46 protein-coding genes and 1 tRNA gene (1 of these 47 running past the window's edge) are annotated in these 57671 nt (G+C 63.2%); 24 read left to right on the plus strand and 23 right to left on the minus strand.

The window, feature by feature from the left end; all coding sequences use genetic code 11:
* The first annotated feature begins 135 nt into the window (after positions 1-135).
* Together cysQ and EN808_RS04570 are read left to right on the plus strand one after the other, a co-directional pair.
* Entirely contained in the window at positions 136-936 is an 801-nt protein-coding gene (gene cysQ / locus EN808_RS04565; protein WP_167531229.1) for a 3'(2'),5'-bisphosphate nucleotidase CysQ, read from the plus strand.
* A 59-nt stretch (positions 937-995) separates the two neighbouring features.
* Complete coding sequence (locus EN808_RS04570; RefSeq protein ID WP_135915268.1) at positions 996-2258, plus strand: O-antigen ligase family protein; 1263 nt, start codon at positions 996-998, stop codon at positions 2256-2258.
* Positions 2259-2315: 57 nt separating this feature from the next.
* Here the strand turns inward: EN808_RS04570 and EN808_RS04575 are convergent, their stop codons facing one another.
* The 4 genes from EN808_RS04575 to EN808_RS04590 all read right to left on the minus strand — a co-directional run bounded on the left by EN808_RS04575 (position 2316) and on the right by EN808_RS04590 (position 6280).
* Entirely contained in the window at positions 2316-3458 is a 1143-nt protein-coding gene (locus EN808_RS04575) for a DegT/DnrJ/EryC1/StrS aminotransferase family protein (protein ID WP_135915269.1), read from the minus strand.
* Between the two features lie 228 nt (positions 3459-3686).
* Positions 3687-4610 carry a carbohydrate kinase gene (locus tag EN808_RS04580; RefSeq protein ID WP_135915270.1) on the minus strand — a complete coding sequence of 308 codons (924 nt, stop codon included), beginning with the start codon at positions 4608-4610 and terminating at the stop codon, positions 3687-3689.
* Positions 4607-5053, minus strand: coding sequence for an RbsD/FucU domain-containing protein (locus EN808_RS04585; protein ID WP_135884235.1), 447 nt, complete (start codon positions 5051-5053; stop codon positions 4607-4609). Before EN808_RS04585 ends, EN808_RS04580 begins: the two co-directional genes overlap by 4 nt.
* Complete coding sequence (locus EN808_RS04590; RefSeq protein WP_135884237.1) at positions 5054-6280, minus strand: ROK family transcriptional regulator; 1227 nt, start codon at positions 6278-6280, stop codon at positions 5054-5056.
* A 230-nt stretch (positions 6281-6510) separates the two neighbouring features.
* Here EN808_RS04590 and EN808_RS04595 point away from each other — a divergent pair, with 230 nt between their 5' ends.
* The 10 genes from EN808_RS04595 to EN808_RS04640 all read left to right on the plus strand — a co-directional run bounded on the left by EN808_RS04595 (position 6511) and on the right by EN808_RS04640 (position 22652).
* Positions 6511-7527: a sugar ABC transporter substrate-binding protein gene (locus EN808_RS04595; RefSeq protein WP_167531230.1), complete on the plus strand. Its 1017-nt coding sequence runs from the start codon at positions 6511-6513 to the stop codon at positions 7525-7527.
* A gap of 158 nt (positions 7528-7685) precedes the next feature.
* Entirely contained in the window at positions 7686-8747 is a 1062-nt protein-coding gene (locus tag EN808_RS04600; protein WP_127276095.1) for an ABC transporter permease, read from the plus strand.
* Positions 8744-9526: an ATP-binding cassette domain-containing protein gene (locus tag EN808_RS04605; RefSeq protein ID WP_127276094.1), complete on the plus strand. Its 783-nt coding sequence runs from the start codon at positions 8744-8746 to the stop codon at positions 9524-9526. The genes EN808_RS04600 and EN808_RS04605 overlap by 4 nt, the downstream gene beginning before the upstream one ends.
* A 134-nt stretch (positions 9527-9660) precedes the next feature.
* A complete protein-coding gene (locus EN808_RS04610; RefSeq protein ID WP_135915271.1) occupies positions 9661-12123 on the plus strand; it encodes a glycogen/starch/alpha-glucan phosphorylase in 2463 nt (820 codons plus the stop codon).
* A 71-nt stretch (positions 12124-12194) separates the two neighbouring features.
* On the plus strand, positions 12195-14408 hold the full coding sequence (gene glgB / locus EN808_RS04615) for a 1,4-alpha-glucan branching protein GlgB (protein ID WP_127276092.1): 2214 nt from the start codon (positions 12195-12197) through the stop codon (positions 14406-14408).
* 51 nt (positions 14409-14459) lie between these two features.
* Positions 14460-15725: a glucose-1-phosphate adenylyltransferase gene (gene glgC / locus EN808_RS04620; protein WP_127276091.1), complete on the plus strand. Its 1266-nt coding sequence runs from the start codon at positions 14460-14462 to the stop codon at positions 15723-15725.
* A gap of 21 nt (positions 15726-15746) precedes the next feature.
* Positions 15747-17192, plus strand: coding sequence for a glycogen synthase GlgA (glgA, locus tag EN808_RS04625; RefSeq protein ID WP_127276090.1), 1446 nt, complete (start codon positions 15747-15749; stop codon positions 17190-17192).
* 3 nt (positions 17193-17195) lie between these two features.
* Entirely contained in the window at positions 17196-18824 is a 1629-nt protein-coding gene (locus EN808_RS04630) for an alpha-D-glucose phosphate-specific phosphoglucomutase (RefSeq protein WP_127276089.1), read from the plus strand.
* A gap of 196 nt (positions 18825-19020) precedes the next feature.
* The gene (glgX, locus tag EN808_RS04635; RefSeq protein ID WP_135915272.1) at positions 19021-21018 is read left to right on the plus strand and encodes a glycogen debranching protein GlgX; all 1998 of its coding nucleotides are present in this window, start codon (positions 19021-19023) and stop codon (positions 21016-21018) included.
* Positions 21018-22652, plus strand: a complete 1635-nt coding sequence (locus EN808_RS04640) for an alpha-glucosidase family protein (RefSeq protein WP_127871308.1) — start codon at positions 21018-21020, stop codon at positions 22650-22652. Before glgX ends, EN808_RS04640 begins: the two co-directional genes overlap by 1 nt.
* Before the next feature lie 28 nt (positions 22653-22680).
* Here the strand turns inward: EN808_RS04640 and EN808_RS04645 are convergent, their stop codons facing one another.
* Together EN808_RS04645 and EN808_RS04650 are read right to left on the minus strand one after the other, a co-directional pair.
* Positions 22681-24450, minus strand: coding sequence for a TadG family pilus assembly protein (locus EN808_RS04645; RefSeq protein ID WP_135915273.1), 1770 nt, complete (start codon positions 24448-24450; stop codon positions 22681-22683).
* Positions 24451-24897, minus strand: coding sequence for a TadE/TadG family type IV pilus assembly protein (locus EN808_RS04650; protein ID WP_135915274.1), 447 nt, complete (start codon positions 24895-24897; stop codon positions 24451-24453).
* Between the two features lie 283 nt (positions 24898-25180).
* Here EN808_RS04650 and EN808_RS04655 point away from each other — a divergent pair, with 283 nt between their 5' ends.
* The 4 genes from EN808_RS04655 to EN808_RS04670 all read left to right on the plus strand — a co-directional run bounded on the left by EN808_RS04655 (position 25181) and on the right by EN808_RS04670 (position 30643).
* Positions 25181-26773: a peptide ABC transporter substrate-binding protein gene (locus EN808_RS04655; RefSeq protein ID WP_135883429.1), complete on the plus strand. Its 1593-nt coding sequence runs from the start codon at positions 25181-25183 to the stop codon at positions 26771-26773.
* 164 nt (positions 26774-26937) lie between these two features.
* A complete protein-coding gene (locus tag EN808_RS04660) occupies positions 26938-27861 on the plus strand; it encodes an ABC transporter permease subunit (RefSeq protein ID WP_127279557.1) in 924 nt (307 codons plus the stop codon).
* Positions 27854-28975: an ABC transporter permease subunit gene (locus tag EN808_RS04665; protein WP_127279556.1), complete on the plus strand. Its 1122-nt coding sequence runs from the start codon at positions 27854-27856 to the stop codon at positions 28973-28975. The genes EN808_RS04660 and EN808_RS04665 overlap by 8 nt, the downstream gene beginning before the upstream one ends.
* A gap of 48 nt (positions 28976-29023) precedes the next feature.
* Complete coding sequence (locus EN808_RS04670) at positions 29024-30643, plus strand: ABC transporter ATP-binding protein (protein WP_127871312.1); 1620 nt, start codon at positions 29024-29026, stop codon at positions 30641-30643.
* A gap of 28 nt (positions 30644-30671) precedes the next feature.
* On the opposite strand, the gene EN808_RS04675 is transcribed toward EN808_RS04670, so the two are convergent.
* From EN808_RS04675 to EN808_RS04695, 5 genes are all read right to left on the minus strand, one after another.
* Entirely contained in the window at positions 30672-30905 is a 234-nt protein-coding gene (locus EN808_RS04675) for a hypothetical protein (protein WP_348630914.1), read from the minus strand.
* 248 nt (positions 30906-31153) lie between these two features.
* Positions 31154-31603, minus strand: coding sequence for a hypothetical protein (locus tag EN808_RS04680; RefSeq protein WP_245464386.1), 450 nt, complete (start codon positions 31601-31603; stop codon positions 31154-31156).
* Positions 31600-31830 (minus strand): hypothetical protein, encoded by a 231-nt coding sequence (locus EN808_RS04685; protein ID WP_127278659.1) that lies wholly within the window; start codon positions 31828-31830, stop codon positions 31600-31602. Before EN808_RS04685 ends, EN808_RS04680 begins: the two co-directional genes overlap by 4 nt.
* 578 nt (positions 31831-32408) lie before the next feature.
* The gene (locus tag EN808_RS04690; protein WP_127278660.1) at positions 32409-32699 is read right to left on the minus strand and encodes a hypothetical protein; all 291 of its coding nucleotides are present in this window, start codon (positions 32697-32699) and stop codon (positions 32409-32411) included.
* Between the two features lie 671 nt (positions 32700-33370).
* Positions 33371-33447, minus strand: a tRNA-Pro gene (locus EN808_RS04695).
* Positions 33448-33646: 199 nt separating this feature from the next.
* Between EN808_RS04695 and EN808_RS04700 the strand changes: the two genes are divergently transcribed.
* Positions 33647-35167: a phosphomannomutase/phosphoglucomutase gene (locus EN808_RS04700; RefSeq protein WP_135915275.1), complete on the plus strand. Its 1521-nt coding sequence runs from the start codon at positions 33647-33649 to the stop codon at positions 35165-35167.
* 1 nt (position 35168) lies between these two features.
* On the opposite strand, the gene EN808_RS04705 is transcribed toward EN808_RS04700, so the two are convergent.
* The gene (locus EN808_RS04705; RefSeq protein ID WP_135915276.1) at positions 35169-36062 is read right to left on the minus strand and encodes an NmrA/HSCARG family protein; all 894 of its coding nucleotides are present in this window, start codon (positions 36060-36062) and stop codon (positions 35169-35171) included.
* A gap of 113 nt (positions 36063-36175) precedes the next feature.
* Here EN808_RS04705 and EN808_RS04710 point away from each other — a divergent pair, with 113 nt between their 5' ends.
* Together EN808_RS04710 and EN808_RS04715 are read left to right on the plus strand one after the other, a co-directional pair.
* Positions 36176-37075 carry a LysR family transcriptional regulator gene (locus EN808_RS04710; protein WP_135915277.1) on the plus strand — a complete coding sequence of 300 codons (900 nt, stop codon included), beginning with the start codon at positions 36176-36178 and terminating at the stop codon, positions 37073-37075.
* 51 nt (positions 37076-37126) lie between these two features.
* Positions 37127-39361: a mannose-1-phosphate guanylyltransferase/mannose-6-phosphate isomerase gene (locus tag EN808_RS04715; protein ID WP_135915278.1), complete on the plus strand. Its 2235-nt coding sequence runs from the start codon at positions 37127-37129 to the stop codon at positions 39359-39361.
* A gap of 6 nt (positions 39362-39367) precedes the next feature.
* Here EN808_RS04715 and betB read toward each other — a convergent pair whose 3' ends face one another.
* From betB to betI, 5 genes are all read right to left on the minus strand, one after another.
* The gene (betB, locus tag EN808_RS04720) at positions 39368-40831 is read right to left on the minus strand and encodes a betaine-aldehyde dehydrogenase (RefSeq protein ID WP_127277705.1); all 1464 of its coding nucleotides are present in this window, start codon (positions 40829-40831) and stop codon (positions 39368-39370) included.
* Positions 40832-40909: 78 nt separating this feature from the next.
* The gene (gene betA / locus EN808_RS04725; RefSeq protein WP_135915279.1) at positions 40910-42562 is read right to left on the minus strand and encodes a choline dehydrogenase; all 1653 of its coding nucleotides are present in this window, start codon (positions 42560-42562) and stop codon (positions 40910-40912) included.
* Positions 42555-43559 carry a threonine/serine dehydratase gene (locus EN808_RS04730; protein ID WP_189524058.1) on the minus strand — a complete coding sequence of 335 codons (1005 nt, stop codon included), beginning with the start codon at positions 43557-43559 and terminating at the stop codon, positions 42555-42557. Before EN808_RS04730 ends, betA begins: the two co-directional genes overlap by 8 nt.
* Positions 43556-45085, minus strand: a complete 1530-nt coding sequence (betC, locus tag EN808_RS04735; RefSeq protein WP_127277706.1) for a choline-sulfatase — start codon at positions 45083-45085, stop codon at positions 43556-43558. Before betC ends, EN808_RS04730 begins: the two co-directional genes overlap by 4 nt.
* On the minus strand, positions 45082-45672 hold the full coding sequence (betI, locus tag EN808_RS04740) for a transcriptional regulator BetI (RefSeq protein WP_135915281.1): 591 nt from the start codon (positions 45670-45672) through the stop codon (positions 45082-45084). The genes betC and betI overlap by 4 nt, the downstream gene beginning before the upstream one ends.
* Positions 45673-45869: 197 nt before the next feature.
* Between betI and EN808_RS04745 the strand changes: the two genes are divergently transcribed.
* Positions 45870-47036, plus strand: a complete 1167-nt coding sequence (locus EN808_RS04745; RefSeq protein ID WP_135915282.1) for an acetyl-CoA acetyltransferase — start codon at positions 45870-45872, stop codon at positions 47034-47036.
* Positions 47037-47063: 27 nt separating this feature from the next.
* Entirely contained in the window at positions 47064-48068 is a 1005-nt protein-coding gene (locus EN808_RS04750; protein WP_127280458.1) for an asparaginase, read from the plus strand.
* A gap of 8 nt (positions 48069-48076) precedes the next feature.
* Here EN808_RS04750 and EN808_RS04755 read toward each other — a convergent pair whose 3' ends face one another.
* A complete protein-coding gene (locus EN808_RS04755; protein ID WP_127280457.1) occupies positions 48077-49453 on the minus strand; it encodes a TIGR03808 family TAT-translocated repetitive protein in 1377 nt (458 codons plus the stop codon).
* 135 nt (positions 49454-49588) lie between these two features.
* Here EN808_RS04755 and greA point away from each other — a divergent pair, with 135 nt between their 5' ends.
* On the plus strand, positions 49589-50062 hold the full coding sequence (gene greA, locus EN808_RS04760; RefSeq protein WP_127280456.1) for a transcription elongation factor GreA: 474 nt from the start codon (positions 49589-49591) through the stop codon (positions 50060-50062).
* A 12-nt stretch (positions 50063-50074) separates the two neighbouring features.
* Here the strand turns inward: greA and EN808_RS04765 are convergent, their stop codons facing one another.
* The 3 genes from EN808_RS04765 to EN808_RS04775 form a co-directional block, all read right to left on the minus strand.
* The gene (locus EN808_RS04765) at positions 50075-50302 is read right to left on the minus strand and encodes an AbrB/MazE/SpoVT family DNA-binding domain-containing protein (protein WP_127871324.1); all 228 of its coding nucleotides are present in this window, start codon (positions 50300-50302) and stop codon (positions 50075-50077) included.
* A gap of 64 nt (positions 50303-50366) precedes the next feature.
* Positions 50367-52487, minus strand: coding sequence for a methylmalonyl-CoA mutase (scpA, locus tag EN808_RS04770; protein ID WP_135915283.1), 2121 nt, complete (start codon positions 52485-52487; stop codon positions 50367-50369).
* Complete coding sequence (locus tag EN808_RS04775; RefSeq protein WP_127278924.1) at positions 52484-53926, minus strand: methylmalonyl-CoA mutase subunit beta; 1443 nt, start codon at positions 53924-53926, stop codon at positions 52484-52486. Before EN808_RS04775 ends, scpA begins: the two co-directional genes overlap by 4 nt.
* 343 nt (positions 53927-54269) lie before the next feature.
* Here EN808_RS04775 and EN808_RS04780 point away from each other — a divergent pair, with 343 nt between their 5' ends.
* Positions 54270-55811 (plus strand): helicase HerA-like C-terminal domain-containing protein, encoded by a 1542-nt coding sequence (locus EN808_RS04780; protein ID WP_135915284.1) that lies wholly within the window; start codon positions 54270-54272, stop codon positions 55809-55811.
* A 34-nt stretch (positions 55812-55845) separates the two neighbouring features.
* On the opposite strand, the gene EN808_RS04785 is transcribed toward EN808_RS04780, so the two are convergent.
* Both EN808_RS04785 and EN808_RS04790 read right to left on the minus strand, forming a co-directional pair.
* Positions 55846-56670, minus strand: a complete 825-nt coding sequence (locus tag EN808_RS04785) for a L,D-transpeptidase (protein ID WP_135883408.1) — start codon at positions 56668-56670, stop codon at positions 55846-55848.
* A 171-nt stretch (positions 56671-56841) separates the two neighbouring features.
* The gene (locus EN808_RS04790; protein WP_135883407.1) at positions 56842-57504 is read right to left on the minus strand and encodes a haloacid dehalogenase type II; all 663 of its coding nucleotides are present in this window, start codon (positions 57502-57504) and stop codon (positions 56842-56844) included.
* 156 nt (positions 57505-57660) lie between these two features.
* Here EN808_RS04790 and EN808_RS04795 point away from each other — a divergent pair, with 156 nt between their 5' ends.
* Positions 57661-57671: the start of a branched-chain amino acid aminotransferase gene (locus EN808_RS04795; RefSeq protein ID WP_135915285.1), read on the plus strand. The gene runs 868 nt beyond the window's last position; 11 of the gene's 879 nt are visible here — the first part of the coding sequence; the start codon lies at positions 57661-57663; the stop codon falls past the right edge of the window.

The raw sequence follows: 57671 nt of genomic DNA on the forward strand, positions 1-57671 counted from the left end.
AGAAACCGGAGATCCATCTCAAGACGCTCGGCAAGTCGGCCGAAGAGATGGTAGATACCCTGGAACACTGGCTGGACGAGCGTGACATTGCCGAAGAGCAATATGACAATGGCGGCGGCATCTGACGACAGGTCGATGCTCGAAATCTTCGAGCGGCTGGCGCTGGCGGCCGGGCGCGAGGTCATGCGCGTGTTCCATGCCGGCTGCGCGGTCGACCGCAAATCGGACTCCTCGCCGGTGACCGAGGCGGACCGCGAGAGCGAGAAGATCATTCTTGCCGGCCTGCGTACGGAATTCCCCGACATTCCCTGCGTGGCCGAGGAAGAAGCGGCTGCCGGTGTCATGCCGGGCGAACTTGGCGAGGCTTTCTTCCTTGTTGATCCGCTTGACGGCACCAAGGAATTCGTCAACCGGCGCACCGACTTCACCGTCAATATCGCGCTTGTCCGCCATGGCGTGCCGGAAGTTGGCGTCGTCTTCGCCCCTTGCGGTGGCCGCTTCTTTTCCGGTCTGCCGGGCAGGGCGGAAGTCCTCGACATCGACGGCGATTACCAGATTATCGCCCGTCGGCCGATTTCGGTGAGAACGGCCGCGTCGCCGTTGGCAGTGGTCGCCAGCCGCTCGCACAACACGCCGGAAACCGAAGCCTATATTCGCGACCTTGGCGCCGCCGAGATCGTCTCGGTCGGTTCGTCGCTGAAATTCTGCCTCCTCGCCAATGGCGAGGCGGATGTCTATCCGCGCTTCGGTCGCACCATGGAATGGGACACCGCGGCGGGTGACGCGGTGCTGCGCGCCGCCGGCGGCACGACGCGGACGCTGGACGGCAAGCCCTTGGCCTATGGCAAGCGCAACCAGGCCGATGACGAGGACTTTGCCAATCCGCATTTCATTGCCAGCGGCAGCGCTGCAACCGGAAGGCGCATCGAACGTTGAGGTGGAAACCTCCCGTAGATGGCCTATCCTGTATGGACGTTCCCTGAGTCGGTAGTTGAATGTCCTTTTTTCAGAAATGCCATGCCGTCATTTTGGGCGGATTTCCGGTATGGACCAGCAGTCGAGATGAACTAGGCCTCAGGATGTTGCTGGGCCTCTACGCCCTCTCTCCCGCCCTTTTCGTCTTCGTCGAAATGTCTCCCACGGCCCTGGCATTTGTCGCGGCACTCATGGGTGCTCTTACCCTTTTGACCAAGGGGGCACGCTTTGGCAGGGCAACGATAGGCCTGGCCGTCACTCTGGCTCTCTTGTCCGGCTTTGTCCTGTCGAGCGCCCTGTGGTCGGTCGACGCGAGCCGCTCTCTCATGGCGGCGAAGGACGTGTTTGGCTACTCGGTCGCCGCCATCTTGCTGTTTGAGTGCATTCTGGCGCTTCCGGACGCTCAACGCGACCGGCTGGCACGGGTCTCGTTATTCGGCATGTTGATTGGCCTGGTGTCGGTGATGGGTTGGGAACTGTATTTTGCGTTTTTGACCGAAGATCCGAGATTTGTGGAAAATGTTTTCACCCTCCACAAGATCACGGTCTACGGAGCTTTTTTTGCCGTCATATTTCTTGCGCAGCCGAGGCTGGTCTGGAAGGGGCTTGCGGCTCTCTTTGCCGTGCTGACATTGCTCTACGGCCAATCGACCGGCGTCAATCTGGCGATTGTCTTCGTGGCGGCGATGTTTGTCATGCCCGACAAATACCGCCAGCACGCCTTGGTCGGATTCTTCGCCGCCTATTTGTCTCTTGCCCTGATTGCCCCTTTCGTCGTCTCGCCGCTGTTTGCCTACCTCAAAACAACGGGCTGGCTGGCTTTCTATCCGGGAACGTTCGCCGCGCGGCTTGATCTTTGGCAGATGATCTCGCCCCACATTGCGGAGCAGCCGGTTCTCGGCCATGGCGCCAATATGATGAGAAACGCGGTCGGGGTCGTGGTGAATCCCACATATTACGCGCAGGCGGATCTTCCGAGCGCGCACAATATCGTATTCGATTTGTGGTACGAGTTGGGAGCGCTGGGCATCATTGTGTACGGGGTGCTCCTGGGCGCGATCATAAGAATGATCGGCCGTTTGAGCGGCCCCTGCCATTTCATAGCCAGCAGCTATCTGATCATAGCTGTTGTCGAACTGTCGGTCGACCATCGGATCTGGTTGTCATGGGTGCTGGGCACTTTGGTCTTCACAGCGGGCATCTGCATATTGCAGTGCCGTTCCGTGGCCCGGCCGGGAACGGATGACCGGATCACAAGACGCGCAGCGACCTTCTCAAAATAGCGGCGCGAAGCGCACGACCGCCTATGCCGGCGAGGTGTCGCCTCTGGTATCCGGCGCCTATTCGGCCGCGGCCTGCGCCGAGTTCGAGCCGATATAGTTGCGGATCGTTTCGATGATCCGGTTCTGATCGGACTCGCTGAGATAGGGGTGCATCGGCAGGCACAGGATGCGTTTCGGCAGGTCCTCCGAAACGGCAAGACCGGTCGGCGTGCGCGGGTAGTCGCGATAGGCGATCTGCTCATGCAGCGGCTTGACGTAGTAGATGACGGACGGGATGCCCTTTTCGCTCAGATGCGCCTTAAGGCCATCGCGTTTCGGCGTCTCGATCGCGTATTGCGCCCACGCCGAGCGGCTGCCATCCAGGTTGCGGGCTGCGGTGACGATGTCGCCGAGGCCTTCCGCGTAACGCTGGGCGACCACTTGCCGCGCCACCATTTCTTCCTCGAGGATGGCGAGCTTCTCGATCAGGATCGCCGCCTGAAGCGTATCGAGCCGTGAATTGATGCCGACGCGGACGTTGTCGTACTGCGTCTCGCCCTTGCCGTGGAAGGCGAAGGAACGCAGCGCGTCGGCCAGAGCGTCGTCATTGGTGAACATCGCGCCGCCGTCGCCATAGCAGCCGAGCGGCTTGGCCGGATAGAAGCTGGTCGAGCCGACATGGCCGAACCCGCCGCACATCCTGCCTTCGAGCGAGCCGCCCATGGACTGGGCGGCATCCTCGATCACCAACAGGCCTTCGCGATTGGCGATGGCCATGATCGCCTCATAGTCGGCGGCAAGACCGAACAGGTCGACGGGGATGATCGCCTTCGGCTTCAGTCGGCCTTCCTTCTTGATGGCCGCGATCGCCGCCTCGAGGCTGGCGATGTCGATGTTGTAGGTCTTCGGATCGACATCGACGAAAACCGGCTCGGCCTTGGCCAGCGCCACCACTTCCGCCGTGGCGGCGAAGGTAAAGCTCGGCACGAACACCGCGTCACCTGGGCCGATGCCGGCGGCGAACAGCGGCAAAAGCAGTGCGTCGGTGCCGTTGGCGCAGGCAACCACATGCTTGACGCCGACATAGGCGGCGAGCTTCTTCTCGAATTCGGCGACCTGGGGGCCCAGGATGTAGCGGCCATCTTCGACGACGTGGTCGATCGCGGCTTTCAGCCGGTCGCGGATTCGTTCGCGCTGCGCGCCAAGATCGATGAACTGCATGTCGGCCTCAATACCTGCCCTAACCGGCCCGCTGGTACCAGACTTGGCGCGGCTGAAAAAGCCGGCTGCGGGCCGGGCATATGGCGCAAGTGTCGCAGCCCGTTACCGTGTTTTGCCGGCGCATTGGCCTAAAAAGCCGGGAATCCGGCCTTGGCGGCGCAATTCAGGCCATGTCTATCGCGGTTTTCCGGCGCATGGAAACATAAAGTGATCGCGCTGGAGGGCCGATCAGCCGATCTCGTGCCGCCATGGGGGATTGGCGCCGGCCCGTGATACCGTCACCGCCGCCGCCTTGGCGCCGAGCGCCAATGCTTTGCCGATAGCGTCTTGCGACAGGCTGGAAATCGCCGCCTTCGTCAGCAGGCCTTGCTCATGCAGGGAGGCAAGGATGCCGGCGTTGAACGTGTCTCCGGCGCCGACGGTGTCCGCCACCTTCACTGTCTCCGGCATGACGGTGACACGGTGCTGCTTGCTATAGCCAACGGCGCCTTCGCTGCCATGCGTGACGACGATCAGTTTCGGGCCGCGGTCGAGCCAATTGCGCACGACATCCTCGTGCGAACCGGCTTCACCGAACCAGTTGAGGTCTTCGTCCGAAAGTTTGACGATGTCGGCCATCGCCATCATCTCCCGGATGCGCCTGAGGTGCTTGGCCTTGTCGGGGATGAAGTTCGGCCGGATGTTGGGATCGAGCATCATCACGCGGGCCTCGTGCTCGCGCCGCATGAATTCCTCATAGGCCGAGCCAGCCGGCTCCGAGATCAGGCTGATGGCGCCGAACAGCATCGCCTCGATCTCGCCGCCGAGTTGCGGCAGGTCCTCGATGGTCAGCATGCGCCCGGCCGTGTTCTCGTCATAGAAGGTGTAGGTCGCCTGGCCGTTGTTCAGCCGCACGAAGGCCAGTGTCGTCGGCCGGGGCGATGTGTGCGCGTAGGTCGAACTGACCTTGCTCGCTCCGAGCGCCTCCCTGAATTGCCCGCCAAACAGGTCCGACGACAGGCCGGAGAAGAAGCCGGCCGGCGCGCCGAGCCGGCCGAGTGCGATCGCCGTGTTGAAAACAGCGCCGCCGACATAGGGAGCGAAGGCCGGCTCACCCTGCGTGGTGGTGCGCGGCAGCATGTCGATGAGGGCTTCGCCACAGCAGAGGATCATGGCTTCCTGGTCTCCGGCGGATAGATCACGCCCTTGCGGATGATGATGTTGGCGTAAAGCCGCGGCTCGCTCGTCGCGACGATGGCATGCGCCGATTTGACCCGTGCATAGAAGTCGGCGCCGGCCAGCGCAACCACCTTGCGGCCTGGTGCGCGCTTGGCGCAGATCGCCTCCATTTCACGATGGACAGGGTCGGCAAGCGACGGATCGCCTTTCACCGAGGCTCGAAACAGCGCCTCCGGAACCGCATCGTCGACCGGAAGCAGCGTCAGTATCGCGTCGAGTACGGGAATGAGGGCATGGCCGTCGGTCCGGACGAGGCGTCTTGCCTGCTCCAGCGCCGGATAGTTCCCGTCGACCAGGGCAATCTCGTCACCATGCCCCATGGCGCGCAACGTTGCCAGAAGCTCCGGACCAAGCAGCGCCGGAATCCCGATCAGCATTCAGGCGCTCCTGGCGATCGTCGTCGAACCGATCAGGAAGCGTTCGGAAAGCGGCAAGCTGGCGCCGCCGAGCGCCCGTGCATGGATGCCCACGCTTCCCTCGCGGACCGCCGGAAGTTTCAGCCCTTCGCCGTCGATGGCGCCGATTGCCGTCACGACCGCCTCGACCAGCTTCTGGCGCACGGCCTTCGGCATCCAGCCGTCGATCACCGCGGCCTCGAAATCGATGACCGAGGACGCTGCGACGATGGCGTAAGCGAGTGCCTGCGAGGCGCTGGCGATCCACTCGTCGAGTTCGGCGCCGATCTCCCCCCAATCCTCGGGTGAGGTCCACAGATACGAGGCCTCGACGCCACGCGCATTGAGTGTTTTTTCGAGCATGGCGATCGAGGCCACGTCGATCAGCTGGGTCGGTTTTCCACCCGGCCCGGGCACGGGCATGGAGCCGAGCGCGCCGGCATTGCCGGTCGGTCCGCCGAACAGCCGGCCGTTGAGCACGATGCCGCCACCGGCAAAGGCGCCGATGTAGAAATAGACGAAGTCCCGCGCCGCGCCCGTCTGGCCGAAGACCAGTTCGGCGCCGCAGGCCGAGGTGGCGTCGTTCTGCAGATAGACCGGAAAATCGCACTGCGTCTGGATGTCGGTCCTGATATCGCGATGGCGCCATTCGTCCATGACCTCGCGCGGCGCGCCGGCGGTGTCGGCCCAGTTCCACAGCTCGAACGGCATGGCGATGCCGAGTCCGGCAATGCGTTTGTCCTGCGCCGGTGTCAGCGCGCCGCGCATCGTCTTCATGCCTGACGTGACGAACTCGACCGTTTCGCGTGGGGCAGGGTAGCGGTAGGAGTGCTGCAGCATTGCGCGCACGTTGCCGAGGAAATCGATCAGCACGAGTTCGGCGCTGCGGCGGCCGATCTTGAGGCCGATGAAGAAGGCGCCTTCGGGGTTGAGCGCCATGGGGATCGAGGGCTGGCCGATCTTGCCGCGCAACGGCGCCTGACGCACGAGCAGGCTTTCTTCCTCCAGTTCGCGCATGATGACCGAGACTGTCTGCGCCGAAAGTCCGGTCATGCGGGCGATGTCGGACTTCGCCAGACTGCCGTGCTGACGCACCAGCGAAAGCACCAGGCGCTCATTGTGATCGCGCATGCCGCTCTGGTTGGTGCCGCGGTGAATAAGGCTCTCATTCGCTTCGGGCGAACCATGCCTCGCAGTGGCGGTCTCCACCCTGTTCCTCCCGTCGTTTCCCCGGCAATGCTTTTGGGTCAGAATGAGTGAAGGACGCAAGGCTGTCAATAATAAATAAGAGTGATTTAATTATTGACAGATGCCTTGGTCTGGTGTTTTTTGATCTGGCATCCGCGCTGGGAGAAGTCGCCTGGATGCCGTGCGGGTGCCGGTTGGCCGGCATTCGAAAATGTTCCACTGGGAGGAAAATCGTGACCAATACAAAATTGTTGAAGTCCACCGTTTTTGCGGCGGCCGCGCTGGGTCTGATGGCGTTCGCTTCGTCCGCATCCGCCGCCGGCGTCGGCGCCTGCCTGATCACCAAGACCGACACCAATCCGTTCTTCGTCAAGATGAAGGAGGGCGCTACCGCCAAGGCCAAGGAACTCGGCGTCGATCTCAAGACCTATGCGGGCAAGATCGACGGTGACAGCGAGAGCCAGGTGGCGGCGATCGAAAGCTGCATCGCCGACGGCGCCAAGGGCATTTTGATCACCGCGTCCGACACCAAGGGCATCGTGCCGACGGTGAAGAAGGCGCGCGATGCGGGCCTGCTGGTGATTGCGCTCGACACGCCGCTCGATCCGATCGACGCCGCCGACGCGACCTTCGCAACCGACAATCTGGAGGCCGGCAAGCTGATCGGTGCCTGGGCCGCCGCGACGCTGGGCGACAAGGCCAAGGACGCCAAGATCGGCTTCCTCGACCTGACCCCCTCGCAGCCGACCGTGGACGTTCTGCGCGATCAGGGCTTCATGATGGGCTACGGCATCGACGTGAAGGATCCCAACAAGATCGGCGATGAGACCGATCCGCGTATCGTCGGCCACGATGTGACGAACGGCAATGAAGAGGGCGGCCGCAAGGCGATGGAAAACCTTCTGCAGAAGGACAACACCATCACCGTCATTCACACCATCAACGAGCCGGCCGCGGTCGGTGCCTACCAGGCGCTCAAGGCCGTCGGCCTCGAAAGCCAGGTGCTGATCGTCTCGGTCGACGGCGGCTGCCCCGGCGTGAAGTCGGTCACCGAAGGCGTCATCGGCGCCACCTCGCAGCAATATCCGCTGCAGATGGCCGCGCTCGGCATCGAGGCGATCGCCGCTTTCGCCAAGGATGGTACCAAGCCGAAGCCGACCGAGGGCAAGAACTTCTTCGACACCGGCGTCAACCTCGTCACCGACAAGCCGGCCAAGGGCGTCAAGTCCATCGACACCAAGGAAGGCCTCGCCAAGTGCTGGGGCTGATGCTGGCCTGACCGGTAACAGAACCGATCGGCCGGGGGGACTTGATCCCCGGCCGCATCGGGTGGACGATACATCACTGTAAACGCGAACAATCCCGGCGACAGACCGGAAGGCGTGGACGGCGTCAGCGCGTGGCTGAAGCCCTACGGGGAGGAAACATGGCTCAAGCTCAGGAATTCGAGAAGGTTCTCTCGGCCAGCGACACAAGCGTGGCCGCTTTCGACGAGCACAAATCAGCCGTCAAGCGCATCCAGCATTTTCTGCATTCAACGCCGGCGGCGGTGCCGCTGATCGTGCTGCTTCTGTCGATCATCATCTTCGGCATCGCGATCGGAGGGCGGTTCTTCTCGTCCTACACGCTGACGCTGATCCTGCAGCAGATCGCCATCGTCGGCATTCTCGGGGCCGCTCAGACTCTGGTCATCCTGACCGCCGGCATTGACCTGTCGATCGGGGTGATCATGGTGATTTCTGCCGTGATCATGGGCAATTGCGCGGTCAGCTACGGCATGCCGAGCGTGCTCGCCGTGGCGATCGGGCTTGCCGCCGGTGCGGCTTGCGGGCTGCTGAACGGACTGCTGGTCGCCTATATGAAGTTGCCGCCCTTCATCGTGACGCTTGGCACCTGGAACATCGTCATGGCCACGAACTTCATCTATTCGGCCAATGAGACGATCCGCGACACCGACGTCGACACTCAAGCGCCGCTGCTGCATCTGTTCGCCCTGAGCTTCAAGGTCGGCACGGCGGTGCTGACGCTCGGTGTCATTGCCACGGTCGTGCTCGTGATGGTCCTTTGGTACGTGCTCAACCACACCGCATGGGGCCGTCATGTCTACGCCGTCGGCGACGACCAGGAGGCGGCGAAGCTGTCTGGCATCCAGACCAAGAAGGTGCTGGTGACGGTCTACACCCTTGCCGGGCTGATCGCCGCTTTCGCGGCCTGGGTCTCCATCGGCCGCAACGGCTCGATCTCGCCATCAGCCGCCGTCACCGACTACAATCTGCAGGCCATCACCGCGACGGTGATCGGTGGTATTTCTCTCTTCGGCGGTCGCGGCTCCATCCTCGGCACCTTGTTCGGCGCGATGATCGTCGGCGTCGTCTCGATGGGCCTCAACATGCTGGGCGCCGATCCGCAATGGAAAGTGCTCCTCACCGGCGTGCTGATCATCGGCGCCGTCGCCATCGACCAATGGATCAGAAAGGTTTCGGCATGACCCAGGAACCCATCCTCACCGCGCGCGGCCTGGTCAAGCGCTATGGCCGCGTCACCGCTCTCGACAATGCCGATTTCGACCTATACCCCGGCGAAATCCTTGCCGTCATCGGCGACAACGGCGCCGGCAAGTCGTCGCTCATCAAGGCGATTTCCGGCGCGGCCGTGCCGGACGAGGGCGAAATCCGGCTTGAAGGCAAACCCGTCTCCTTCAAGTCGCCGATGGAAGCGCGCGAAGCCGGCATCGAAACCGTCTACCAGAACCTCGCGCTGTCGCCGGCGCTGTCGATCGCCGACAACATGTTCCTCGGCCGCGAGATCCGCAAACCCGGCTTCGTCGGCCAGTGGCTTCGCATGCTGGACCGTCCGGCAATGGAAAAGCGCGCCCGCGACAAGCTTACCGAACTCGGCCTGATGACCATCCAGAACATCAGCCAGGCGGTGGAGACGCTGTCGGGCGGCCAACGCCAGGGCGTGGCGGTGGCCCGCGCCGCCGCCTTCGGCTCGAAGATGGTCATCATGGACGAGCCGACGGCGGCGCTCGGCGTCAAGGAGAGCCGCCGCGTGCTCGAACTGATCCTCGACGTGAAGAAGCGCGGCCTGCCGATCGTGCTCATCTCGCACAACATGCCGCACGTCTTCGAAGTGGCCGACCGCATCCACATCCACCGTCTTGGCCGTCGCCTGTGCGTCATCGACCCCAAGCAATATACGATGTCTGATGCCGTTGCCTTCATGACCGGTGCAAAAGCACCCCCGGAGACGGCATTGGCGGCCTGAACTGCCTGATTGCCGCTGGGTAAGGAGGCGGGGGTGTTCTCTAAATCGATTGAAAACATGCTGCAATGCACTAGGATGGGCTGGGAGAAACGGTGAAAGCCGGTATGATCAGGCCAAACCGAACGAGAGGCGATATGACATCCGCCATGACGATCGAAGCCCCCGCTCTCGACAATCCCGATCCCAAGACGCTCGCCGAAGAAGTCTTGATGTCGCTCAAATACCGGGTCGGCAAGGACACCACCGTCGCGACCCAGTACGACTGGCTGACCGCCTCGATCAAGGTCGTGCGCGACCGCGTCGTCGACCACTGGATGCAGGCGACCAAGGAAGCCTACGACCAGCAGGAAAAGCGCGTCTATTACCTGTCGCTCGAGTTCCTGATCGGACGTCTGATGCGCGACGCCTTTTCCAATCTCGGCCTGATGGAGAACATGCGTGAGGCGCTGTCCTCGCTCGGCGTCGATCTCGACCTGATCGCCGCGCTCGAGCCGGACGCTGCCCTTGGCAATGGCGGCCTTGGCCGGCTCGCCGCGTGCTTCATGGAAAGCATGGCGACCGTCGACATTCCCGCGCATGGCTACGGCATCCGCTATGCCAACGGCATGTTCCGCCAGGAAATCCATGACGGTTGGCAGGTCGAACTGCCCGAGACCTGGCTGGACCACGGCAACCCCTGGGAGTTCGAGCGGCGCGAGCGCTCCTTCGAAGTCGGCTTCGGCGGTTCGGTCGAATCGATCACCTCCAGGGACGGCCGGCTCGAACGCCATGTCTGGAAACCGAGGGAGCATGTTCTGGCGGTTGCCTATGACACGCCCGTGGCCGGCTGGCGCGCCAAGCGCGTCAACACGTTGCGCCTTTGGTCAGGCATGCCGATCGATCCGATCCTACTCGACAAGTTCAACGCCGGCGACCACATCGGGGCGCTGGCCGAAAGCAACAAGGCCGATGCGCTGTCGCGCGTGCTCTATCCCGCCGATTCCCACATGGCCGGACAGGAACTCAGGCTCAGGCAGGAATATTTCTTCTCCACCGCCTCGCTGCAGGACATCGTCCAGCGGCATCTGAGCCAATATGGCGACCTGAAGTCGCTTCCCGACAAGGCGGCGATCCACCTCAACGACACCCATCCGGCAATCGCCGTGCCGGAGTTGATGCGGCTTCTGATGGACGTCCACGGCATGGATTTCGATCTCGCCTGGGATATCACCAAGCGTACCTTCGGCTACACCAACCACACGCTGCTGCCCGAGGCGCTGGAAAGCTGGCCGGTGCCGCTGTTCGAGCGGCTTTTGCCGCGTCATATGCAGATCGTCTACGCCATCAACGCGCAGGTGCTGCTGGAGGCGCGCGCCACTGATCAATTCTCCGATGAGCAGATCAGCCGTATCTCGCTGATCCAGGAGAATGGCGACCGCCGGGTGCGCATGGGCAATCTGGCCTTTGTCGGTTCGCATTCGATCAACGGCGTGTCGGCGCTGCATACCGAACTGATGAAGGAGACGGTGTTCGCCGACCTGCACCGGCTCTATCCCGACCGCATCAACAACAAGACCAATGGCATCACGCCGCGGCGCTGGCTCATCCAGTGCAATCCGGGCCTTACCGCGCTCGCCCGCGAGGCGATCGGCGATCGCTTCATGGATGACATCGAGGCGATCAAGGGGCTCGATCCGCTCGCCGACGACACCGCCTTCCGCGAAAAATTCGCCGCCGTGAAGCGCCAGAACAAGGTGAGGCTAGCCAACTTGGTCGCCGACCGCCTCGGCATCAAGCTCGACCCTTCGGCGCTCTTCGACATTCAGGTCAAGCGTATCCACGAATACAAGCGTCAGCTCCTCAACATCCTCGAAGCGATCGCGCTCTATGACCAGATCCGCTCGCATCCCGAGCGCGACTGGATGCCACGCGTGAAATTCTTCGGCGGCAAGGCCGCGCCCAGCTACCACAACGCCAAGCTGATCATCAAACTGGCCAACGACGTCGCCAGGGTGATCAACAGTGACCCTTCGGTGCGCGGCCTGCTCAAGGTCGTGTTCGTACCGAACTACAATGTCAGCCTGGCCGAGGTGCTGATGCCGGCCGCCGATCTCTCGGAGCAGATCTCGACCGCCGGCATGGAAGCGTCGGGAACCGGCAACATGAAGTTCGCGCTGAACGGCGCACTGACCATCGGCACGCTCGACGGCGCCAATGTCGAGATCAAGGAGCATGTCGGCGACGACAACATCTTCATCTTTGGCCTCACCACCGAAGAAGTCGCCGAGCGGCGCAACAATGGCTACAATCCCCGCGGCGTCATCGAGGCGTCCCCCGAACTGGCGCAGGCGGTCGCGGCCGTTTCTTCGGGCGTCTTCTCCCCCGATGATCCCAATCGCTACCGCGATCTGATCAACGGCCTCTACGACAGCGACTGGTTCATGGTCGCGGCGGATTTCGACGCCTATGCCGCCTGCCAGCGCGACGTCGATGCCGTCTGGCGCAACAGCCCGGACTGGTACGCCCGCGCCATCCGCAACGTCGCGCGCGTCGGCTGGTTCTCTTCCGATCGCACGATCCGCCAATACGCCAAAGAAATCTGGAACGTGCCCGTCTGATATGATTGCATGAGGCCACGAACGATGGCCGCAAAAACAAACATTTGGTGCCCGGGGAGGGCGACCGCCTGATGAGGAAGCCGCGCGCGACCGCTGCGACAAGCGGGCCGGACGGACTGGCGTCAGCCAGCGATGTCGAGGCGATTGTCGCCGGTACGCACGGTGATCCTTTTGCGGTTCTCGGTGTTCAGGAGGCCGGCAAGAGCCTGTTCGCGCGCTGCTTCGTTCCGCATGCGCAGTCCGTCACCGCCTACACGCTGACCGGCATCGAGGCAGGCGAATTGACCAGGCGCGACGAAGCCGGTTTCTTCGAGGGCAAGCTGTCGATCAGGAAGCGCCAGCCGCTCCGCTACCACGCGCGCAATGCCGGCGGCGACTGGTGGCTGACCGATCCCTATTCGTTCGGTCCGGTGCTCGGACCGATGGACGATTACTATATCGCCGAGGGCTCGCATCTCAGGTTGTTCGACAAGCTCGGCGCCCATGTCATTGAGCACGAAGGCGCCACCGGCGTGCATTTCGCGGTATGGGCCCCAAATGCCAGGCGCGTCTCGGTGGTCGGCGATTTCAATGACTGGGACGGGCGCCGGCATACGATGCGCGACCGTCGCGACACCGGCATCTGGGAGCTGTTCATTCCCGATATCGGCGCCGGCCGGCCCTATAAATATGAAATCATAGGTCCCGACGGCGTGAGATTGCCGCTGAAAGCCGATCCATTCGCCTTCAAGTCGGAGCTGCGCCCGGCAACGGCCTCGGTGACCGCGGTGCCCCCGGCGCATCCATGGGGCGACGAGGCGCATCGCAATTTCTGGCGCAACGCCGACCCCCGGCGCGAAGCCATCTCGATCTACGAAGTCCATGCCGGTTCCTGGCAGCTTCGCGACGACGGCACCTTCCTGTCCTGGGATGAGCTGGCCGACCGGCTGATCCCTTATGTGGTCGAGGCCGGGTTCACCCACATCGAATTCCTGCCGATCTCCGAGCATCCCTATGACCCGTCCTGGGGTTATCAGACCACCGGCCTCTACGCGCCATCGGCCCGCTTCGGCGATCCGGACGGCTTTGCTCGCTTTGTCGATGGCGCCCATCGTGCCGGCATCGGCGTAATCCTAGACTGGGTGCCGGCGCATTTTCCTGTCGACGAGCACGGTCTGGTCCATTTCGACGGCACCGCGCTCTACGAGCATGCCGACCCGCGCAAGGGCTTCCACCCGGACTGGAACACCGCGATCTACAATTTCGGCCGCCGCGAGGTGGTGTCGTTCCTCGTCAACAACGCCTTGTTCTGGGCCGAAAAATACCATGTCGACGGTCTTCGCGTCGACGCGGTGGCCTCGATGCTCTACCTCGACTATTCGCGCAAGCAGGGCGAATGGATTCCCAACGAAAAGGGTGGGCGCGAAAACCTCGAGGCGGTCAGCTTCCTGCAGAAGATGAACAAGGAGCTCTACGGGCACCATCCCGGTGTCATGACTATCGCCGAGGAATCGACTTCATGGCCAAAGGTCTCGGCGCCCGTTCATGAAGGCGGGCTGGGCTTCGGCTTCAAGTGGAACATGGGCTTCATGCACGACACGCTGGAGTATTTTTCCAAGGAGCCGATTTTCCGCAAGCACCATCACAACGAGCTGACCTTCGGTCTGACCTACGCCTTCTCGGAGAATTTCGTGCTGCCGCTCTCGCATGACGAGGTCGTGCACGGCAAAGGCACGCTGCTGGGCAAGATGGCCGGTGACGACTGGCAGAAATTCGCGACCTTGCGTGCCTATTACGGCTTCATGTGGGGTTATCCCGGCAAGAAGCTGCTGTTCATGGGCCAGGAATTCGCGCAGCGCCGCGAATGGAGCGAGGCGCGCGCGCTTGATTGGAACCTGCTCGATTTCCGGCCGCATCGCGGCGTCTGGCAGACGGTGCGCGATCTCAACTATCTCTACCGTTCACGTCCGGCCCTGCATGGCCGCGACTGCGAGCCCGAAGGGTTTTCCTGGCTGATCGTCGACGACAGCCAGAATTCGGTTTTCGCCTGGGTGCGCAACGCTCCTGGCGGCAATCCGGTCGCCGTCATCTCCAATTTCACGCCGGTGCCGCGCGACAATTATCGTGTACCTCTGCCGAAGGCCGGCAAGTGGCGCGAGATCATCAACACCGATGCTTCCGAATATGGCGGCTCCGGCATGGGCAATGGCGGCGTGGTCGAGGCGAGGGCGGAGGGCAAGAGCATCTCGGCAACGATGCTTCTGCCGCCGCTGTCGACGATCATGCTTGAACTCGCCGACGACTGAACTCGTTAAGGCTGGTCAACGCATAAAGACGAGTAACTTGGGAGGGTATAAATGGCAGACTTGAAAAGAACCCAGCCGCTGGCCCGCGACGCCATGGCCTATGTGCTGGCCGGCGGACGCGGCAGCCGCCTCAAGGAGCTGACCGATCGGCGCGCCAAGCCGGCGGTCTATTTCGGCGGCAAGACGCGCATCATCGATTTCGCGCTCTCCAATGCACTGAACTCTGGCATCCGCCGCCTCGGCGTCGCCACCCAGTACAAGGCGCATTCGCTGATCCGCCACCTGCAACGCGGCTGGAACTTCCTGCGGCCCGAACGAAACGAGAGCTTCGACATCCTGCCGGCGAGCCAGCGCGTGTCGGAAACGCAATGGTATGAAGGCACGGCTGACGCCGTCTACCAGAACATCGACATCATCGAGGCTTATGGCCCGGAATACATGGTGATCCTGGCCGGCGACCACATCTACAAGATGGATTACGAGCTGATGCTGCGCCAGCATGTCGATGCCGGCGCCGATGTCACGGTCGGCTGCCTCGAAGTGCCGCGCATGGAAGCGACAGGCTTCGGCGTCATGCATGTCGATGCCAAGGACAACATCATCGCCTTCGTCGAAAAGCCCGTTGATCCGCCCGGCATTCCGGGTAACCCGGAATTCGCCTTGGCCTCGATGGGCATCTACGTCTTCAAGACCAAGTTCCTGATGGAACAGCTGCGCCGCGATGCCGCCGAGCCGGGCTCCAGCCGCGACTTCGGCAAGGACATCATCCCCTATATCGTCACGCACGGTAAGGCGATCGCGCACCGCTTCACCAAGTCCTGCGTGCGTTCGACCGCCGAGAACGAGGCCTACTGGCGCGATGTCGGCACGGTCGATGCCTATTGGGAAGCCAACATCGACTTGACCGACGTGACGCCGGAACTCGACCTCTACGACCGCGACTGGCCGATCTGGACTTATGCCGAGCTGAAGCCGCCGGCAAAATTCGTCCACGACGAGGATGGCAGGCGCGGTTCTGCCGTGTCGTCACTGGTGTCGGGCGATTGCATCGTCTCGGGCGCTTCGCTGAAGAAGAGCCTGATCTTCACCGGCGCGCGCATCAATTCCTATTCGGCACTCGAAGAAGTCGTCATGCTGCCCGACGTTCATGTCGGCCGGAACGCAAAGTTGAAGCGCGTCGTGATCGACCACGGTGTAAGGATACCGGAAGGGCTGGTGGTCGGCGAGGATCCCGCGCTCGACGCCAAGCGTTTTCGGGTTTCGGAAAAGGGCATCTGCCTGGTCACCCAGGACATGATCGACAAGCTGAAGCTTTAGGCCGGATCGGATTGTAGGCGCATGCATGTTCTGTCGGTCACGCCCGAAATCTTCCCGCTGATCAAGACCGGCGGGCTTGCCGACGTAACCGGGGCGCTGCCGATCGCGCTCGCGGCCAAGGGCGTGACCATGCGCACGCTCATTCCGGGTTTTCCGGTGGTGATGGGCGCCTTCAAGAAAAAGAAGGCCGTCTACCAATACCCCTTGTTGCAAGGCGGCAAGGCCGCGATCCATGCCGTCGAGGTCGCCGGGCTCGATTTGTTCGTGCTCGACGCGCCGCATCTGTTCGACCGCCCCGGCGGCCCCTATGGCAACGCCTCGGGCGCGGATTGGCCGGACAATTGGCGGCGCTTCGCGGCGCTGAGCCAGGCCGGCGCCGATATCGCCGGCGGCGCCATTTCGGGCTACCTGCCTGACATCGTGCATGCCCATGACTGGCAGTCGGCGATGACGCTGGCTTATATGCGTTACGGCAAGGCGGTTGGCACGCCATCAATGATGACCGTCCACAATCTCGCCTTCCAGGGTCAGTTCGGCGCCGGCATCTTCGGCGAACTCGGTCTGCCGGCCGCGGCGATGGCGCTTGACGGCGTCGAATATTATGGCGGCGTCGGCTTCCTCAAGGCGGGTCTGCAGGCGGCCTGGGCAATCACCACGGTGAGCCCGACCTATGCGCAGGAGATCCGTTCACCGGAATTCGGCATGGGCCTCGATGGTCTCATCAACATGCGTTCAAGCGATCTCCATGGCATCGTCAACGGCATCGACACCGCCATCTGGGATCCAGCAACCGATAGACATCTGGTGTCGACCTATACGGCCGAAACGTTGAAGGCCCGCGCGCCCAACAGGGCGGCCGTCGAGGACCGTTTCGGTCTCGACCGCGACGGCAGCCCGATTGTCTGTGTCGTCAGCCGGCTGACCTGGCAGAAGGGCATGGACATATTGGCGACGGTGATCGACGGCATCGTTGCGACAGGCGCCAGGCTGGCTATCCTCGGCTCGGGCGACGCCGGCCTCGAAGGCGCGCTGCTGGCGGCCGCCGCACGCCACCGTGGCCGCATCGGTGTGGTCGTCGGCTATGACGAGGGGCTGTCGCACATCATGCAGGGCGGCTGCGACGCCATCGTCATCCCTTCGCGCTTCGAACCTTGCGGGCTGACGCAGCTTTACGGCCTGCGCTATGGCTGCGTGCCGGTCGTCGCGCGCACCGGCGGCCTCGCCGACACCATCATCGACGCCAACGAAGCGGCGATTGCAGCCGGCGTGGCGACCGGCTTCCAGTTTGCCCCCAACAATGGCGGCGCGCTGCTGCACGCCATCCGCCGCCTGGCCGACGCCCACGCCAGTTCCGCAACCTTCGAGACCATCCAGCGCCAGGGCATGAAGACCGATGTGTCGTGGGATCGAAGCGCCGAAAAATACGTCGAACTCTATCGCCTGCTGCTTTCGAAAAGGGTTGCCTGAAGCATGATACGCACCGTCCCCACCAAGCCCTATTCCGACCAGAAGCCCGGCACGTCGGGACTGCGCAAGAAGGTGCCAGTGTTCCAGCAGGAGCACTATGCCGAGAACTTCATCCAGTCGATCTTCGACGCGCTCGACGGATTTGCCGGCAAGACCCTGGTCATCGGCGGCGATGGCCGCTTCTACAACCGCGAGGTCATCCAGAAGGCCATTGCCATGGCCGCCGGCAACGGCTTCGGCAAGGTGATGGTAGGGCAGGGCGGCATATTGTCGACGCCGGCGGCCTCGCATGTCATCCGCAAATACAAGACCTTCGGCGGCATCATCCTGTCGGCCAGCCATAATCCCGGCGGCCCGCATGAGGATTTTGGCATCAAGTACAATGCCGGCAATGGCGGCCCGGCGCCGGAAAAGCTGACCGACGCCATCTTTGCCAGGACCAAGGCGATTTCGAGCTTCAAGATCGCCGACATCGATCCAATCGACATCGATACGGTCGGCACCGTCAAGGCCGGCGGCATGACCGTCGAGATCATCGATCCGGTCACCGACTATGCCGAACTGATGGAGAGCCTGTTCGATTTCGACGCGTTGCGCAAACTGTTCAAGTCGGGCTTTCGCATGCGCTTCGACGCCATGCACGCGGTGACCGGACCCTACGCCAAGGAAATCCTCGAACACCGGCTCGGCGCACCGAACGGCACCTGCCGCAATTTCAAGCCGCTGCCCGATTTCGGCGGCCATCACCCCGATCCCAACCTTGTCCATGCCAAGCACCTCTATGACGAGATGATGGGGCCGGACGCGCCGGATTTCGGCGCCGCCTCCGACGGCGACGGCGACCGCAATTTGATCATCGGCAAGGGCATTTTCGTCACCCCGTCGGATTCGGTCGCCATGCTTGCCGCCAATGCCCGCCTGGCGCCCGGCTACAAGGACGGGCTGAAGGGCATCGCCCGCTCGATGCCGACCAGCGGTGCCGCCGACCGCGTCGCTCACAAGCTCGGCATCGGCATTTACGAGACGCCGACCGGCTGGAAGTTCTTCGGCAATCTGCTCGACGCCGGCATGGCGACGATCTGCGGTGAGGAAAGTGCCGGCACCGGCTCCAACCATGTCCGCGAAAAGGACGGTCTGTGGGCGGTGCTCCTGTGGCTCAACATCCTCGCCGCGCGCGGCGAAAGCTGCCAGCAGATCGTCACCGAGCACTGGGCGGCCTATGGGCGCAATTACTATTCGCGGCATGACTATGAAGAGGTGGAGAGCGACCGCGCCAATGCGCTGGTCGACGAACTCAGGGCCAAGCTCGGCTCGCTGCCCGGCACCAGCGTGCGCGGCTTGAAGATCGCCAATGCCGACGATTTTGCCTATCACGACCCGGTCGACGGCTCGACCAGCGAGCACCAGGGCATAAGGGTGCTGTTCGAAGGCGGCTCACGCGTCGTCTTCCGCCTCTCCGGCACCGGCACCTCGGGCGCGACCCTCCGCGTCTACATCGAGCGCTACGAGCCGGACAAGTCGAGGCACGATCTCGACACGCAGGAGGCGCTCGCCGATCTCATCGCCGCCGCCGACGACATTGCCGGGATCAAGAGCCACACCGGCCGCGACAAACCGAGCGTGATTACTTGAGGGTGGGGAGGCGCGACTCCCCCTTCTCCCCTTGTGGGAGAAGGTGTCGCCGAAGGCGACGGATGAGGGGTGCTCCAGCTTGGCGCAAACCGGCGCCCGGGACACCGATGCCTCATTCCTTCCAACACCCCTCATCCGTCTCGGCGGTGCGCGCCGATCCACCTTCTCCCACAAGGGGAGAAGGGAAGGCGCTCACGTGAACAATCTCGGCGCCGCCATCACCAGCGAAGGCATCCGCTTCGCCGCCTGGTCGTCGTCGGCGCGGCGGCTCTGGGTGTCGATCTTCGATGAAACCGGCGACCACGAAATCGAGCGGCTTGAACTCCAGCCCGAAGGCGAGGGTTTTTACGCCCTGTTCGTCGCGGGTCTCGCCGCCGGCACCCGCTACGGCTTTCGTGCCGATGGCGACTATGCACCCGAGCGTGGGCTGTGGTTCGACCCCGACAAGCTGCTGACCGATCCTTATGCCGCCGAAATCGACCGGCCCTATGCCTATCACTGGCGGCTCGCCGCGCGGCGCAATGAGGGTGCCGACACCGCGTCGCTGATGCCCAAGACCGTGGCCAAGGCCTTGCCCGCGGCCTCACCGATCCTGCCGCCGCTGTTTCGTCCGGGCGGCCTGATCTACGAACTGAATGTCCGCGCCTTCACCAAGCTCCACCCGGATGTGCCGCAAGAACAGCGTGGTACGATCGCCGCACTTGCCCATCCGGCCATCATCGAGCATCTGCAAAGGCTCGGCGTCTCCGCCGTCGAATTGATGCCGGTGACGGCGTCGATCGACGAGCGGCATCTGCCGCCGCTGGGCTTGAGCAACGCCTGGGGCTACAATCCCGTCACCTTCATGGCGCTCGACCCTCGCCTCGCACCCGGCGGCCTGACGGAATTACAGGACACGGTCGCAGCGCTGCGCCGGGTTGGCATCGGCACCATTCTCGACCTCGTCTTCAACCATACCGGCGAAAGCGACAGGCTGGGGCCAACGCTCTCGCTGCGCGGCCTCGACAACCAGGCCTACTATCGGCATCGGCCGGATGGCGGGCTGGTCAATGACACCGGCACCGGCAACACCATCGCTTGCGACCATCCGGTGGTGCGCGAAATGGTGCTCGACACGCTCCGTCATTTCGTGCGCCGGGCTGGCGTCGACGGCTTCCGGTTCGATCTGGCTCCGGTGCTGGGCCGGGTCGATGGTCTGTTCGATCCGGAAGCACCACTGCTCCGGGCCATTGCCGATGATCCGGTACTTTGCGACCGCGTGCTGATCGCCGAGCCTTGGGATATCGGGGCAAACGGATATCAACTGGGCAATTTTCGGCCACCGTTCCTCGAGTGGAACGATCGCTACCGCGACGATGTCAGACGCTTCTGGCGCGGCGATGCCGGCATGGTCGGCACTCTCGCCACGCGCCTTGCCGGTTCGTCCGACGTGTTCAACAGGGCAGGGGAGCCGGCAAGCCGCAGCGTGAACTTCATCGCCGCCCATGACGGCATGACGCTGGCCGACATCGTCGCCTACGAGCGCAAACACAACGCCGACAATGGCGAGCAGAACCGCGACGGCCATAACGACAACCTGTCCTGGAACAATGGCGTCGAGGGAGACACGAACGAGGCAGCGATCATCAAGGCGCGCTTCGACGACCAACGCGCACTGCTCGCCACGCTGTTCGCCTCGCGCGGCACCATCATGCTGACGGCAGGCGACGAATTCGGCAGAACGCAGCAAGGCAACAACAACGCCTATGCGCAGGACAACGCCATTACCTGGCTTGACTGGACAGGCCGCGATCAGGCGCTGGAGCGTTACGCATCGGCGCTTGCAGCGCTTCGCCAGGCGGTGCCGGCACTGTCGGACACACGTTTCCTGGCCGGAGAACCGGTCGAGGCTTCAGGCGTTCCCGACGTCGCCTGGCTGACCGAGACGGGTGAGCCGCTCGCAGAGACCGACTGGAACGACTCCAGCCGGCATCGCCTTGTCATGCTGCTTGGCGGCGAGGATGGCAGGCTTGCCGTCATGATCAATGGTGACCGCCGCCAATGCGTCTTCACCTTGCCGGCGCGCGATGGCTTCCAGTGGCGCCCGGCAATCGAGACACAGGCGATCGACCTCCTGCGCCCGCTGCCGGGCCGCAGCGTCAATTTCATGATCGAGGGCCGGACCGGAAACGGTGGCGCCGGGAAGGGTTCGTAATGGCCGACGACAATGCCAGGCAGGGAGCCGAGTGGTGGCGAGGCTGCGTCATCTATCAGATCTATCCGCGCTCTTTCCAGGACACGACCGGCGATGGCAGCGGCGATCTCAAAGGTATTACGGCAAGGCTCGCCCATATCGCCTCCCTCGGCGTCGACGCTGTCTGGCTGTCGCCCTTCTTCAAGTCGCCCATGGCCGACATGGGCTATGACGTATCGGACTACTGCGACGTCGACCCGATGTTCGGCACGTTGGCGGATTTCGACGCGCTGGTCGCCGAAGCGCATCGGCTCGGCCTGAAAATCATCATCGACCAGGTGCTGTCGCATTCATCCGACAAGCATGAATGGTTCATCGAAAGTCGCGCCAGCCGCGACACCGCCAAGGCCGACTGGTACGTCTGGGCCGACGCCAGGCCCGACGGCGGCGCGCCCAACAATTGGCTGTCGGTCTTCGGGGGGCCATCCTGGGAGTGGGACGCGACCCGTCGCCAATATTACATGCACAATTTCCTCGCCTCGCAGCCGGATCTCAATTTCCACAATCCGGAAGTCCAGGACGCGTTGCTGGACACGGTGCGGTTCTGGCTGGAGCGCGGTGTCGACGGCTTCCGGCTCGACACGGTCAATTACTATGTCCACGACCGCTGGCTGCGCAGCAATCCGCCCTTGGCTTCGAGCGTTGCCGGCACCAACACGGAAACCAACACCTACCTCTATCAGGAGCATCTGTTCGACAAGACGCAGCCGGAGAACCTGGCGTTCCTCAGGCGTTTCCGCGCGTTGCTCGACGAATTTGGCGACCGCGCCGCCGTCGGCGAGATCGGCGATGAAGGCCGCTCGCTGCAGACGCTCGCAGCCTACACCTCCGGCGGCGACAAGCTTCAGATGAGCTACACGTTCGATTTGCTCGGCTCGCAATTTTCGGCGGCGCATGTGCGTGGTTGCGTCGAGGCGTTTGAGAATGCGGTTGCCGACGGCTGGGTCTGCTGGGCCTTCTCCAACCATGACGTCGTGCGCCATGTCAGCCGCTGGACGCGGCCGGATGGCGATCCCGATCTGGTGGCCAAATTCTCGATCATGCTGCTCGCCTGCCTGCGCGGCTCGATCTGCCTCTATCAGGGCGAAGAACTCGGCCTTGAGGAAGCGGAGCTTGCCTATGAAGATTTGCGCGATCCCGTCGGCATCCGTTTCTGGCCGGGCGTGAAGGGCAGGGACGGCTGCCGCACGCCGATGGCCTGGGAGGTCGGGGCCGACAATGCGGGCTTTTCCACCACAAAACCATGGCTGCCTGTGCCGGCAAGCCATCGCGCCCGTGCGGCGGATGCGCAGAACGGCGAGGAGCAATCGGTGCTGTCGGTCTACCGCTCCACGCTTGCCTTGCGCAGACAGCACCCGGCACTGGTCGGTGGTTCGATCCGTTTTCTCGACGCCGAGGGAGACATGCTCGCCTTCATCCGCGAAGGAGACGGGGAGAGGCTGCTCTGTGTCTTCAATTTCGCCGGGGAGCCGGCGACGTGGCCCTTGCTGCCTGATATCGGAACCGTCGCGGCTGTCCTGGGCGGTACCGCGGCTGTCGAGGAAAACGCGCTCTCGCTGCCGGCTCTCGGTTGCTTCCTCGGTCGGCTCGGCTGATCGGCGCTTCGGTTGCGGCCAAGCGGTCCTACTGAACGAGCACTGCCCGTCCGCAGGTCGCACCGGTGACGCGCACGTCGGCCTGGCCGACACCGACGCCCAGGGCTGAAAGCACATTGTAGAGCAAGTCGTCGACGGGCGCCGTTACGGTGTTGAGCAGGGCCACCACTGCCGGTTTGACCGTTCCAAGCAGGGCGGTCAGATCGATGCCCAAACCAAGCGCATTGACCGAAAGCGACAGGTTGTTGACCAGAGACGTGGTGAGCGACTGCGAGATGTTTCGCGTCGAAACGGTCTTGATCGTCTTGTTGGCGATGTCGGTTGCGTTGAAGGTCAAGGTCTGCGGGCTGTTGTTGGTGATCGCGGTCGCGGCCGAACCCATCACCTGAATCAGCGGGATGTTGATCAGCAGGAGCTTCAGACTCACATCGGCGATCTCGGCGTCGGTGAAGGTCTGCGGCTGGCTGAAATCGGCGAAGCCGGACGGGTTGTTGCTGTTGGCCAGGTTCAATTGCGCGATGCCGGGGTGCGCGGCGATGGAGACACTGATGCTGGACGGCCCTGTCGGACAGCTTATGTCGGTCAGCTTGGCCTCGGCATAGGCGACTTCCACATTGAGCGGCAGATTGACGGCCAGCAGGCTGATGCCGCCGGCCAGGCCGGGCGTGCCGATACCGACGGAAGCCGTCAGCTTGATGCGCGTCTGGGCGGTCCGCACGACGGTGCCGATGCCATCGATGGCCAGCCAGGGCGAGGATTGCATCGGCTCCCCAATGGCGATGCTGAGCTTGGTGGAGAGCAGCCCCGGGATGGTGGCGCCGAGATCGATCGCGGCCTGGTTGGTGCCGTTGGCGAGTACGGCGGCCGCTGTCAGCATTCCCATGGCGCTTGCGTCTACGCCAAGGCCGGACGGCTGTTGCCCGAGGCCCAGGCTGCCGACGGAACCAAGGTCGACAAGACTGCTGAGTGGGATCTTGACGGTGCTGGTCGACTTGGAGGCGATGGTCTGCAAGGCGACCTTTGCGGTATTGCCGAGGCCAGGAACATTGGCCATGGCAGTAGCGATCTGGCCGACGGTCGCCTTCGAGGCCAAAACGTCGGAATAGGTGCCGGCCGTGATGTTCAGTTGTGTGCCGAGCGCACTGACGAAGGAAAGCACGCTTACATCGGCCGAGATCAGTCCGTTGTAATCCATGACGCTGAGCGAGATGTTGCCGCCGAGAAGTCCGCTCAAAAGTGCGTTGAGGATGCCGCCATTGACGCTGAGCAATCTCGACCCGACCGAGAATGTCGCCTGCGGCGTCATGCTGGCGGTGGCTTGGGTGCCGATGACGGGAGTGGGGATCAGCGAGCTTGCGAAGTAGCGCTTGGGGATCTTCGCCAAAGTCACCCGGACGGCATTGTAAGGCGTCACGCCCGCCTGGAAGCGCTGGCTGACATTGGCGGTCGATGAGGCATATCGGCCTTGCGTAACCGTCACCACCGTCTTCCCGGCGGCCGCCGGGATGGTCTGGCCCGAAGCTTGAACAACGACACCCGGCATGCCGTTGTCGGTGAGCGTGGTGACGACGGCTGTATTGACGTTGTTGATGTTCGAGGCAGCGGTGATCGCTGCCAGGTCGACCATCGCCTGGGCTTCCCGGCGCTCTGTGTAGATGGAGGCCTCGTCTATCGCCACCGCGGCCAGGGCCAGCGCGACCGGCGCGCTCAATGCGGTCATGACGGCGAAGTTCGCCTTCCTGTCCCCCATCATCGACCGTGCAAGCCGGCCGATGCCCTTGCCCGCCCGCTGTCGCATTCAGATACCCCCGACCCTGATCGTTGACTGACGCCTGATGGTCGTCCCTGGCATGGCTATGCCCGGGAACAGATTCCAGATCGGCAGGTTGCGGGCATCGTACGAGACGGACACCACGAACTGGCTTCCGTCGGCCACGCTGTCATTGGCCTGGTAGGTCAGTTTGCTGGAGTCCACGAAGGGGTAACCGCCGGCGTTGTTGGCGAGGTAGCTGGCCACGAGCGTCTGGCGCTCGGTCTGGTTCACCCCGGCGATAGCCGTCCGGGCGGCGTCGGCTGCAATTTGCTGTATCGAATTGGCGGCGCCAAAATAGATGCCGTACGCAACCATCCCGAGCAAGAGAAGCATGAAGAGCGGCGACAGCAGGGCGAACTCGACCGCTGAAGTGCCCGAATTGTCTGTTCGGAACTGGCGCCTTCGGACCTTGCAAATGAGGTTGTCAACCATGGCTGCAGCATGCCCAAGTTCGCATGCAGAAAGCGAAAACTCTGGACGCAACCAAAGGATGTGCTCGATTGAAAAAGACTCTCTAATTTAGTCATTGCTTCTGCAATCATGAGGCTTGACTTAAGGTCAATCAGTACTCGGTTGAAAAGAGCTGACCTCCTGTCTAGTCTCCTGCCACCAGCCGCCGGAGGGAACCGGCGGCGCGCTCAAAGGAATCAGACATCGGTTCCGGGGCGTCAACACGTTAAGGCGCGCCCATGGCAGCGCCGACAGGGAGAACTTCATGCTGAAAAACATGCTGAGGGCGACGGTGTTCGCCACGACCATGACCTTGGCTGCCGGCACTTTCTTGACGCCAGCCTTCGCCGAGACCGTCTATAACAGGGGCACCGCCGCTGAATCGGAGTCGGTCGACCCACACAAGACCTCGACGGTCTATGAAGCCAACGTGCTGCGTGACCTGTTCCAGGGACTGGTCATGCAGGATGAGAAGGCCAACCTCATTCCGGGCGCCGCCGAAAGCTGGACGGTATCGGATGACGGCACGGTCTATACCTTCAAGCTGCGCAAGGACGGCATGTGGTCGGATGGCAGCCCGGTGACGGCGGACGACTTCGTCTATGCCTTCCACCGGCTGGAGGATCCGGCGACCGGCGCGGAATACGCCTCGATGCTGTATCCGGTGAAGGGCGCGGAGGACGTCAACACCAAGAAGGGCAAGCCGGAAGACATGGGCGTCAAGGCGATCGACGCCAACACCCTGGAAGTGTCCTTGAAGGCGCCGACGCCGTACTTCCTGGAGATGCTGACCCATCAGGCGACCTATCCGGTCAGCAAGGCCTCGATTGAAAAGCTCGGCGCCGACTGGATCAAGCCCGGCAAACTGGTTTCGAACGGCGCCTATACGCTCGCCGAATGGGTTCCCAACGACCACATGAAACTGGTCAAGAATCCGAAATTCTGGGACGCCGCGACCGTCAAGTTCGACGTAGTCAACTACATCCCGACCGAAGATCGTTCGTCGGCGATGAAGCGCTTCGAGGCCGGCGAACTCGACAGCTATGACGATCTGCCGACCGAACAGCTGGCCGACCTCAAGACCAAGTTCGGCGACCAGATCCATGTCGGACCGTATCTCGGCACCTACTACTATGCGATCAAGACCGACAAGGCGCCGTGGAACAATCCGGAGCTGCGCAACGCCATCTCGATGGCGATCGACCGTGACTTCATCGCTGAAAAGGTCTGGCAGAACTCGATGCTGCCCGGCTATTCGATGGTGCCTCCCGGCATCGAGGGCTACACGCCCGCAATGGCCAAATACGCCGACATGCCGCAGATCGACCGCGAGGACGCCGCCAAGAAAATCCTCGAGAAGCTTGGCTACACGCCCGAGCATCCGCTGAAGATGGAGATCCGCTACAACACCTCGGAAAACCATAAGAACACGGCAGTGGCGATCCAGGAACAGCTGAAGCCGCTAGGCGTCGACGTCACGCTGCTCAACACCGACACCAAGACCCACTACTCCTTCCTCGAGCAGAAGGGCGACTATGACGTGGCGCGTGCCGCCTGGATCGCCGACTACAAGGATCCGGAAACCTTCCTCGGCATCACGCGCAAGGCCAGCGGCAACAACTATTCGAACTACAACAGCCCGCAATACGAAGCGGCAATGGACAAGGCCGCGGCCGCCGGCGGCAAGCCCGAAGAGCGCATGAAGGATCTCTCCGCGGCCGAGCGCATCCTCATCGACGATGTCGGCCAGATCCCGCTTCTCTACTACAGCTACCACGATATCGTTTCCTCGAAGCTGCACGGCTTCGTCGACAATGTGATGGACGTGCATCCGTCGCGCTTCGTCAGCAAGGACTGATCCCTGGCCAAGCCGCCGCGCAACCGAATGCGCGGCGGCGCTGGTTTGCCATCGCATCGGTCCGGGAAGCGGAATCGATTTTCGGAAAGTTCGGTGCGAAGATTTGAAGGCTGGAGCGCAATCGTCCGAGTGGACGGGCGTGCTCTGGATCAAGCGGGGCACCGATGCTGCGATACGTATTCCGGCGGCTTTTGACCGCCATCCCGACGCTGTTCGTCATCGTGACGATGGCGTTCTTCCTGATGCGCGTCGCGCCAGGCGGTCCGTTCAACCAGGAGCGGGGTCTGAGCCCCGAGATCAAGGCCAATCTTGAAGCCCAGTTCGGCCTCAACGATCCGCTCTGGCTGCAATATGTCCACTATCTCGGCAATCTGCTGCGCGGCAATTTCGGCCCGAGCTACAACATGCCGGATTTCACCGTCACCGAACTGTTTGCCAAGGGCCTGCCCATTTCCGTCCAGCTCGGTGCCTCGGCGCTGATCCTGGCGCTGTTGCTCGGCAGCGTGCTCGGCACCATTGCCGCGCTTAACCAGAACAAGCTTGGCGACTATACGGTGATCGCCCTGGCGACCGCCGGCAGCACCATCCCCACCTTCGTCATCGCGCCGGTGATCCAGCTCCTTTTCGGGCTGACCTGGAGGCTGTTGCCGATCGGTGGCTGGGGCGACGGCGCCTTCATCAACAAGGTCGGCCCGGTGCTGACACTTGCCTTGCCGCAGATCGCCATCGTTGCGCGCCTGATGCGCGGCTCGATGATCGAATCGCTGCGATCCCATCATATCCGAACGGCGCGCGCGCTCGGCCTCTCCGACTGGTCGGTGGTGGTCAAGCACGCGCTGCGCGGCGCCATCCTGCCGATCGTCTCCTTCACCGGTCCGGCTGCGGCGGCACTGCTGACCGGCTCGGTCATCGTCGAGACGATCTTCTCCATTCCCGGAGTAGGCCGCTATTTCGTCGATGCCGCGCTCAACCGCGATTACACACTGGTGATGGGAACGGTGGTGGTGATCGCCATTTTCACCATCGTCTTCAACCTGATCGTCGACGTCATGTACGCGGTCGTCGACCCGAGGGTGCGCTATGACTGACATCACGGCCACGGCTCCCGCCATCGTTGGTCGCTCGCTTTGGGGCGATGCCTGGGCGCGCCTCAAGGCCAATCGCGCCGCCATGTTCAGCCTCTACTACCTCATTCTGATCGGTGTCGTCAGCGTCTTTGGCCCCTGGTTCGTGCCGCATCAATACACGACCATCTACGCCGACTATGTGCGCATGCCGCCAAGCCTGTCGGCCTACCCGAAACCCGATATGATCGAGACGGCGCTTGCCGAAGCGATCAAACGCATGCGGGTCGACATCAAGGAGTGGCACCAGGAAGGGAGCCAGGTCTTCGTCACGGTCAAGTCGACCAAGCCGATCGACGACCGCAACATCCGCTACCTCGACCGTTCCGATGCCTTCGACGACACCAAGATAGAGAGCAAGTCCCCCGACGGCCTCGAAGTGACGATGAGCGCATCGGTCAAGCAGCAGTATTTCCTGTTCGGAACCGACAACACTGGCCGTGATCTGTTGTCGCGCACGCTGATGGCCGGGCGCATCTCGCTTGCCATCGGCCTGCTCGCCGGCATCGTTGCGGTGGTGATTGGTGTGATCTATGGCGCCGCCGCCGGCTTTTCCGGCGGCAAGGTCGACGAGGTGATGATGCGCATCGTCGACGTGCTCTATTCCTTGCCGTTCATCTTCTTCGTCATCATGCTGGTGGTGTTCTTCGGCCGCAACTTCGTGCTGATGTTCCTGGCGGTCGGTGCCGTGCTGTGGCTCGACATGGCGCGCATCGTGCGCGGGCAGGCGCTGTCGATCCGCCGGCAGGAATATGTCCAGGCGGCGGAAGCCATGGGCATCGGCCAGCGCGGCATCCTGGTGCGCCATGTCATCCCCAACCTGCTTGGCCCCGTGGTGATCTACATGACCCTGCTGGTGCCGCAGGTCATCATCTTGGAGAGCTTCCTGTCGTTCCTCGGCCTCGGCATCCAGGAGCCGATGACCAGCTGGGGCGTGCTGATCTCCGTCGGCGCCAAGAACATCGGCACCGCCAACTGGCTGCTCCTGTTTCCCGCCTTCTTCCTCGTCTCGACATTGTTCGCCCTGAATTTCGTCGGCGACGGCCTGCGCGACGCGCTCGACCCAAGAGATCGATAAAGATTGGGATCGGTAAAAATGGGGATAGATAAAATGGGGATCGCTGACATGGCCACTCCCGAAACGATCCTCAGCGTCAAGGACCTGCGCGTGCGCTTCCGCACGCTCGACGGTGCCGTCGAAGCGGTCAAGGGCATCAACATCCATGTCAATGCCGGCGAAACCGTCGCAGTCGTGGGCGAATCCGGCTCCGGCAAGAGCCAGACGATGATGGCGGCGATGAGCCTGCTGGCCTCCAACGGCGAAGCGTCGGGCCATGTCGATTATCGCGGCCGCAATTTGCTCACATTGAGCAAGTCCGAGCTGAACAAGGTCCGCGGCCGCAAGATCAGCATGATCTTCCAGGAACCGATGACCTCGCTAGATCCGCTTTATTCGATCGGCAACCAGCTGATGGAGCCGATCCGCAGGCATCGCGGCCTGAGCGCCGCCGAAGCGCGTGAAGAGGCGCTCAAGCTGCTGCGGCTCGTCCATATTCCCGATCCGGAACGGCGGATGAAATCCTATCCGCACGAGATGTCCGGCGGCCAGCGCCAGCGCGTGATGATCGCCATGGCGCTCGCCAACGACCCCGACATCCTGATCGCCGACGAACCGACGACGGCACTCGACGTGACCATCCAGGCACAGATCCTGATGCTTCTGGCCGAGCTGCAGCGCAAGCTCGGCATGGCGATCGTCTTCATCACCCACGACCTCGGCATCGTGCGGCGCTTCGCCGACCGGGTCTATGTCATGCGCCAGGGGGAGGTCGTCGAGGAAGGCGCGGCGGAAGCGATCTTCGCCAACCCGCAGCATGCCTACACCAAGATGCTGCTGGCGGCCGAGCCGACGGGAACCAAGGCACCTCCGCCCGCCAACGCGCCCGTGGTGCTCGAAGGCAGGAACGTCGAAGTCACATTCAGGATCGGCGGCGGGTTCCTGGCCGGCGAACCGCTGATGCTGCGGGCTGTCGATCACATCTCGATCCGGTTGCAACGCAACCAGACCATCGGCATCGTCGGCGAATCCGGATCAGGCAAATCGACGCTCGGCCGCGCCTTGCTGCGGCTGTTGCCGAGCGATGGGCTCATCCGGTTCGGCGATCGCGACATTTCCACGGCCGACCGGCAGCAGATGCGGCCGCTGCGACGCCAGATGCAGCTCGTCTTCCAGGATCCCTTCGGTTCGCTGTCGCCACGCATGACCGTCGGCCAGGTCATCACCGAAGGGCTGCTGGTGCATGAGCCGAACCTTTCGGGAAAGCAGCGCGACCAGCGCGCTGTCGAGGCGCTACGCGAAGTCGGCCTCGATCCCAACGCCCGCAACCGCTACCCGCACGAATTTTCCGGCGGACAACGGCAACGCATCGCCATTGCCCGCGCCATGATCCTGAAGCCCAAGATGGTCGTGCTGGACGAGCCGACCTCGGCGCTCGACCGCTCGGTGCAGAAACAGATCGTGGAATTGCTGCGCAAACTTCAGGCCGACCACGAACTCTCCTACCTGTTCATCAGCCACGATCTCGCGGTGGTGCGCGCCATGGCCGACTACATCATCGTCATGAAGCAGGGCAAGATCGTCGAGGAGGGACCGACCGAGGCGATCTTCAGCAACCCGCAAGCGCCTTATACGCAGACGCTGATGAACGCCGCGATCGACGTCACGCGGTTCCGGTTGAGCGCGTGATGAGCCGCTGCAGGTAAGGCCCGTTCGCTCAGCCCGCCGAACTCGCGCACTTGTGTGCGCGCATGGCGACAGCGGCATCCTGCTGTTGCTTCAACCGGTCGATCCTGGCCGTTTCACGATTGGCGACCGCCGTCTTCACGCGCGATCCGCCAAGCAGCCAGCGCGGCACGCTGGTGTTGGCGACCTTGCCGCGGGTGATCGCGGTTTGCGAGATGTCGCTCGCGCTGCTTCCCACGGCGCTGTTAAGCTCGGTGCAGCTCATGCTCTCGTGTTTGGCCGGATCGGCCCTTCCGCCGATCGTCCCGCATCCGCCAACCAGGAGCATGGCAGCCAGAAGAACCGGTGCTGACCCTGTTGTTGAGATCAAATTCATATTCGCGTCCGGTTCGCCGTGTGCCGGCCCCCTCATATTCGTCGGTCAAACTAGCGCGGATGCCCTTTTCGTCAAAGTTTGACCGGCCGGCCGGCTCTGCGCTGGTTACCGGCCCGTCTCACTGTCGTCGAAAATTCTTACGCTGCTTCGGCGGCCAATCCGGTCATGGGGACACAACCGCCGCCGAGCACCATTTGGGCAATGTCGGCCGCGTTGTCATCGACATGGGCTGTCACCAGCACGATCCCTTCGCCGACACTGCGGCGCTCCGGCCTTCTGGCGGTCGCGACCAAGGGTCCGAGCAAGCCGCCGAGGGCGCAGCCGCAGAACGTGCCTGTCAGGGCCATCGCCGACAGGCCGGTTGCGAAAGGATTGATGCCGTAAGCAGCAAAAGCGCCCAGGCACGCCAACAGCCCGGCGGCAGCGCCAAGCATGACTGCCGGAGATTTCAGGACACCGATTTCGTCGTGGTAGGGCCCGATAATGGCGATCTGTACGCGCGGAACCCCGGCCGCCAAAAGGTTGCCGGCGATCCGGGTCGCTTCGGGATGGGATTCAAAAAGCCTGCTGATTGTTGGCATGGTCATTCAGGACGTGTCGTGTCCGTCAGCGCGTCGGTAACGAAGGATGCGGCGATCAAGTCGTCGCCATCGATCCGGCCTTGACCGTCCTCCATTACCGCCGCGACCTTTTGGAAGGTCTTGATTTCGCCCTCGGTGATCCGCGCGCTGCGCATCCTGCTCCGGAGGTCTGCCACGCGCAGCTGCAAGATATCGGATCTTGCGTCTTCACGATTCGAGATTGTGCTGGTCATTTATTCCGTCTCGTTTTTTGATGGTCCTCGCGCCCAATCAACCGAACTTGGAGCGCGGGCAAACGTTCCCGGTTAGGGCTTCGGTCTGGTAAGGCGCGGGACTTAAGTCTTGCACCAGGACGCAATGGTCTTGCCGGGCGCGGAACCCGGAACGGCCGCTGATTGCCGCCGTTTGTCCGCTAGCAGATTGTGGGAGGAAGCCGATGGAGAAGAGTGTTGACCAGGCGCGTTGGTTGCTCGCACCGATCTTCGCGACGGCCATCACTTTCATGGTGGCCGCAATAGTCCTCGGCTAACCTCCTCGCACATCGGCGCAATCCAGTCCCTTCCTGCGCTGACAGGGTTCGCTCGCTCTTCCAAGTGGCGAGCGAACCCTGGATTTGGCACAAACCCTGGCTGGACTGGCCAGCGTCGGGAAAATTGCCTGACCCGAGCCGAGCTTCCATAACTTACCAGCGGTGATGGGGTATTCAGGACTGGCACGGTCCACTGCGCCTGGATTTTCAGCCGCGCATAGCGTGCCAGGGAAAGTCATCTGGTGGCCAGGCTTGATCGAGAGCCGGGCCACCAGTCGGTAATCAGTAACCGCCGTTTTCGATCACCACCGGGTGGTGGTGACGGTGGGTGGAGATGGAGCCGGTGACGACAACGGCATCCCGATCCTGCCGATAATGATGCCGGCGACCATGGTCGTAGAACGCAATCGTTCCGTGGTGACGGTGATGAAGCCGCTGACCTTCCTCGTTGATGATCCTGACCTGGTTGTGATGTCGATGATGGGTCGTGACGACAACGTCCGCCTCAGCGGCCGAAGCCAAAGCGGGCAATCCCATCGAAAGCGCCAAAGCGCACATGATCATTGTTTTCACTGCAATTTCTCCATTGCCTTGATTAGCCCTTCCTTGGATACAACTGCCGCTGACCCCTTTGGTTCCGGGTTTCCCGGGACAGGCGGGGACGTGCGGCAGGTCGAAGGGCGGCTATGGCGTCGCTAGCCAAGGATGCAAAAACCGCAACATTTAGCCACCGCCCCCTAGCCATCCTCATGCCACGGCTAGTCGCGGCATCGCGTTCTCTACGGTTTCACTCAGGCTGCGGAACATTAGGAGGGTCTAACTGTTCTATCTCCGCGGCAGGCATCACAATTGAGGTCTGCTGAAGATCAGTCGGCAAAGGCTGATCGGCCCGTGTCCTCCGCCAGAGGCGCGGGCTCACCAGGCAACAGGAGAGAGACTATGAACAATATCATTTGGCTCGTTGGAGCGGTGGTCATCGTCATTGCGATATTGAGCTTCTTCGGCCTCCGTTAGGCGCCGCGCGCCATGCCCTGTCGGAGTGTGATCCGTGGCAGCGACGCCGCGAACACTCCCCGCAGATTGACCGGCACGATGCAGGAACCTCGGTGCTCATGCGTCATGCGAGGAAAGGGATTTCGTGTCCGTTCCCCGCGCTGAGGGAAAAGGCATCAGCCTGGACGCAGGCCTATCAGGTGAATCGCCGATTGCGCCAAAGTCGGGATGCGCTAATACATTGTTCTTTCTGGTCGGAGTGGCAGGATTTGAACCTGCGACCCCCTCGTCCCGAACGAGGTGCGCTACCAGGCTGCGCTACACTCCGTGACCAGACCGCGGGCTTATAGCCGCCACACTTCGTTCCTGCAAGCGGCAATGGCAGCACTTCTGTCGCATTTCGTGCGCTTTCGTCGGGGCTTGCCGGAAAGCTCGGATTTCCATCCGGGATAAACGCGGCTTAAAGCCTTGTGTGCTACGCCGCTGCCTCGATAGATCGTGTTTCTGTCTCCTGGAGCCCTGCTGTCTTGCCCCCAAAAATCGTTGGCGAAGCCTGGCCCAACAGCTTCAAATTCGAAACCGCGGCGCTGATCAAGGCATCCGGGTTTCGTGAATATGATGCGCGCTGGTGGTTCGGTCATCCCGGTTCGACGGTGCCGCCGGAACTCAATCTGATCGGCGTCCAGGCGCTTGGCATGGGGCTCGGCACGCTGATTCGCCGTCTCGGCGCCGGACCCGACATCGTCACCGGGCATGATTTCCGGTCCTATTCGCTTGGCATCAAGCTAGCGCTGGTTTCCGGGCTGATGGCGGCCGGCGCAAGGGTGAAGGACATCGGCCTGGCGCTGTCGCCTATGGCCTATTTCGCGCAGTTCGCACTGGAGACGCAGTCCGTCGCCATGGTCACCGCCTCGCACAACGAGAACGGCTGGACCGGCGTCAAGATGGGAGCCGCGCGGCCGCTGACCTTCGGGCCTGAGGAGATGACCGCGCTGAAGGCGATGGTGCTCGCCGGCGATTTCGACCTTACAGGCGGCGGCTCCTATGATTTCGTCCGCGATTTTCGCGCCACCTATCTCGACGACCTGGTCGGGGACAAGCGCATCACACGCAAGCTCAAAGTGGTCGCTGCTTGCGGCAATGGCACTGCCGGCGCCTTTGCCCCGGAAGCCTTGCGGCGCATCGGTTGCGAGGTGATTCCGCTCGATGCCGAACTCGACCATACCTTCCCGCGCTACAATCCCAACCCGGAGGACATGCGGATGCTGCATGCCATCAGGGACAAGGTGCTGGAGACAGGGGCCGATGTCGGTCTGGGCTTCGATGGCGACGGCGACCGCTGCGGCGTCGTCGACAATGAAGGCAACGAAATCTTCGCCGACAAGGTCGGCGTCATGCTCGCGCGGGATATTTCGCGGCTCCATCCGGGTTCGACCTTCGTCGTCGACGTCAAGTCGACCGGACTGTTCAACACCGACGCGGTGCTGCGCGCCAATGGCGCCGTTACCGACTACTGGAAGACCGGCCATTCCTACATTAAACGCCGCGTTGCCGAACTCGGCGCTGTCGCCGGCTTCGAAAAGTCAGGCCATTTCTTCTTCAACCCGCCGATCGGCCGCGGCTATGACGACGGGTTGGTCACGGCAATCGCCATCTGTCAGATGCTGGACCGCAACCCGGCCAGTTCGATGGCCGATCTCTACCGTGCGCTGCCGCTGACCTTCGGAACCCCGACCATGTCTCCACACTGCGCGGACAGTGTGAAGTATAGCGTCGTCGAACGGGTGGTCTCCGATTTTCAGGCGATGCAGCGGGACGGTACCAGTTTCGCGGGCCAGAAGATCCTGGACCTCGTCACCGTCAATGGCGTCCGCGTCGTCGCCGAGGACGGCACCTGGGGTCTGGTGCGCGCCTCGTCGAACAAGCCGGAACTGGTCGTGGTCGTCGAAAGCCCGGTCTCGTCCGAGCGTCGCCGGCAGATGTTCGATGCCGTCGACGCCGTGCTGCGCCGCAGTCCGGAGGTCGGCGCCTACAACCAGACTTTCTAGGTCAGCGCCCCGCTGCGGGCGCTGCGGCCGTCAGCACGCCCCAGTCAAAATCGCGCGCCCAGTCGGCAAAGCCGTGCCAGCGCACCTCCGCAAATTCCCGGTGCAAGGCGGCGATATCGACGTCGTAGCCGACGCGGTCGAACCATTCGAACATCAGCGCCGCGTCCTCGCTCTGCTGGCGGGCGACTGCGATCGGGATTTCCTGGTAGCGGATCGGGTGGTCGATCGCGCCGGACAGGATTTTAGCCTGCTCTTCGCCTGACAATTCGTCGCCGGCGAAATCGAAGCGCTTGCCGAACACTTCTTCCCGCCGCTCGACCAGAGCGGCCACGAAGGCGCCGATATCTACCAGCGAGACGAGCTGGAGGACGCGCTTGGGTGGCATGGCGAAGGCATGGATGCCTTGGTTGAGCGCACCGATCGACCACGGCGCGACGGCATTCTCCATGAAGGCCACCGGCGCGCTGATCGAATAGGGAATGCCGAGCTGCTCGATATGCCTCTCGACCAGATATTTGCTTTCGAAATGCGGGATGCCGGTCTTCTTGTCGGCGTCGGCAACGGAGGAATAGATCAAGTGTCCGACGCCGGCGGTCTTCGCCGCATCGGCGGCTAGGATGCCCAGACGGGTCTCTTCCTCGAGACCGGCCTCATAGCTGTTGCCCATCAGGAACATGGTGTCGACGCCTTTTGCGGCGCTCACGACCGAGTCCGCATCGGCGAGATCGCCGACCACCACCTCGGCGCCCGCCGACGCCAGTTGCCGCGCGCCCTCGCTGCCCGGCTTGCGCGTCAGTCCCTTGACGTGATGGCCCCTGGACAACAGCGCACGCGCTACCGCGCCGCCTTGCTGGCCCGTGGCGCCGGTGACAAGAATGTTTCGTTTGCTGGTCATTTCGTCTGCTCCTTTTTCTCTGTCCGGCTTGTCTGCCTGGAGCAAAATTAGGCTCTGTCGGATTGATGCATAACTGCCTATAGTTGGAAAACTTTGTCTCACTGGTGAGCACAATGATCGATCTCAACGATGTCATCGTGTTTGCTCGCGTCGTCGAGGCCGGCAGCTTCACCGCCGCCGCGCGTCTGCTTGCCATGCCCAAGACGTCGGTCAGCCGCCGTGTCGCCGCGCTCGAACGCGAGGTCGGCGTGCGCCTGTTGCAGCGCACGACACGCAGCCTCAACCTGACGGATGCCGGGCGTTTGTATTATGAGCAAAGCAGCCAGGGGCTGCGCACGATCGAGGAGGCGAATCTGCGTCTGGCGGAGGCGAGGGCGGAACCGTCGGGCACCATCCGCATTTCGGCCCCGGTAGGTTTTGGCGGCTATTTCCTCATCCGCGCCGTGGTCGACTTTCTGGCGCTGTATCCGAAGACCAATGTCGAGCTTCGCCTCACCGACGACAAGCTCAACCTGGTCGAGGACGGAATCGACCTCGCCTTTCGCACCGGCACCCTCCAGGATTCGACGTTGATCGCCCGCAAGCTCGGCGCCGCGCGCAGGCTGCTCTGCGCCAGCCCCGACTATCTCGCACGATATGGAATGCCGGAAGGTCCGGCGGATCTCGCGCGCCATCGATGCGTCATCGCGGGTCCATCGGCCTCGGGCGCCCATTGGGTGCTGGATGGACCACGAGGCCAGGAGACGGTCGTGGTCGCCGGGCGCTTCGCCGCCAATGAAATGCAGGCGGTGGTTGCGGCCGCGCTCGCCGGCTTCGGTGTCGCCCAATTGCCCCAGGCGATGGCCGAAGGGCTGATCGATCAGGGGCGCCTGCAGCGCGTCCTCGAGGATTACACGACACCGGCCGGCGGACTGCATGTGCTCTATCCGAGCAGCCGCCACCTTTCGCCCCTGGTGAAGGCCTTTATCGAACTGGCGGCCGAGCGGATTTCCAATCGGGCAAATACCGCTTAAAGGGCGTCTGTGCTACCCAATCGACCTCCAATTCCCGAGCGCGAGACCTGAATGACCGAGCGGATCGTCAGTTTTGTCATGAGCGGCGGCGTTGGCTCTCGGCTATGGCCGCTGTCACGCGAGGACAATCCCAAGCAGTTCCACGATCTGTCGGGCGATGGCTCCATGCTGGCCAAGACCTTGCGCCGCCTGACGGCGAGACCGGCGGGCGAGACGCCGATCTTCCTCATCGCCTCGGAACGTCACGCCGATCGTGTCCATGCCGACTTGGCCGGTCTCGATCTTGCCGGCGGCGGCCCGCTGTTCGAGCCCGCGGGACGCAACACCGCCGCCGCCGTCGCACTGGCGACGCTGCGCACTCTGTCGGAATTCGGCGACAGCCTGGTGCTGGTGGTGCCTTCCGACCATGAAATAGCGACGGCGGGGCAATTCTGGCAAAGTATCGAAGCGGGATCGCAGGCGGCGCGCGCCGGCCGCCTGGTGGTGTTCGGCATCAAGCCGACCCAGCCGGAAACCGGTTACGGCTATATCGAGGTATCGGCCGAGAAGGGCGGGGTGTTCGACGTTTCGCGCTTCGTCGAGAAGCCCGACCTCGCGACGGCCAATGATTATCTCAAGGCGGGAAATTTCTACTGGAACACCGGCATCTTCCTGTTTCGGGCGGGTGCCATGCGCGACGCCTTCGAGGCATTCCAGCCCGATATCTGGCGCACTACCGAAGCGGCCTACAAGGCGGCGACATCGGACCTGTCCGGCCTCTATATGCCGCTGGAGCTCTACGCGGCCATCCCGTCGAACTCGATCGACTATGCCATCATGGAGCGGGCAAAAGACATCGCCATGGTGCCGGCCGGTTTCCGCTGGAACGATCTCGGCTCCTGGCAATCGCTCCTCGACGTCGGTCCCGCTGACGAGCGAGGCAACGTCGTCGTCGGTGATGTCGTCGCCATCGATTGTGAGAATTCCTATATCCGCAGCGACGGCCGCCTGCTGTCGGCGATCGGCATGAAGGACGTTGCCATCGTCTCGACGGCGGATGCCACTTTCGTTGCCCCGGTGAGCCACAGCCAGCACGTCAAGAAGATCGTCGAACAACTCGAAAAATCGGGACGGCTGGAAACCAGATTCACGCCAGCGCACGACCGCGTCATCGAAAGCGGCGCCTGGCGGCGGCGCGTGCATCACTGGCTGTTCCAGGAGACCTTGCCGCTATGGTCGACATCAGGCGTCGACGAGCGCCATGGCGGCTTCCACGAGGCGTTGGGTTTCGACACCAGGCCGCTCGTCAAGCCCAAGCGCATGCGCACCCAGGCCAGGCAGGTCTATGCTTTCGCCGTTGCCAAGGAACGTGGCTGGACCGGCCCGGCCGACCGGCTGATCGCGCATGGCATCGATTTCATGGCAGGGCAGGGCCGCACCGAACGGGGCGGTTGGGTGCGCACGCTGAATGTCGATGGCTCCGTCGCCGACCCGGTCGAGGACGCCTACGATCATTCCTGCATTCTGCTGGCACTGGCGCACGCGCATATGTCGGGCAATCCCGATGCCTTGCGGCTCGGCGAGGAGACCTTCGCCTTCCTCGATGCGCATCTGGAGGACAGCCGCATGACGGGGTTCCTCGAGACATCGGATGGGGCCGGCGAGCGGCGCTCCAATCCGCACATGCATCTGCTCGAAGCTTTCCTGGCCTGGCACCAGGCGACCGGAGAGCGCGCGCATCTGCGTCGCGCGGCCCGCATCATCGACCTCTTCCGCAGCCATTTCTTCGACCCCGAGAGCTGGACGCTCGGCGAGTTTTTCGATTCCGAATGGAAACCGGTCTTGGGAGAGAAGGGAACCTGGACCGAACCCGGCCATCACTTCGAATGGGCATCGCTGCTGGTCGATTTTGCCGATCGAAGCGGCCAGGCCGAGCTGAGCGTCTATGCCCGAAAACTCTATGCCTCGGCGATCGCGAACGGCCTTAACCGCGCCACCGGCCTTGCCTATGGGGCAGTCTCGCGGCAGGGCCTGCCGCTCGACCTGATATCGCGCAGTTGGCCGCAGGCCGAAGCGCTCAAGGCGGCGATCGCGCTGGATGGCTCGGGCGGCCCTGATCTCAAGCCGGAGATCGAGGCGCGCGTCGGCCGGCTGTTCCGCTGGCACATCGACCCGGCGCCGCTGGGCCTCTGGATCGACCGCATCGACGAACGCGGCCGCTCGCTGGCGTCAGACGTGCCGGCCAGTATCTTCTACCATCTGGTCTGTGCGCTGACCCAGTATCTGGATGGGACTGTGGACAAGTAGGCGGGATCAGTACGGGCTTGCCACGTCCCCGGTCTCGACATAGATCGACTTCAGCTGCGAATAGAGCGCCAGTGCCGCCAGCGAATTCTCGCGGCCGATGCCCGATTGCTTGACCCCGCCGAAGGGGATTTCCACAGGGGTCAGATTGTAGGCGTTGATCCAGCAGGTTCCGGCCTGCAACTCGGCAATGACGCGGTGGGCACGCGGCAGGTCGCGTGTGAACACGCCCGCGGCAAGGCCGAACTCGGTGTCGTTGGCGCGGTCTATAACCTCGTCCTCACCGTCGAATTTCAGCACGCTCATGACCGGGCCGAAAATCTCCTCGCGGGCGATGCGCATGGTGTCGGTGACGCCGGTGAAGACCGTAGGCTCGACGAAGAAGCCGCCCTGGAAGCCCTGCAGCGACGGCACGTTGCCGCCGCAAGCGAGCGTGGCGCCATCCTGCTTGCCAGCCGCGATATAGCCGACGACCTTGTCTTGCTGCGCCTTGTTGACCAACGGACCCATCTGCGTATCCGGATCGAGCGGATCGCCGATGCGGATTTTCTTGGTTCGCTCGACCAGCCGCTCGACAAAGCGGTCGTGAATGCCGCTCTGCACGAAGACGCGCGTGCCGTTGGAACAGATCTGGCCGCTCGAATAGAAATTGCCGAGCATGGCGCCGCCAATGGCGTTTTCGACATCGGCATCGTCGAAGACGATCAGCGGCGACTTGCCGCCGAGTTCCATCGTCGCGTGCTTCATCCCTGAGCCGGCCAGCGACAGGACCTTGCGCCCGGTCGGCACCGAGCCGGTCACCGAAACCTTGGCGACGACATCATGGCCGACCAGCCCGGCGCCGACATCGCCATAGCCTTGCACGACGTTGAACAGCCCGTCGGGTAGACCAGCTTCCGAGTAGATCTCGGCCAGCGCCAGCGCCGAAAGCGGCGTGTTTTCCGATGGCTTGAACACCATGGCGTTGCCCATGGCGAGCGCCGGCGCCGATTTCCAGCCGGCGATCTGGATCGGATAGTTCCATGCGCCGATGCCGACGCAGACGCCAAGCGCCTCGCGGCGCGTGTAGGCGAAGGGTCCGCCGAGGTCGACCGCTTCGCCATTGAAGACGGCGACCGCGCCGGCGAAATATTCAAGGCAATCGGCTGCTGAAGGCGCGTCCGCCACCAGCGTCTCCTGGATCGCCTTGCCGGTGTCCAGCGTCTCGATGCGGGCAAGGTCGGCGTTGCGGGCGCGCAAAATGTCGGCGGCACGGCGCAGAATGCGGCCGCGCTCGACCGGCTTGAGCCGCGCCCAGGCCGGCTGTGCGGCGCGTGCGGCCTCGATAGCGAGTTCCAGCACGTTCGGCGTCGCCGAACGCAGCATGGCGATGGTCTCGCCCGTGGCAGGATAGATCACCGGCAGCGGCGCGCCGCCTTCGTCCTCGATATAGCGTCCGTTGACATAGTGCGAAGCCGTGGGCTGGGCGCGCATGGGGATCTCCAAATCGTCTGCGCCCAAGTGGGCGGCTCAATCTATCGAGGCGGCTCGATCGGTTGCCCGGATCATGGCCTATCTGTCAGACGCCTGCCAGCGAGGATTGATCCATGGCTCCTGGTTGGACGGCGCGAGCGGTGTACGGCCAAGGATGTGATCGGACGCCTTCTCGCCGGTCATGATCGATGGTGCGTTGAGGTTGCCGTTGGTCACGCGCGGGAAGATCGAGGAGTCGGCGACCCGTAATCCGTCGACGCCGATGACCCGGCATTCCGGATCGACGACGCTCGATTGATCATCGACCCGGCCCATTCGACAGGTGCCGCAAGGGTGGTAGGCGCTTTCGGCATGGTCGCGAATGAACATATCGAGATCGTCATCCGACTGCACATGGCTGCCCGGCGAGAGTTCCTGTCCGCGGTAGGCATCGAAGGCCGACTGGCCGAAGATTTCGCGGGTCAGGCGGATGCAATGGCGGAACTCCGCCCAATCGTCCGGATGCGACATGTAGTTGAAGCGGATGACCGGCTTCGCTTTCGGATCCGGCGAGCGCAACGTCACCGAGCCGCGCGACTTCGAGCGCATCGGCCCGACATGCGCCTGGAAGCCATGCGATTTCGCCGCCGCCTTGCCGTCATAACGCACCGCCGCCGGGATGAAGTGGTACTGGATGTCGGGATAGTCGACGCCTGCCTGCGAGCGAACGAAGGCGGCGGCCTCGAAATGATTGGTGGCGCCCAGGCCCGATTTGAAGAACAGCCACTGCGCCCCGATCATCGCCTCGGAGAACGGGTTCAGCACCGAATTCAGGGTGATCGGCTTGGTCGATTCCTGCTGGATGTAGAGCTCCAGATGGTCCTGCAGGTTGCCGCCCACACCGGGCCGGTCGGCCACGACGGCAATGCCGTTTTCGCGCAAATGCCCGGCCGGGCCGATACCGGACAGCATCAGGATTTTTGGCGAGTTGATCGACGACGCCGCGACGATCACTTCGCGTCGCGCCTTAACGACCTGAATCTGTTTGTGAGCTTCGATCTCGACGCCGATGGCGCGTTGATTCTCGATAATCACCCGGCGCGCAAAGCCTTTGACCAGACTCACGTTTTTGCGCCTGAGCGCCGGCTTCAGATAGGCTGATGCCGCCGACCAGCGGCGGCCGCCCAGAATGGTCTGCTCCATCGGCCCGAAGCCTTCCTGCTTGGCGCCATTGTAGTCGTCGGTCAGTTCGAACCCTGCCTGGCGGCCCGCTTCGACGAAGGCGCCATAGAGCGGATTGCGCCGCGAGCCGCGCTGCACATGCAGCGGGCCGCCGTGCCCGCGCCAGCCATCCTCGCCACCGTCGGAATCTTCCATGCGCTTGAAATAGGGGAGCACGTCAGCAAAACCCCAGCCGGCCGCTCCCTGTTCGGCCCAATGGTCGAAGTCACGGGCGTGGCCGCGCACATAGACCATGCCGTTGATCGAGGACGAGCCGCCGATCACCTTGCCGCGCGGCGTCGCCAGCACGCGGCCGCCCAGATGCGGCTCCGGCTCACTGGCGAACCCCCAGTCGTAGAGGTTCATGTTGAGCGGGATCGACAGCGCCGACGGCATCTGGATCAGAGGTCCGAGATCGGTGCCGCCGAATTCGATGACGATGACCGAATGCTTGCCGTCCTCGGACAGGCGATAGGCCATGGCCGAGCCGGCGGAGCCGGAGCCGATGATGACGAAATCCGCTTCAAGCATGGTTCATATGCACCATAAAATCGGCGAGCGAGACATTGCCGCCGGTTGCAACCACGAGGACGGTCTTTCCCGCCACATCCACCTTGCCACCGAGCAGTGCCGCCAGCGACGCCGCGCCCGAAGGCTCCAGCACCAGCTTCATCCGCTCGAAGGCGATCTTCATTGCCCGCCGCACCGACTGGTCGTCGACGGTGATGCCGCGAACACCCGCTGCCTTGACTGCTGCGAAGGGGGCGTCGCCGGGCCGGCGCGACATCAGCCCGTCGCAGATCGACTTCGGGCCAATCGGCATGGTCTCGATCGAGCCATGCGCCAGTGACGAGCCCATGCCGTTGAACCCTTCGGGCTCGACGCCGATGATCTCGGTCGCCGGCGACAGATAGTGGAAGGCGAGCGAAACGCCGCCGATCAGCCCACCGCCGCCGACCGAGCAGAACAAGAGATCAGCGCTGGCGTCCTTGGCCGACAACTGGTCGAGTGCCTCGAGGCCGGCGCCCGCCTGGCCGGCGACAATCTCCGGATCGTCGAAGGGATGCAGCAGGGCCAGACCTTCGGTCTCCGCGATCTCGCGCGCCTTTGCGGCCGCGACCTCTTCACGCGCCCGATCGCCATGATCGGTCAGCACGACGCGGGCGCCATAGCCTGATGTCGCATCACGCTTGGCGGCCGGGGCGTCGATCGGCATGACGATGGTGACCGGGATGCCGAGCGCCTGTCCGGCGGCCGCCAGCCCTTGCGCGAAATTGCCGGAGGAATAGGCGACGACGCCCTTCCTTGCTTCGTCGGGCGAAAGCCGCTTCAGCCGCCAATAGGCGCCGCGAACCTTGAAGGATCCGGCCCATTGCAGCGATTCCGGCTTGATGAAGACCCGGGCCGCACCGGTTTCCTTGGCGAGTGCCGTCGATTCCAGCAGCGGCGTGACCTGTGTCGCCTGGGAGGTGACGGCATAGGCCTGCATGAGATGATCGAGGGTGGGAACGAGAAGATCTGTCATCATTCGCCTCGCGGATACCTTTTGCTCTCTTCGAGATTGTCGAGGTTCATGTGATTGCGCATGTACCGCTCTGACGCCTTCTGCAGTGGCTGGAAATCCCAGGGGTAATAGGCGCCATTGCGCAGCGCAGGATAGACCACCCAGCGGCGCGCCTGGCTCTCGCGCACGGCGGCGTCGAAGCCGGCCATGTCCCAACGCGCCCTGACCTTGTCCATGAACTCGGCCACCAACGCCACATTGGCGGGATCATCGGCAAGATTGTCCCGCTCCAGCGGATCGGCTTCGAGATCGAACAATTGCGGCGGATCGAGTTCGCAATGGACGAATTTGTAGCGGCCCTCGCGGATTGCCACCAAGGGCGCATAGGAGCCTTCCGCGGCGTACTCGATCAACACCGGTGCCGTGCGCTGCCCACCCTTGGTGAGCGGCAGCAGCGACTGGCCGTCGGTCCACGGCGCGATCGACCCGATGTCGATGCCGGCGAGGTCGCAAAGCGTTGGCGCCACGTCGAGATTGGAGACCGGCGCGTCGATCAGCCCGGCCGGCACGCCCTTGCCGGCGATCATCAGCGGCACCCGCGCCGAGCCTTCGAAGAAGCTCATCTTGAACCACAGGCCTCGCTCGCCCAGCATGTCGCCGTGATCGGAGCAGAACAGGATGATCGTGTCGTCGAGCATGCGCGTTCGGGTGAGAACGTCGAGGAGCTCGCCGAGCTTGTCGTCGACATAGGAGATGTTGGCGAAATAGCCGCGCCGCGAACGACGCACCTGCTCCGGTGTGATCTCGAAAGAGGGATAGTCGCTGGCGTGGTACAGCCGCTGGGAATGCGTATCCTGCTCGTCATGCGCGATGAAGCCGGTTTCCGGGTCCAGCGCCTGGCAATGCTCATAGAGATCCCAATACTGCTTGCGCGCGACATAGGGATCGTGCGGGTGCGACAGCGAGACGGTGAGGCACCATGGCCGATGGCTTGCATCGTCCTGTTCGCGTGAAAGCTGATAGAGCTTCTGAGACGCGAGGAACACGACCTCGTCGTCATACTCCATCTGGTTGGTGGTCTCGGCGATGCCGGCGCCGGTTACCGAACCCAGATTGTGATACCACCACTCGATGCGCTCGCCGGGTTTGCGGTAGTCCGGCGTCCAGCCGAAATCCGCCGGATAGATGTCGGTGGTCAGCCGCTCCTCGAAACCGTGCAACTGATCCGGTCCGACGAAATGCATCTTGCCCGACAGGCAGGTGTAGTAGCCGGCGGCACGCAAATGATGGGCGAAGGTCGGGATCGACGAGGTAAATTCAGCGGCATTGTCGTAGACACCGGTGCGCGACGGCAACTGGCCGCTCATGAACGAGGCGCGGCCCGGTGCGCAAAGCGGCGAGGCGGTGTAGTTGTTGGCAAAGCGCGCCGAACGCGCCGCCAGCGCTTTCAGATGCGGCGTGTGTAGAAATTCCGCTGGCCCATCCGGGAAAAAGGTCCCGTTGAGCTGGTCGACCATGACGATCAGGAAATTGGGTCGCTTCGCTGTCACTGTTTGTGCTGTCCGCCAAGTTTGGTTTCGAGATAGTCCTCGACCAGCGCGATCGCGGTCGCGGCGTCGGGCACGCCATCCTTCAGCGCGCGCCTGATGTAGAGCCCGTCGATCATTGCCGCCGTCGCTTCCGCGGCGCGGTCGGCTTCGGTCCTGGGCAGGATACCGATCAAACCGCTCATCAGGTTCGAATGCAGCCGCCTTGCGTAGACTCTGAGCAACCGGCGCAGCGAGGACGATTGCTGCGCCTCGACATAGAAGGCGAGCCATGCGGCGATGGTCTCCGCCTGGAACTGGATGTCGGAAAAATTGACGGCGACCACGGCCGACACGCGCTCGCGCGGGGAGGTGGTGGATTGAAGCGCGCGGCGCATGTCGATGGTCAGTTCGGCCAGGATGTGCCGCATCGTCGCGAACAGCAGCTCGTCCTTGGCGCCGAAATAGTGATGGGCAAGGGCCGAAGACACACCGGCGCGTCCGGCAATCTCGGACATGGTCACGTCAAGCGAGCCGCGCTCGCCGATCGCCGAGATCGTCGCGTCGATGAGCGCCTTGCGGCGCAATGGCTCCATTCCGACCTTTGGCATGCTGTTCCCGATCTTTTCGGGAGATTATTTTTTATTGACGCGTCAATCAACAAAAAATCGATGCTGACGCGACCTGCACCAAGCGATTGTTGCGCGGCGGCTCTTCACGGTTCGAGCAGGAATGTTTATATTTGAACAATAAAGACGAAGTGCGCATGAGCCCACATGCTAGGCTGGCGCCAAGGATGGAGACCGGCATGACCGCATGTATCGTTGGCTGGGCACATTCGCGCTTCGGCAAGCTCGAGGGCGAGACGCTCGAAAACCTGATCGTCAAGGTCGCGACGGACGCGCTCGATCATGCCGGCATCGGCCCGGACGAGGTCGACGAGATCGTGCTTGGCCATTTCAACGCCGGCTTTTCGGCGCAGGATTTCACCGCAAGCCTGGTTCTCCAGGCCGATGACCGGCTGCGCTTCAAGCCGGCCACGCGCGTCGAGAATGCTTGCGCAACCGGTTCGGCCGCGGTCCGGCAAGGCATCCGCGCGATCGATGCAAACGCTGCCCGGGTCGTTCTGGTGGTCGGCGCCGAGCAGATGACGACAACGCCCGGGCCCGAGATCGGCAAGAACCTGCTCAAGGCGTCCTATCTGCCCGAGGACGGTGACACGCCGGCCGGCTTTGCCGGCGTCTTCGGCAAGATCGCGCAGGGCTATTTCCAACGCTATGGCGATCAGTCGGATGCGCTCGCCATGATCGCCGCCAAGAACCACAAGAACGGCGTCGACAATCCCTATGCGCAGATGCGCAAGGATTTCGGCTATGATTTCTGCCGGCAGGAGAGTGAGAAAAACCCGTTCGTCGCGGGACCCTTGAAGCGCACCGACTGCTCGCTTGTCTCCGACGGCGCCGCCGCCCTTGTCCTTGCCGACACGGCGACGGCGCTGAAGATGCGCCGCGCCGTAGCCTTCCGCGCCAACGAACACGTGCAGGATTTCCTGCCGATGTCGAAGCGCGACATCTTGGCCTTCGAAGGCTGCGAGCAGGCCTGGACCCGCGCTTTGAAGAATGCCGGCGTGACGCTCGACGATCTCTCCTTCGTCGAGACGCATGACTGTTTTACCATCGCCGAACTGATCGAGTATGAGGCGATGGGACTGGCCAAGCCCGGTGAGGGCGCCAAGCTGGCGCTGGATGGCACAACGGCAAAAGACGGCCGCCTGCCGGTCAATCCCTCAGGAGGCCTGAAGGCCAAGGGCCATCCGATCGGCGCCACCGGCGTCTCCATGCATGTCTTGACCGCCATGCAGCTTGTTGGCGAAGCCGGTGGCATCCAGGTGCCGGGCGCAAAACTCGGCGGCATTTTCAACATGGGCGGCGCGGCTGTCGCCAACTACGTTTCCATTCTTGATCGGATCAGGTAAACCGCCCCGGCATTCACGGGAGGTGACATGGCCAATCCGGTTCTGATCGAAGTCTTGCGCGGCGCCATTGTCGAGAGCGCCCATCGCGGCGCCGTCGCCGTCTTCGATGCCGGCGGCAAGCCGGTCCTGGAGATCGGCGACACATCGAAGCCGGTCTTTCCCCGCTCCGCCGTCAAGGCGATCCAGGCCCTGCCGCTTGTCGAAACGGGTGCCGCCGATGCCTACGGCTTCGGCAACCGCGAACTGGCGCTAGCGTGTGCCTCCCATTCCGGCGAGCCGGCACATGTCGACCTGGCGCGGTCCATGCTGGCCGGGGCCGGGCTGGATAGGTCGGCGCTCGAATGCGGCACCCACTGGCCCTCGGACCATGACGCCGAGATTGCGCTCGCACGTGCCGGCGGTTCACCAAATGCGCTTCACAACAACTGTTCCGGCAAGCATTCCGGCTTCCTTTGCACCTGCGTGCATTCCGGCATGGAGCATCGCGGCTACGTCAAGCCGGGGCACGCTTTGCAGGAAATGGTGCGCGACGCCATGCAGTCGGTCACCGGCGCTGTCCACGGCGCCGACGAACGCGCGACCGATGGCTGCTCGATCCCGACCTATGCGGTGCCGCTGAGGAGTTTCGCGCTCGGCTTTGCCCGCATGGTGACGGGACAGGGCTTTGGCCCCGAGCGGGCGAAAGCTGCGAAGCGACTGCTTTCGGCCTGCATGGCGGAGCCGTTCTTCGTCGCGGGCACCGGCCGTGCCGACCTGCTGCTGATGGAAGCCGCTCCCGGGCGGATTTTTGCCAAAGGCGGGGCCGAGGGCGTCCATTGTGCCGCGCTTCCGGAACTCGGCCTTGGCATCGCGGTCAAATGCGATGACGGTGCCGGTCGCGCGGGCGACGCAATCGCTGCCGCCGTCCTCGCCAGGCTGCTGCGGGCGGACGAAGCCTTGTCGGCGAAGCTGCTCGAACTGGCGAACGCGCCGATCGAAAGCCGCATTGGCGCCAAGGTCGGGGCGCTGAGGCCGACGCCGGTCTTGAATTGAAGTGGCAATCAGCTGACGCGGTTGCGCTCGACGGTCAGATGCGCAAAGCCGCTGCTGCTGGTCTGGGTAAGGTCTGACGTCACCGGCTCGGCCCAGCGCTGGCCGACAACCGCCCCGTTCGACGCACCGTCGATGACATTGTCGGAGATGACGGCGGTGCCGGCGCCCTCGACCACGCTGACGACGATACCGGTGCCTGCCTTGCGGATGATGTTTCCCGTGGCCACGACATTACGCAGATACGGCCCCCAGCCGATCGACATGCCGTAGAGCGGTGCATTCTCGATGACGTTGCTGGAAGCAATGGTGTCGGCTTCGACGGCGATACCGACGCCGAAACCGGGCGGGTCGGCGGTGTAGGGGCCTGATGTCGACAAATTGCGCACGATGTTGCCGGAGCAGACACCCATGCGGCCGCCTTCGTTGAAGTTGACGATCGAGATACCGTTGGCCGCACCGTCGACGATGTTGTTGGAGATGACGGCGCCCTCGAACGAGAACTCGGAGTAGACCGCGGTCTCGCCCGAGCGTAAGCAGGTGTTGCCCGATATCTGCAGATTGCTGGAACTGTTGGCGCGGATCGCGGAGAAGGCGCAGTCCGAAACCACATTGCCCGAGATGACGACATTTCCGGCGCGGAAGGCATTGATGCCGTTGCCGTTCTGGCCGGTCCCGCCGCTGCGCGCGCCAATGCGTTCGACGCGGTTGCCGGTGACCATGGTGCCGTCTTCCGCGGCTTGCCAGCGGTGCACGAGGATGCCGCCATTGGCGCAATCGGAGACGGTGTTGCCGGTGACTGCCAGTCCTGCGGCTTCGACGGAATAGATGCCGGCGTCCGCCGCTCCTGATATGTCCGAACGCTCGATCCTGCCCGCCGCGTGTTCCAGCGCCAGCCCGTTCTTGCCGCTTCCGGTGATCTGGCAGTTATCCACCACCAGGTGAGCGACCCGGCGCAGATCGAGCAGCCCTTGTGCATAGTCGCCCATCGAGCGGTTCGAACCGTCGAAGACCAGCCCGCTGAGTTCGATATGGTCGGCCTGTTCCGCCATGAACAGATGGCCGTCGCCGCCATAGACGATCCGCGTCGCACCCGGTACTCCGGACAGACGCACGCGGCCAGGCAGCGAGAGATTGGACACCACATAGGTGCCGGGCGGCAGGAAGACTGGCATGTCGCGGCCGTTGGCATCGCGCAGCAGCTTGGCGAAGGCCTTGCTCTGGTCGTCAAACGTGCCGGGCTGCACGCCAAGTTCCGTGGCATTGATGGAACCGCGCATCGAGGCCTTCTCGATGCCGGTCAGGCTGGCGGCCGCCGCCTTGCCGAGCGCGAGGCCCATCACGGCAAAGCCGGCGGTCTGAGTCAGCAGCATTCGTCTGTTCAACATCGGCACACAATCCAAGTGTTCAGTCCGACACCCCAGTGTCCAGTCCTGACACCGCAGGAATCATGCCAGACGCTGGGCAGCCGTTCTCGGGGGGCATGGCTTGTCGAGCGGCCAGTCGGCGCCTAAGTTCAGGAGATGAGCAGAGCTTTTACCCGCGAGGAAGACAGCGAGAATGCCATCGCCGGCGTTGGCGAGAGGCCGATCAGCACGCACCGCAACCTGGTGACCGAGCGCGGCCTGGCGCAGATCGAGGACAATCTGGCCGATTTGCGCGACGTGCTGGCGAAAGCCGAGAGAAAGGCCGATCGCGAGCGCATCGCGGTCGTGTCGCGTGACCTGCGCTACTGGACCGCGCGGCGGGAGAACGCCGAACTGTCCGTACCGGAGCCCGGCAGCGACGTCGTCCGCTTCGGCATGGGTGTCACGCTGGAAAGTGATGACGGCAAGAAGGTGCACTGGAAGATCGTCGGCGAGGACGAAGCCGATCCCGCCAAGGGCAGCATCTCGCATGTCTCGCCGATGGCGGTCGCGCTGTTCGGCAAGAAGGTCGGCGACGTCGCCAGCGTCAACGGCAAGGAATGGGAGATCGTCAAGCTCTCAGAGAGTTGACGCAAGGCCCGTCTACTTGGCCATCCTTTGCAATACGGCCTCATACTGGTCCATGACATCACGAGCAGCGCGCATCTGCCGTTCGACGTCGTCACTTCTCATCGGTCTTAGAATGACGCCGTCATCGGTTTCGATGATCTGGAATTGATCGCCTACTCGCATGTTCAGGTTGTCCAGCATTTCCTGCGGCAAGATCACGACACCTGATCCGTCGTCGAGCTTGCGGACAATAGTCTTCACGGGCCGTTACCCTTGGTTGCGTTCGTCATTGTGACACAACCTTTCCGGCGCTACAATGTTTCGCTCAACGCGCCAGCAGCCGATCCAGCAGCCTCTCGGCCGCTTCCGGAATGACCGTGCCTGGCGGGAAGATTTCCGCAGCCCCCGCCTTCAGCACAGCCTCATGGTCCTGCGGCGGGATGACGCCGCCGGCCACGATCAGCATACCGCCGCGGCCGAGCTTTTTCAGCGCGTCGCGCAATTCGGGGATCAGCGTCAGGTGTCCCGCCGCCAGCGACGAGGCGCCGATGATGTGGACATCGTGCCCGACGGCCAGTTTCGCGATCTCTTCCGGTGTCTGGAACATGGCGCCGACGGTGACGTCGAAGCCGAGATCGGCGAAAGCCGTGGCGATAACCTTCTGTCCGCGGTCGTGGCCGTCCTGTCCCATCTTGGCCACGAGAATGCGCGGCTTGCCACCATTTTTCTTTTCGAAGGCATCAAGCTTGTCCCGCAGCCGGTCGACCACCGGATTGTCGCCGAGCGCCTTGCGGTAGACGCCGGAAATGGTCTGCACCGTGGCCACATGGCGGCCATAGGCTCGTTCCAAGGCGAACGAGATTTCGCCGACAGTGGCGTTGGCGCGCGCGGCGCGGATGGCGAATTCAAGGAGATTGTCCTCGCCTTGTGCGGCACGTGTCAGCGCATCGAGCGCGCTTTCGACGGCGGCCACGTCGCGCGTGCCTTTCAGCCGTTGCAGCTTCGAGAGTTGCCGGGCCCTGACCTCGGCATTGTCGATCTTCAGCACATCGACCTCGATGTCGTTCTCCGGGCGATGCGCATTGACGCCGACCAGCATCTGCTCGCCGGAATCGATGCGCGCCTGCGTGCGGGCCGCCGCTTCCTCGATGCGCAGCTTGGGTATGCCCTTTTCGATCGCCGCCGCCATGCCGCCGAGAGCCTCGACCTCCTCGATATGAGCAAGCGCACGCGCCGCCAGATCGTGTGTCAGCCGCTCGAGATAGGCCGAACCGCCCCACGGATCGATGATGCGCGTGGTGCCGGACTCCTTCTGCAGGACAAGTTGCGTGTTGCGGGCGATGCGCGCCGAATGGTCGGTCGGTAGCGCCATTGCCTCGTCGAAGGAATTGGTGTGCAGCGACTGGGTATGCCCTTGGGTCGCCGCCATCGCCTCGATCATGGTGCGGATGATGTTGTTGTAGGGATCCTGCGCCGTCAGCGACCAGCCGGAAGTCTGGCAATGGGTACGCAGCGACAGCGATCGCTCGTCCTTCGGCGCGAAATTCTTTTTCATCAGCGTCGCCCACAACAGGCGCGCGGCCCTGAGCTTGGCCACTTCCATGAAGAAGTTCATGCCGATCGCCCAGAAGAAGGACAGGCGCGGCGCGAAACTGTCGATGCCGAGCCCTGCCGCGACGCCGGCGCGGGCATATTCGATACCGTCGGCGATCGTATAGGCGAGCTCCAGGTCGGCGGTCGCGCCGGCCTCTTGCATATGGTAGCCGGAGATCGATATCGAGTTGAACTTCGGCATGTTCTTCGAGGTGTAGGAGAAGATGTCCGAGACGATCCGCATCGAGGGCTTCGGCGGATAGATGTAGGTGTTGCGGACCATGAACTCCTTCAGAATGTCGTTCTGAATGGTTCCCGCCAGATCTTCCTGTGCGACGCCTTGCTCTTCCGCCGCCACGATGTAGAGCGCCATGATCGGCAGCACGGCTCCGTTCATCGTCATCGACACGGTCATGTCGCCGAGCGGAATGCCGTCGAACAACTGACGCATGTCGAGGATGGAATCGATGGCCACGCCCGCCATGCCGACATCGCCGGCGACACGCGGATGGTCTGAGTCATAGCCGCGATGGGTGGCAAGATCGAAGGCAACCGAAAGACCTTTCTGGCCGGCGGCAAGGTTGCGCCGGTAAAAGGCGTTGGACTCTTCGGCGGTCGAAAAGCCTGCATATTGCCGGATCGTCCAGGGCTGCTGGACATACATGGTTGGGTAGGGGCCACGCACGAAGGGCGGCAGGCCGGGATAGGTGTCGAGATGCGGCAGGCCCTTGAGGTCGCCCTGATTGTAGAGATGCTTGACGACGAGGCCTTCCGGCGTCGTCCGCTGCCCCTTGACCTCGACAGGCGCGCGGCGCGGTGGCACCCAGCCGATCTGACTGAAATCCGGAATCAAGAAGCGGCCCCGATGGATTGATCGATGCGGACTGGAGGCAGCGGCTCGCACAGGACGACGCCCTCGGTGAAGGCAGGTCGCCGCTCAGCGTCCAGCGTCTCGACCGGACGCTCGCCTTTCAACGGATAAAGCGTGGCGCCGATCATGGCCCGCTCGCCTGACTTGAAGGCAATGCCGCGCTGGACGGCAGCAGCGCGGACGCGTTGCTGGATATGTCCGTCCCGAAGGCTGGAGAGCACGCCACCCTCTGCCTCGATCGCCTGCAATTCCGCCCACGCTGCTTCGCAAAGATCCGACGTCAGCGCTTCGACGGCGCCGGAGCCATGGGCGGGATCGGCGACATGGTCGACATGGCTTTCATTGGCCATGATCAACTGCGCGTTGCGCGCGACGCGGCGGGCAAAAGCCGCCGGCAGGCCATGCGCGATCGTATGCGGCAGGATTGAGATCGAATCGGCGCCTCCCGCCGCCGCGGCGAAGCAGCCGATCGTCGTGCGCAGGATGTTGGTTTCGGGGTCCAGTGCCGTCATCATGCGAAATGATGTCTCGGCATGGATGTTGGCCGTGGAATTGGGGATCGAGCAGGCCTCCTGCACCCGTGCCCACAGCCTGCGCAAGGCCCGCACCTTGGCCATTGACAGGAACTGGTCCTGGTCGACGCTGAGCGCGAAACCGATATGAGGCGCGGCATAGACGAGCGGCTGCCGCGCCTTCTCGAACATTCTCAGATACGAGACCGCCGAGGCCAGCATGATGCCGAGTTCCTGCGCTTCCGTGGCGCCGGCATTGTGAAAAACGCGACCGTCCGCCTCCAGGAGCACACCCGGAACGCCCATCGAGAAGAAATGCGCCAGCGATTGCGGCATCGATTCCTGCAGTGCCTCGATCGACATGCGCAGTCGGCCGGTGCCGGCGAGGACGGCCGCCGGATCGATGCCGAAGGAAAGGTTGAGCTTTGCCGGATCGGAGCGCCGCTTGCTCAGGAACGCCACCAGCCAGTCGGCCATGGGGCGGCTCCAGGGGTGGGTGTCGATGCGGATCTGGACCCTGTTGAGGGGCACGCCCTCCAGCACCGTCTCCAGTGCCTGCGCCGTCCTCGGCAGGCCATAGCCGAACGCGTTCGGGGCACCTTCGAAGACGAGCGACAGTCCCGTCGCGCCTTGCGCGATGTCTTCCAGGGCCTGGCTCTTGGCGCGATCGACATCGGGGTCGTCGACGCGCTGGCTGACGATCCAGGGCGATTGAGGATTGGCGCGCACGATCGGTTCGGCTCCGGTCGCGCGGTCATAGAGCGGCTCGACGCGGATGTTGTCGTCGGTATGCGAGATCAGCTTTTCCTCGAAGGATGCGCCGGCCAACGCCTTTTCCGCCAAGGCCAGCCATCGCTGACGCTCCGCATCCATTGGCTCAACATCCCTGGTCAAGGCTCCGGCGCCCATTCGTCGTCCTCGTTCTGTGTGGCCGCACCAGCCCGGCCAGCCCAGTCTACGGTCCCCGGTCGGTTACCGCAATGCAGGTGCAAGGCCCGAATCCCACTCACCTGATATTCGATCCACCTGATATAGGTCGGCTTGGGTGGGCGGACCATGGACGATTGCCAAACACCATCGAAATTCGCAAGTTCCAAAATCCGATCCTGGCGATTGGTCCGATTTGGACGATTGGCCTGGATTGGATGATCGGCCCCGCGTTGGACAATTGTCATTGTCGCTGTGCAACAGCCTCACTATACCTTCGGGCAAAGGCTGGCTTTGGGCACATCAGTTTGCGGAGACCCGACATATGGCTGACGACACCAGTATTTTCATCGGCGCCAGCCGCAAGCCCGACGACAGCTATCAGCGAGCTGAAAATCTGCTGCTGCAATACGGCAATCGCCATGGCCTGGTGACCGGCGCCACCGGTACCGGCAAGACCGTCAGCTTGCAGATCCTGGCGGAGGGATTTTCCAACGCCGGCGTGCCGGTCTTCTGCGCCGACATCAAGGGCGACCTTTCCGGCATCGCCATGATGGGCACCGCGCAGGATTTCCTGGTCAAGCGGGCGGAACAGGTGAAGCTCGACCCTTACGACTTCCAGGAATTCCCGGTCATCTTCTGGGATCTGTTCGGCGAGCAGGGCCACCCTATCCGCGCGACCATTTCGGAAATGGGACCGCTGCTGCTGTCGCGGCTGATGAACCTGACCGACGCACAGGAAGGCATCATGAACATTGCCTTCCGCATAACCGATGAGGAAGGGTTGCTGCTGCTCGACATGAAAGATCTGCAGGCGCTGCTCGCCAACATTGCCGAGCGTGCGGAAGAGATCAGCGCCCGTTACGGCAACGTCACCAAGCCATCGGTGGGGGCCATTCAGCGCACGTTGCTGGTGCTGGAGCAGCAGGGCGCGGCGAACTTCTTTGGCGAGCCGGCATTGCGCATCGCCGACATCATGCGCACGACCCGCGACGGTCGCGGCGCCATCAGCGTGCTGGCCGCCGACAAGCTGATGATGAATCCGCGCCTCTACGCGACGTTCCTTCTCTGGCTGATGTCGGAGCTGTTCGAGGAACTGCCCGAAGTCGGCGACCCCGGCAAGCCGAAGCTGGTGTTCTTCTTCGACGAGGCGCACCTCTTGTTCGACGAGGCGCCGAAGGTGCTGATCGACCGGGTCGAGCAAGTGGTCCGCTTGATTCGCTCCAAGGGCGTCGGCGTCTATTTCGTCACGCAGAACCCTTTGGATATTCCCGAAAAGGTCCTCGCCCAGCTCGGCAACCGCGTGCAGCATGCGCTGCGCGCCTACACGCCGCGCGAGCAGCAGGCGGTGAGGACGGCGGCCGAGACCTTCCGGCCCAATCCCGATTTCGACTGCGCCACCGCCATCACCCAGCTCGCCACCGGCGAAGCGCTGGTCTCGACCCTGGAGGCCAAGGGCATTCCGTCGATGGTCCAGCGCACGCTGATCCGTCCGCCGTCGTCGCGGCTTGGACCCATTACCCCCGCCGAGCGGCAGAAGCTGATCGGGGAAAGCCCGGTCACCGGCAAGTATGACCAGGTCATCGACCGCGAATCGGCGTTCGAGATGCTGCAGAAGAAGGCCAAGGAGGCGCAGGACGCCGAGGCGCAGCAGGCAGACACCGGCGGCTCGCGCTGGACCATCCCAGGCTTCGGCAATGACGATCCAGCGCCGCAGTCCGGTGGCAGGCGCGCGCCGGCGCCGCGGCCGTCCAATCGCCAGACGGTGGCGGAAGCCGCAATCAAGTCGGTGGTGCGATCGGTCGGCTCGTCGGTCGGACGTGCGATCGTGCGCGGGATTCTGGGGAGTTTGTCGCGGGGGCGGTAGGATCGGGCAGCGGCGTTGCCGCTGCCCTGTGAGCTCAGAAGATCGCGTCCGTGACCGCCTTGACCGGGCCGAGCAGCACCGATCCATCCGGCACGCCGGCGTCGATCGGGATGGCCTTGTGGTTCGCCGTCGCCACCATGGGCTGGCTGGCGTTGCTGGTCACGATGACCGGGCTCTTCGACGGCACGCGGTCATACAGGTCGATGATGTCCTGGTTCATCAGGCGCACGCAGCCCGACGACACCGATTTGCCGATCGAACGCCATTCCGGCGAGCCGTGCAGGCGATAGAGCGTGTCCACATTGCCCTGGAAGAGATAGAGAGCGCGCGCGCCGAGCGGGTTCTTCAGGCCGCCGGGCATGCCGCCATTGTCGGCGCTGTACTGCTTCAATTCCGGCTGGCGGGCGATCATCTCATCCGGCGGCGTCCATTTCGGCCATTTCTGCTTCCACTGGACGACGGCGTCGCCCGACCATTCGAAGCCGGCGCGGCCGAGCCCGACACCATAGCGAATGGCCTGGCCGCCCGGGCGAACCAGATAGAGGAAGTGGCCTGTCGTATCGACGACGATGGTTCCGGGCTTCTGTCCGGTCGGGTCGGGCACGATCTGGCGGAGGAACTGCGGGTCGATCCTGTCGACCGGGATGGCCGGCAGATCGAAGCCGCCATCGTTGACCGCCGCGTACATAGACGCATAGTCGGCGAGCGGCGGCTCGACATAGGTAGGTGGCGGCGGCTCGGCCGGCCCCGGTCCGGTGGTTGCGCATGCCGAAACCGCGATCGAGGCGGCGCCCAGGGCTGCGGCGTTGAGAAAGCCGCGACGGCTCAGGCGATAGGATTCGATTTCGGTTATGGACATGGCTGCCTTCTTTAAGACTCAAATCGCAACAAAGCGTCAACACGCCGACGTCCGCCGCGGGTGCCTAACAACACCTGAGGCGATAGGCGGTTCCGATTCTGGCCCGAACGTGGACAAACAAAGGCGAAGCTGTGACTGCGCCGCCACTGTGGCGTTGGGGCCACAGGTCTGTCAGCTGCCGGATACGAGGGCCTCCAGCGATGGCAGGATCAGGGCCGGCGGCAAGTCCCGGTATTCCTCCGGCTGGTTGGAGCGGTTGATCCAAACCGTGCGGAAACCGAATTTGGTGGCGCCCGCAATGTCCCAGCGATTGGAAGACTGGAAGGAGACCGCGCCTGGATAGAGGCGCCAGCCGGTGGCGACCATGTCGTAGACCGCTGGGTCGGTCTTGAAGCGCCGCACCGCATCGACCGAATAGACGTCGTCCAGGACCTGGTCGAGTGCCGCGGACTTTACCGCCGCTTCAAGCATTTCGGGCGAGCCATTGGAGAGGATAGCCAGTCTGGCGCCGGAAGCCTTGAGCGCCTTCAGCACGGCTGGCACTTCGGGGTAACAGTCCAGCCTCCAATAGGCCTCCAGCAACTTTGCCTTGAGACCAGGATCGGCCGAAGGGACCTTGCGCAAGGCGAAGTCCAGCGCTTGTTCCGTCAACTGCCAGAAGTCGGCATAGGTGCCCATCAGCGTGCGCACCCAGGAGTATTCGAGCTGCTTGGCGCGCCAGATTTCGGACAGCAACTGGCCGTCCGGACCGATCGCGTCTGCATGGCGGCGCACGGCGGCGTGCACGTCGAACAGTGTGCCATAGGCGTCGAAAACATAGGCTGCGTATTGCATGGCAACAGTTTTGAGGCGAGGCGGGGCAAGGTGCAAGGCTTGATTGCATCGCGCCCTTCGCTGGCCTCAACAAAACTCGCCGATGATGGTTGACGGGGCCTGTCAAAGCATCTTCCAATGGCTGTCACATAAGATTGACCGGAACGGGAAAACGCGATGACACTGGC

Source organism: Mesorhizobium sp. M8A.F.Ca.ET.165.01.1.1 (genome assembly GCF_004792065.1).
Lineage (GTDB): Bacteria > Pseudomonadota > Alphaproteobacteria > Rhizobiales > Rhizobiaceae > Mesorhizobium.

Excerpts from the sequence above, each read along its gene's own strand:
- cysQ (WP_167531229.1), top strand. The coding sequence starts at position 136 with ATGCTCGAAATCTTCGAGCGGCTGGCGCTGGCGGCCGGGCGCGAGGTC.
- EN808_RS04570 (WP_135915268.1), top strand. The coding sequence starts at position 996 with ATGTCCTTTTTTCAGAAATGCCATGCCGTCATTTTGGGCGGATTTCCG.
- EN808_RS04575 (WP_135915269.1), bottom strand. The coding sequence starts at position 3,458 with ATGCAGTTCATCGATCTTGGCGCGCAGCGCGAACGAATCCGCGACCGG.
- EN808_RS04580 (WP_135915270.1), bottom strand. The coding sequence starts at position 4,610 with ATGATCCTCTGCTGTGGCGAAGCCCTCATCGACATGCTGCCGCGCACC.
- EN808_RS04585 (WP_135884235.1), bottom strand. The coding sequence starts at position 5,053 with ATGCTGATCGGGATTCCGGCGCTGCTTGGTCCGGAGCTTCTGGCAACG.
- EN808_RS04600 (WP_127276095.1), top strand. The coding sequence starts at position 7,686 with ATGGCTCAAGCTCAGGAATTCGAGAAGGTTCTCTCGGCCAGCGACACA.
- EN808_RS04605 (WP_127276094.1), top strand. The coding sequence starts at position 8,744 with ATGACCCAGGAACCCATCCTCACCGCGCGCGGCCTGGTCAAGCGCTAT.
- EN808_RS04610 (WP_135915271.1), top strand. The coding sequence starts at position 9,661 with ATGACATCCGCCATGACGATCGAAGCCCCCGCTCTCGACAATCCCGAT.
- glgB (WP_127276092.1), top strand. The coding sequence starts at position 12,195 with ATGAGGAAGCCGCGCGCGACCGCTGCGACAAGCGGGCCGGACGGACTG.
- glgC (WP_127276091.1), top strand. The coding sequence starts at position 14,460 with ATGGCAGACTTGAAAAGAACCCAGCCGCTGGCCCGCGACGCCATGGCC.
- glgA (WP_127276090.1), top strand. The coding sequence starts at position 15,747 with ATGCATGTTCTGTCGGTCACGCCCGAAATCTTCCCGCTGATCAAGACC.
- EN808_RS04630 (WP_127276089.1), top strand. The coding sequence starts at position 17,196 with ATGATACGCACCGTCCCCACCAAGCCCTATTCCGACCAGAAGCCCGGC.
- EN808_RS04640 (WP_127871308.1), top strand. The coding sequence starts at position 21,018 with ATGGCCGACGACAATGCCAGGCAGGGAGCCGAGTGGTGGCGAGGCTGC.
- EN808_RS04645 (WP_135915273.1), bottom strand. The coding sequence starts at position 24,450 with ATGCGACAGCGGGCGGGCAAGGGCATCGGCCGGCTTGCACGGTCGATG.
- EN808_RS04650 (WP_135915274.1), bottom strand. The coding sequence starts at position 24,897 with ATGGTTGACAACCTCATTTGCAAGGTCCGAAGGCGCCAGTTCCGAACA.
- EN808_RS04655 (WP_135883429.1), top strand. The coding sequence starts at position 25,181 with ATGCTGAAAAACATGCTGAGGGCGACGGTGTTCGCCACGACCATGACC.
- EN808_RS04660 (WP_127279557.1), top strand. The coding sequence starts at position 26,938 with ATGCTGCGATACGTATTCCGGCGGCTTTTGACCGCCATCCCGACGCTG.
- EN808_RS04665 (WP_127279556.1), top strand. The coding sequence starts at position 27,854 with ATGACTGACATCACGGCCACGGCTCCCGCCATCGTTGGTCGCTCGCTT.
- EN808_RS04670 (WP_127871312.1), top strand. The coding sequence starts at position 29,024 with ATGGCCACTCCCGAAACGATCCTCAGCGTCAAGGACCTGCGCGTGCGC.
- EN808_RS04675 (WP_348630914.1), bottom strand. The coding sequence starts at position 30,905 with ATGAGCTGCACCGAGCTTAACAGCGCCGTGGGAAGCAGCGCGAGCGAC.
- EN808_RS04680 (WP_245464386.1), bottom strand. The coding sequence starts at position 31,603 with ATGACCATGCCAACAATCAGCAGGCTTTTTGAATCCCATCCCGAAGCG.
- EN808_RS04685 (WP_127278659.1), bottom strand. The coding sequence starts at position 31,830 with ATGACCAGCACAATCTCGAATCGTGAAGACGCAAGATCCGATATCTTG.
- EN808_RS04705 (WP_135915276.1), bottom strand. The coding sequence starts at position 36,062 with ATGACCAGCAAACGAAACATTCTTGTCACCGGCGCCACGGGCCAGCAA.
- EN808_RS04710 (WP_135915277.1), top strand. The coding sequence starts at position 36,176 with ATGATCGATCTCAACGATGTCATCGTGTTTGCTCGCGTCGTCGAGGCC.
- EN808_RS04715 (WP_135915278.1), top strand. The coding sequence starts at position 37,127 with ATGACCGAGCGGATCGTCAGTTTTGTCATGAGCGGCGGCGTTGGCTCT.
- betB (WP_127277705.1), bottom strand. The coding sequence starts at position 40,831 with ATGCGCGCCCAGCCCACGGCTTCGCACTATGTCAACGGACGCTATATC.
- betA (WP_135915279.1), bottom strand. The coding sequence starts at position 42,562 with ATGCTTGAAGCGGATTTCGTCATCATCGGCTCCGGCTCCGCCGGCTCG.
- EN808_RS04730 (WP_189524058.1), bottom strand. The coding sequence starts at position 43,559 with ATGATGACAGATCTTCTCGTTCCCACCCTCGATCATCTCATGCAGGCC.
- betI (WP_135915281.1), bottom strand. The coding sequence starts at position 45,672 with ATGCCAAAGGTCGGAATGGAGCCATTGCGCCGCAAGGCGCTCATCGAC.
- EN808_RS04745 (WP_135915282.1), top strand. The coding sequence starts at position 45,870 with ATGACCGCATGTATCGTTGGCTGGGCACATTCGCGCTTCGGCAAGCTC.
- EN808_RS04750 (WP_127280458.1), top strand. The coding sequence starts at position 47,064 with ATGGCCAATCCGGTTCTGATCGAAGTCTTGCGCGGCGCCATTGTCGAG.
- EN808_RS04755 (WP_127280457.1), bottom strand. The coding sequence starts at position 49,453 with ATGTTGAACAGACGAATGCTGCTGACTCAGACCGCCGGCTTTGCCGTG.
- greA (WP_127280456.1), top strand. The coding sequence starts at position 49,589 with ATGAGCAGAGCTTTTACCCGCGAGGAAGACAGCGAGAATGCCATCGCC.
- EN808_RS04775 (WP_127278924.1), bottom strand. The coding sequence starts at position 53,926 with ATGGGCGCCGGAGCCTTGACCAGGGATGTTGAGCCAATGGATGCGGAG.
- EN808_RS04780 (WP_135915284.1), top strand. The coding sequence starts at position 54,270 with ATGGCTGACGACACCAGTATTTTCATCGGCGCCAGCCGCAAGCCCGAC.
- EN808_RS04785 (WP_135883408.1), bottom strand. The coding sequence starts at position 56,670 with ATGTCCATAACCGAAATCGAATCCTATCGCCTGAGCCGTCGCGGCTTT.
- EN808_RS04790 (WP_135883407.1), bottom strand. The coding sequence starts at position 57,504 with ATGCAATACGCAGCCTATGTTTTCGACGCCTATGGCACACTGTTCGAC.